This is a genomic window from Sphingomonas sp. GC_Shp_6 (genome assembly GCF_026540835.1).
GTDB lineage: Bacteria > Pseudomonadota > Alphaproteobacteria > Sphingomonadales > Sphingomonadaceae > Sphingomonas.
Window position 1 is genome coordinate 1 of sequence record NZ_JALNUO010000010.1, and the last position, 55,368, is coordinate 55,368.

Below are 55,368 nucleotides of genomic sequence, written 5' to 3' on the forward strand. Positions count from 1 at the left end.
CGCAGTGCCTGGCGATTTTCGTCACCCATGACGGGATCGGGGATGGAGGCGGGAGGGAAAGGGAGCGTTGCGGCGGGCGGGACGACCACCTAGGCGATGGCGCATGATCGTCACCCGCTTCGCGCCGTCGCCCACCGGGCTGCTCCATGTCGGCAACATCCGCGCCGCGCTGCACAACTGGTTGTGGGCAAAGAAGAATGGCGGGCGGTTTCTGCTGCGGCTCGACGATACCGATGCCGAGCGCAGCGAGGAGCGGTTCGCCGACGCGATCCATGCCGATCTCGCCTGGCTGGGTCTCGTGCCCGATGCGGTGGTGCGCCAGTCGGAACGCTTCGCGCTCTACGAAATGCGCTTTGCCGCATTGGTGGCGAGCGGCCGGATCTATCCCGCCTATGAGACCGCGCAGGAACTGGATCTGAAGCGCAAGATCGCGCGCGGCCGCGGCCTGCCGCCGGTCTATGACCGCGCCGCGCTGGGGCTGGACGACGACGACCGCGCGGTGCTCGAGGCGCAGGGCATCCGCCCGCACTGGCGCTTCCGGCTGGATCACGACGCGCCGATCGCGTGGGACGACCGGATCCGCGGGCCCCAGCATTTCGACGCCGCCACGATGAGCGATCCGGTGATCCGCCGCGCCGACGGATCGTGGCTCTACATGCTGCCCTCCGCGATCGACGATGTCGACATGGGCATCACGCATGTGGTGCGCGGCGAGGATCATGTGTCCAACACCGCGCTCCAGCTCCAGATGTTCGATGCGATGGGTGCGACGCCGCCCGCCTTCGCGCACGAGGCGCTGCTGACGGGGGCGGAGGGCAAGCTGTCGAAGCGGCTGGGATCGGTGGGCGTCGCGCAGTTCCGCGACGAGGGGATCGAGCCGCAGGCGGTGCGCGCGCTGCTCGCGCGGATCGGCACCAGCGATCCGGTCGAGCCGCTGGCCGATATGGATCCGCTGATCGCCGGCTTCGATTTCGCGCATTTCGGCCGCGCGCCCGCGCGCTTCGACGAGGACGAACTGGCGCAACTGAGCGCGCGGATCGTCCACGCGCTGCGCTATGCCGAAGTGGCCGACCGGCTGCCGGCGGGGATGGGCGAGGCCGAGTGGCTGGCGGTGCGGCCCAATCTCGCCACGGTCGGCGAGGCGGCGGACTGGTGGCGGGTGATCGAGGGGCCGATCGACGCGCCCGCGCCCGCGCCCGACGCCGACGACCGCGCCTATCTGGCGCAGGCGCAGGCGCTCGCGGCGACGATCGAATGGGGCGCCGATCCCTGGCATGCGCTGACGTCTGCGCTGAAGATGGAGACGGGGCGCAAGGGCAAGGCCTTGTTCCTGCCGCTGCGCCGGGCGCTGACGGGGCGCGACCATGGCCCCGACATGGCGGCGCTGCTGCCGCTGATCGGTCGCGCGCGGACGCTGGTGCGGCTCGCCGCCTGATCCCCATTTTGCGCTTTGCAGCGGCGTACAAAGGCGTAGCATCCGCCTTGCGGCCATTCGACCGCAAGGAGAGACAGGAGACGGCCCGATGTACGCGGATCGACGCAATCCCGAAGGATTCAAACCCGGCAGCCTGGCGATAGCGCTGGCGGTGAACGGTGTGGCACTGGGCGCGCTCTGGCTGGCCGCACCGCATGTGCTGAAGGTGCCGGTCGACCCGCCGCTGAAGACCTATAGCGTCCCGACCGATCCGCCACCGCCCGAGTTGCGGACGCCGCCGGAGCCGCACCCGTCGACCGCTTCCGCACATCCGGTCGAGGCGCCGATCCCGATCGTGACGCTGCCGCTCCAATCCGCGCCGGTGGCGACCACGCCCGATCCCGCGCCGATCCCGAGCGCAGGGGCCGGGATCGGCGGCGTCTCGGTGGACCCTGCGCCCACCGCCAGCCCCGCCCCGGTGCTGGTCGAGGCGATGGTCGATCCGCGGTACGCCGCCGATCTCCAGCCCGCCTATCCGGCGGACGAGCGCCGGGCGGGGCGCGAAGGGCGTGTCGTCGTGCGCGTGCTCGTCGGCGTGGACGGGCGCGTGAAGCAGGTGGAGCGCGTCAGCGCGACATCCGACGCGTTCTTCCGCGCCACGCAGGAGCGCGCGACCAGCCGCTGGCGGTTCCGACCGGCCACGCGCGACGGCATTCCGGTCGAAACGTGGCGGACGATGGCGCTCCGCTTCGTGCTGCAGGAATAGCATCCGTCCGATCGGCACGCGGGGCTGGCAGCCGCCGCCCCGTGCCCCTATCTTTCGCCCATGCCGTTCTTCAGCCGCCTGTCGCCGATCCGCGCCTATAAGGACCTTCGGGGGTTTCTCCTTCAGCGCGAGCCGTACGAACTGGGCTTTCTCGCGCTGGCGGTGGTCGTGACGGGCGTGTTCGTCTACGCGTTCCTGCGCGACGGCAACGACGTGAAGCCGGTCTATCGGCCGCAGATCCAATATGTGCAGCAATGGACGCTGGACCGCACCGACGCGCAGATCCGCGCGCAGCAGGTGATCGACCAGGCGGCGAAGGACAAGCGCCTCAAGGCCGAGGCCGAAAAGCGCGCGGCGCTCCAGGCGCAGTTCAAGCGGCTGGACGATCGGCTGAAGGCGTACGGAATCTGACCACGGTCCGCGGCGAGGACGGGGTGGCCTGGATGGGCGCGGCGCTGGCGCTCGCGTCGCGCACGCAGGGCCGCACCGCGCCCAACCCCAATGTCGGCTGCATGATCGTCAATCAGGGCCGCGTCGTCGGCCGCGGCTGGACGCAGCCGGGCGGCCGCCCGCATGCCGAGGCGATGGCCCTGGCGCAGGCGGGCGCCGCCGCGCGCGGAGCCACCGCCTATGTGACGCTGGAGCCGTGCGCGCACGTGTCGCCGCGCGGGCCCGCCTGTTCGGATCTGCTGGCGGCCGCCGGCGTCGCGCGCGTCGTCGCCGCGCTGGAGGATCCCGATCCGCGCACCGCGGGTGCCGGCTTCGCGCGGCTGCGCTCGGCGGGCATCGCCGTCGAGACGGGCGTGCGCGAGGCCGAGGCGCGGGCGTCGATGGCGGGATTCCTGACGCGGCGGGTATTGGGGCGGCCGTTCGTGACGCTGAAGCTCGCCACGTCGCTCGATGGCTGCATCGCGCTGGCGGACGGGCGCAGCCGGTGGATTACCGGCCCCGGGGCGCGCGCGCACGCGCATCTGGAGCGCAGCCGGCACGAAGCGATCCTCGTGGGGCGGGGGACGTACCAGGCCGACGCGCCGGTGCTCGACGTGCGGTTGCCGGGGCTGGAGGAACGGGCCCCGCAAAGGGTGATGCTGTCGAGGACGTGCGCCGAGGGCGGGTTGGACGGCTGGACGGTCATCCCAACGCCCGCCGCCGTCGCGACGCTGGCGGGCGATCACCTGCTGGTCGAGGGCGGCGCGCAGGTGGCGGCCGCGTTCCTCGCTGCGGATCTGGTCGATCGGTTGCTGCTCTACCGCGCGCCGATCCTGATCGGCACGGGGCGGCAGGCGCTGGGCGACATCGGTCTGGCCGATCTGGCCGCGGCGCATGGCCGCTGGCGGCTGGAGGACCGGCGGCGCTTCGGTCCCGATGCCCTCGAAATCCATCGACGGACGCGCTAGGAGCAGCCCATGTTCACCGGGATCATCACCGATATCGGCCGCATCGCGCGCGTCACCCGCACCGGCGACACGCGAGTCGTGATCGAAACCGCCTATGACACCGCCGGCATCGATCTGGGCGCGTCGATCGCGTGCTCGGGCGTGTGCCTCACCGTGGTCGACAAGGCACCGGGCGCGTTCGCGGTCGACGTGTCGGGCGAATCGATCGCGCGCACCGCGCCGGCGATGTGGGTGGAGGGCGCCGCGCTCAACCTCGAACGCGCGATGCGGCTGGGGGATGAATTGGGCGGCCATATCGTCACCGGCCATGTCGACGGGATCGCGACCGTCGCGTCCGTCACGCCCGACGGCGATTCGAAGCGGATCGCCTTTGCGCTGCCGCTCGATCTCGCGCCGTTCGTCGCGGCCAAGGGTTCGGTCACGATCGACGGCGTGTCGCTCACCGTGAACACGGTGGAGGATGCCGAGGATGGCGCCACCTTCGCCGTGAACGTGATCCCGCATACCCAGGGCGCGACGACACTGGGGCGGCTGCGCCAGGGCGACGCCGTCAATGTCGAGATCGACGTCCTCGCCCGCTATCTCCGACGGATGGAGCATTACCGTGCCAAAGCCTGAACTCGCGCGCCTGCGCCACGGCTTCCTCTCCACGCCGGAGGAGATCGTGGACGAAGCCCGGAACGGCCGGATGTTCATCCTGGTGGACGACGAGGATCGCGAGAACGAGGGCGATCTCGTCATTCCCGCCCAGATGGCCACGCCCGAGAAGATCAACTTCATGGCGCGCCACGGCCGCGGCCTGATCTGTCTTGCTCTGACGAAGCGGCGCGTGGAGGAACTCGGCCTGGGGCTGATGAGCCGCAACAACGGCACCCGGCACGAAACCGCGTTCACCACCTCGATCGAGGCGCGCGACGGCGTCACGACGGGCATCTCCGCGGCGGACCGCGCGCGGACGGTCGCGGTGGCGATCGATTCGGGCAAGGGCCGCGACGAGATCGTGACGCCCGGCCATGTCTTCCCGCTGGTGGCGCGCGACGGCGGCGTGCTGGTACGCGCCGGCCATACCGAGGCGGCGGTGGACGTGGCGCGGCTCGCGGGTCTCAATCCCTCGGGCGTGATCTGCGAGATCATGAACGACGACGGCACGATGAGCCGGATGGACGATCTGGTCGCCTTCGCGCAGCTCCACAATCTCCGGATCGGCACGATCCGCGACCTGATCGCCTATCGCCGCCGCCACGACCATCTCGTCGAGAAACGCGCCGAGATGAGCTTCGACTCGCGCTGGGGCGGCCAGTGGCAGGCGATGACCTTCCACAACAAGGCCACCGGCGACGAGACGATCGCGCTGGTGAAGGGGCGGATCGATCCGGCCAGGCCCACGCTCGTGCGGATGCACACCGCCTCCTTCTTCGTCGACATGTTCGGCGAGGCGTCCGAGCGTTCGGGGCTGCTGTCGCGTTCGATGGAGGCGATCGCGGCGGAGGGCACCGGGGTGATCGTCGTCATCAACCGGCCGATGAAGGATTCGGTCTCGCGCTTCATCCGGCTGCGCGGCGAGGGCAAGGGCGCGGGTGCGCCCGAGGTCGAAGAGCTGCGCGATTACGGCGTGGGCGCGCAGATCCTGGCCGAATTGGGCGTCGAGGAAATGGTGCTGCTCACCAACACGCACCACACGCTGGTGGCGTTGGAAGGCTATGGCCTCTCGATCGTCGGCGAGCGGCCCATTCCCGGCACCGGAGGCGAATAGACATGGCCGATATCCTGATCGTCGAAGCGCGATTCTACGACCATCTGAACGACATGCTGCTGGCCGGCGCGCGTACCGCGATCGAGGCGGCGGGACACACGCACAGCACGATCACCGTGCCCGGCGCGCTGGAGGTGCCAGGTGCGATCGCGCTCGCCGCCGAGACCGAATTGTACGACGCCTATGTCGCGCTGGGCGTCGTGATCCGGGGCGAGACCTATCATTTCGAGATCGTCGCGGGTGAAAGCGCGCGCGGGCTGATGGCGCTGTCGATGGACGGCCTTGCGATCGGCAACGGCATCCTGACGACCGAGGACGAGGCGCAGGCGATCGTTCGCGCCGATCGCGCGCAGCTCGACAAGGGCGGCGCGGCGGCCAAGGCGGCACTCGCGATGCTGGCGCTCAAGGATCGCTTCACCCGGTGAACCCGGCGCCGCCTTCGCGCTACCGCGTGGTCGAGCGCGGACGGCGGCTGGAGGTGATCGACACGCGTGCCGGTGTTCCGGCAGTGCAACGGCCCGCAAATGCCGAGCCCGCCGCGCCGCGGCCAGCGACGGGCCTTTCGCGCCATTGGCCGCACCGCACGCGGTTCGACGGCACCGCCGAGGTGATGACCCACCGTCTTTACGACGCGAAGGCGCCGCGCACGATCGCGCTCGATCCCGTGCTCGCCGGGCGGTTCGAATGGATGAAATGGGCCACGCTCGTCGCCGTGATCGTCTTCGCCGCGGGCGTCGCGGCATTCCCGTGGTTGTTCGCGGCGCCGGTGATGATCCATCTGCTCGGCGCGGGCACCCAGGGGCGCAAATGGGCGACGCGGCGGTTAGACGCGATCGTCGCGCGAGGGTGAGGCGGATCCTCCCCCGCCACCGGCGAGGGAGGATGGCAGCGACGTTACGCCGTCGCCGTCTCGAGCGCCGGATAATCAATATAGCCCTCGGGACCCTGGCTGTACCACGTCTTCATGTCGTCCGGCGCAAGCGGTGCGTCGTTGCGCAGGCGCTCGGGCAGGTCGGGGTTGGAGATGAACGGGCGGCCGAACGCGATCGCATCGGCGCGGCCGTCTTCGATCGCGGCGTTCGCGTCGTCCTTGTGATAGTCCGAGTTGAGCACCAGCACGCCGTCATAGGCCTGACGGATCTCGGGCGAGAGCTTGGGAACGTCGGTGCGGCCGAAGGTGCCGTCGGGGCCGGGCTCGCGCAGCTCGAGAAAGGCGATGCCGATCTCGGACAGCGCCTTGGCGGCGGGCACGAACACCGACTTCGGATCGCTGTCGTCGACGCCTTGCGAATCGCCGTTGGGCGACAGGCGCACGCCGGTGCGATCCGCACCGATCGTCGCGGCGACCCGCTCGGTTACCTCACGAAGCAGGCGAATGCGGTTCTCCGGGCTGCCGCCATAGCGATCGTCGCGGAAATTGGCGTTGTCGCGCAGGAACTGGTCGATCAGATAGCCATTCGCGCCGTGGATCTGTACGCCGTCGAAGCCCGCGGCGATCGCGTTCCGCGTGGCATTTTCGTAATCCTCCAGCAGCCGCGGGATCTCGTCGATGTCGAGCGGGCGCGCCGTCTCGAAATCCTGCTTGCCGTCATAGGTATGCGCCTGCCCCTTGGTCGCGGTGGCGGACGACGACACCGGCTGGCCGCCGATCACCGACGAATGGACCTGACGGCCCATATGCCACAATTGCGCGACGATCCGGCCGCCGGCGGCATGGACCGCGCCCACGACGGGCTTCCACGCCTCGGTCTGTTCGTCGGTCCACAGGCCCGGCGCGAACGGCCAGCCCAGTCCTTCGCGGCTGATGCCGGTGGCTTCGGTGATGATGATGCCCGCGCCGGCGCGCTGCGCATAATAGTCCGCCATCATCGCGGTGGGGACGGCTTGCCGATCGGCACGGCCGCGCGTGAGCGGCGCCATGAAGATTCGGTTGGGCGCATCGATCGCGCCGACGCGGATGGCATCGAAAAGGTTGGGCATGGGGGCTCCTTATGGACCTGACGCGCGTCAGATAGGGCGTTACAGCGCGCCATGCATCGCCGGGCCCCGCAAAGATTTTCTACCCCCGTGGCAAAGCCGCCCGCGCGGGCCTTCGCGGCGGTGATCGCGGCCAATGCCGCGCTGGCGTTCGGGCCGTGGTTCGTGCGGATGGCCGATACCGGGCCGGTGGCGGCGGCGTTCTGGCGGATATTGCTCGCCGCGCCGCTCCTGTGCGTCGCCGCGTTCGCCAGCGGGGCGAGGCCGGGGCGGCTGACGGGCAGCCTGTGGGCGCTGCTGGCGATATCGGGCGTGGCGTTCGCGGCGGATCTCGGCTTCTGGCATCTCGGCATCGTGCGCACCACGCTCGCCAACGCGACGCTGTTCGGCAATTCGGCCACGCTGATCTTTCCGGTCTATGGCTTCCTCGTGGCGCGTGCCTGGCCTGGCCGTGCGCAGGGTGCGGCCTTGCTGCTCGCGCTGTCGGGCGGCGCCTTGTTGCTGGGGCGATCCTACCAGCTCGATCCGCGGCATCTGGGCGGGGACCTGCTCTGCCTGCTCGCCGGGATCCTCTATGCGCTGTATTTCATCCTGATGCTGCGGGTGCGCGCGACGATGGCGTCGCTTCCGGCGCTCGCGCTTGCGACGCTGGCCAGCATCCTGCCGCTGCTGGCCTTTGCCATGCTGCTCGGCGAGCGGATCGTGCCGCATGCCTGGGGGTCGCTGATCGGGCTCGCGCTCGTCAGCCAGGTGGTGGGGCAGGGGCTGATGATCTATGCGCTCGGCCAATTGAGCCCGCTCGTCATCGGCATCGCGTTGCTGACCCAGCCGATCGTGGCGGGGGCGATCGGCTGGGTGGTTTATGACGAGCGGCTGGGCGCACCCGATCTCGTCGGCGTGGCGTTGGTGGCGGCGGCGCTGGTGCTCGTGCGCCGCACGCCGCGGCTTGCGCCCGCGGTGCCGCCGATGGCAGAGGACGCGTGATGACCGACTGGACCCTGGACGAGATCCGCGAGCGGCTGGCCCCCGAGATCGCCGCGAATGCCGCGTTCGACGGCTGGGGTGACGCCGCCCGCGACATGGCGGCCGAAGCCCAGGGGATCGATCCCGACGTGGCGCGGCTCGCTTTCCCGCAAGGCGCGGCGGACATGATCGACGCCTGGTTCGAAACCATCGATGCGGCGATGGCGGCGCAGGTTCCGGTGGACCGGCTGGATGCGATGAAGGTCCGCGACCGGATCGCCACGCAGATCGGGGCGCGGCTGGACACGATGCTGCCCAACCGCGAGGCGCTGCGCCGCGCGCTGGCGATCCTCGCGATGCCGCAGAACGTCGCGCACGCCGCGCGGCTCGGCTGGCGGACGGTCGACCGGATCTGGCGCCGTGCCGGCGACACCGCGACCGATTACAACCATTATACCAAGCGCACGATCCTGCTGGGCGTCTATGGCGCCACCGTCACCGTGTTCCTCGATGACGACAGCGAGAACGCCGCCGACACCCGCGCCTTTCTCGATCGCCGGATCGCCGGGATCATGCGCTTCGAAAAGGCCAAGGCGGGCATCCTCAAGCGCGCCGCGCACCGGCCGAGCCTTTCGCGGTTCGTCGGGCGGCTGCGCTACCCGGTGGCCTGAACGGCGAGCGGCCGCGGTGCCGCCGCTGGCGGGCGCGGGCGAAGACGGCTAACGGTTCGGGCGTGGACGTCTATCTTCCCATCGCCAATCTGTCGGTCAACGCGCTGCTCGTGGTGCTGCTCGGCGGTGGGGTGGGGCTGTTGTCGGGCATGTTCGGGATCGGCGGCGGGTTTCTCACCACGCCGCTGCTCATCGTCTATGGCATTCCCCCTACGGTCGCGGCCGCGTCGTCGGCCAGCCAGGTGACGGGCGCCAGCATCTCGGGCGTGTTCGCGCATGTCCGCCGCGGCGGGGTCGACATGAAGATGGGCGGCGTACTCGTGGCCGGCGGCATCGTCGGCGCGTTCTGCGGCGCGTGGCTGTTCCGCCTGCTCCAGGAAAGCGGCCAGATCGATACGGTGATCGCGCTCGTCTATGTCGTGATGCTCGGCTGGATCGGGCAATTGATGACGCGCGAATCGCTGCGCACGATCCTCGCCGCGCGGGGCCATGTGCGGCCGCGCGCCGCCAAGCGGCGGCACCATCCGATGGTGGCGGCGCTTCCGCTGCGCACGCGTTTCTACAAATCAGGGCTCTACATATCACCGCTGGCGCCGCTGCTGCTGGGGTTCGGCACGGGCATCCTGACGATCCTGCTGGGCGTCGGCGGCGGGTTCATCCTGGTGCCGGCGATGATCTATCTGCTCGGCATGGCGACGCAGGTGGTGGTCGGTACCTCGCTCTTCCAGACGCTGTTCGTCACCGCCTTCGCCACGATGATGCACGCGCTGACGACCAAGGCGGTGGACATCGTGCTGGCGGGATTGCTGCTCGTCGGATCCGTGGTGGGCGCGCAGCTCGGTGCGCGGTTCGCGACGAAGGTGAAGCCCGAATATCTGCGGCTCGTGCTCGGTTTGGTCGTGCTGGCGCTGGCGGTGCGGATCGTGCTCGGCCTCGTGCGCACCCCGGCGGAATTGTACACGGTCGGCGCGTGGTGAAGCGCCGGGCGCTCGCGCTCGTGCTGGTCCCGCTGCTGACGGGCGCGGCGGCGCCCCTGTCTAAGCCCGTCCTCGTGCCCGACGTGTCGCAGCGCGACATCGAGATCGCGTACAGCTTCACCGGTGCCGAGCTGCTGTTGTTCGGCGCGATCCTCTATCCCGGCGGCCGCCTGCCCGATGGCGATCGGCCGACCGATGTGGTGGTGGTGGTGAAGGGGCCGACCCAGGCGATCCTGGTGCGCGAGAAGGAGCGCGTGGCGGGCATCTGGGTGAATGCGTCGCGGCTGCGCTATCGGTCTGCGCCGTCCTTCTATGCGATCGCGTCGTCGCGGCCGATCGGTACGCTGATCGACGATCGGACGCGCGCGATCTACGAATTGGGGCTCGACAGCCTCCAGCTCTCCCCGGTCTCCAACGCCCCGCCCGCGGTGCAGGACCGGTTCGCGCGTGGGCTGGTGGGGCTGAAACGGCGCGCGGGCCTGTATGTCGAGGCGCCCCATGCCGTCCAAATCAGCGAAGGCGTGCTGTACCGCGCGCGCGTCACGATCCCGGCACGCGTGCCGATCGGGCGCTTCACCGCGGAGACGTTCCTGATCCGCGACGGCCATGTGCTGGCGGCGGCGGTGCGAACGATCGATATCCGCAAATCGGGGTTCGAGCGATTCGTGGCGCGCGCGGCGGACCGCTCGGCGTTCCTTTATGGCCTGGCTGCGGTTGCGCTGTCGGTGGTGCTGGGCTGGGGCGCCGGCTGGATCGCCGGCCGTCGATAACGCCCGCCGCTGGAGTGACTTACGCAATATTTACGCCTGTGTCGCATAGCCGAATCGATATGCGTTTACAGGATGACGCCATGACGCTGATGCCCGGCCGCGACTCTTTCGAAGGGGCGACCGTTCTCGCCACGCCAATCGCCATGGCGGCGACGCTGCCGATCGGCCATGTGCTGTCGGTCGCCGGCTCCAGCAGCCGGGTACTGCTCGATCCCGTCGCGGTCGAGTCGCTGTCGGGTGACCCCGATCCGGTGATTGCTGCCGCGGGTACGCTCGGCAGCCAGATCAAGATGCGCGTCGGCGGAAGCTGGCTCGCCGCCAACGTGCGCGCGTTGACGCTCGACGCCGCGAGCGGCGGCGTGCTGGCCGATATCGATTTCCTCGGCGAAGGCGACGAGGAGCGGCTGACGGGCAAGCTCTACAATTTTCGCCGCGGCGTGACGCGCTATCCGATCCCCGGCTGCCCGGTCCATGCGGTCGCGACCGCCGACCTGAAGCAGATCTATGCCGCGGACGACCGCGCGCATATCGTCGTCGGATCGGTCTATCCGACGCGCGACGTGCGCGCCGCGCTGTATGTCGATGCGATGCTCGGCAAGCATTTCGCGCTCGTCGGATCGACCGGCACGGGCAAATCGACCGCCGCCGCGCTGATCCTCCACCGGATCTGCGAGCTGGCGCCCGAGGGCCATATCGTGATGATCGATCCGCACGGCGAATATGCTGCGGCGTTCACGGGCAATGGCGCGATCTACGACGTCAACAATCTCCAGATGCCCTATTGGCTGATGAACTTCGAGGAGCATTGCGAGGTCTTCCTCACCACCACGGGCAGCGAGCGGCAGATCGATGGCGACATCCTCGCCAAATGCCTGCTCGCCGCGCGCGCCAAGGGGCGGATCGGGCAGGAGATCGGCAAGCTGACGGTGGATGCGCCGGTGCCGTATCTGCTGAGCGATCTCACCAGCCTCATCAGCCTGGAAATGGGCAAGATGGACCGCGCCGGCGACACCGCGCCCTATCTGCGGCTGAAGACCAAGATCGACGAGATCAAGGCCGATCCGCGCTACGGCTTCATGTTCTCAGGCATGCTCGTCGCCGATGCGATGGCGAGCTTCCTCCAGCGCATCTTCCGCCTGCCGGGCGACGGCAAGCCGATCTCGATCGTCGACGTGTCGGGCGTGCCGTCGGACATCACCGCGGTGGTGGTGGCGGTGCTCGCGCGGATGACGTTCGACTTCGCGCTCTGGTCGCGCAACGAGCCGAAGCGGCCGGTGCTGCTCGTCTGCGAGGAGGCGCACCGCTACGTGCCGAGCGCGACCGCGGGGCAGACGTCGTCGGTCGGCCGCATCCTCGGCCGGATCGCCAAGGAGGGGCGCAAATATGGCGTCAGCCTGGGGCTCATCACGCAGCGACCCTCCGATCTGGAGGAGGGCGTGCTGTCGCAGTGCGGCACGATCGTCGCGATGCGCCTCAACAACGAGCGCGACCAGGCGTTCGTCCGCGCGGCGATGCCCGAGGGCGCGCGCGGGTTCCTCGATTCGATCCCGGCGCTCAGGAACCGCGAGTGCATCATCTGCGGCGAGGGTGTCGCGGTGCCGATCCGGGTGCGGTTCGACGACCTGCCCGAGACGAAGCGGCCGGCATCGGACGATCCGGTGTTCTCGCAATTGTGGCGCGACGTGGGCGGCGAGGACGGCATCATCAGCCGCACCATCGGGCGCTGGCGGGCGCAGGGCAAATAAGCCGGGACGCCGCCGGCCCGAAGTTGCCGAAGTGGGCACGCAGCGGACCGTTCGGGCATGCCGCATGTCCGCACGTCGATCGGCGCCGGTTCGAGTCTGGCACGGATCGCGCGTGTAGGGCAGCCGGTGCCGCCCAAAGTCTAATGACGTTCTCTTGATCCGTTCGCCCTGAGCTTCTCGAAGAGCCTGTTCAGAACGCGACGGTGCGAGCGCGGGGAGCGTGCTTCGACACGCTCAGCACGAACGGATTCGTGATTCGATCACGCTAACGTCTCAAGCCTCAGCCGCCGACCTTCACCGCGAGCAGGTCCGCTACCCGCGCCTTGAACGCGCGCAGCCGTTCGCCCGACAGGCGCGAGATCTGCGAGAAGGCGATCGTCGCGGGGTTGATCGCGACCCCGCCGCGCCAGACCTCCCAGTGGAGATGCGGGCCGGTCGACATGCCGGTCGACCCGACATAGCCGATCACCTGCCCGCGCACGACGCGCGATCCCGGTGCCACCGCGATCCGGCTGAGATGGCCATAGCCGGTGGCGAGACCGCCGCCATGGGCCAGCTTGATGAAATTGCCGTAACCCGCGGTGCGCCCGGCGAACTGCACCTGCCCGTCGACCACGGCATAGATCGGCGTGCCCCAGGGCGCGCCGATGTCGATCCCCTTGTGCATCCGCGTAAAGCCGAGGATCGGATGGAAGCGCATCCCGAAGCCCGAGGTGACATGGCCGGCGACGGGCATGCCCATCTGCCCCTCCGTCTCGCTCTGGCCGTTCGCGTCGTACCAGGGGGTGTTCGCGTCGTCGCCGAAGCGGACGAGCCGCACCGCATGCGCGCCCTGGTCGATCCCGGCGAAGAGCAGCCGGCCGATCCGCGTCTCGCCGGTGGCGGCGCGCTCGCGCTCCACGATCAGGTCGAACCGGTCCGACGCGCCGATGTCGCGACCGACCGACATCTTGGTCGCCAGCGCCTTGATGAAGGATTCGACGACCTTGGCCGGCGCTCCCGCCGCGCGCGCGGCGCGGTACAGGCTGGCGCCGACCAGCCCCTGGAGGCGCAGCGGCGTGGCGTCCACCGCGATCGGCTGGCGCTGCATCGCGAGCGTGCCGCCCGTGCGCGCCAGGCCGAGCGCCAGATCGAAGCGCGCGCGCAGTTCGAGTCGGTCGAGCGGGCGCGGCACCGTGCGGCTGGATCGGCGCCCAAGCGTGAGCGCGATCCGCGTGCCCGAGGGGATGTCGGCCAGCGGCACCGCCTGCGTGATCAGCGCGGCGGCGGCCTGCGCATCGGCGCGCCCGACGCCGGCGCGGACCAGCGCGTGATCGAACGTGTCGCCTTCGCCCAGGGTCGCGGCGAGATCGACGCTCGGTCGTTCGGGCGCTTCGGCGAGCGGGCGGACGAGGTCGTTGGCGGCCATGTGCCGCCCGGTGTCGCCGCCCCAGGCGAGCGGGGCGATGCCCTGCGCGCGGCCCTCTTCCCAAGCGGCGCCGGAGAGCGGCGCGGGAACGAGGCCGGGCAGCGGCCGGTCGAAGCCGGGGGAGAGCGCCCAGGTGGCGGCGCACAGCGCGGTGCAGGTGGCGAGGCCGCGCCACCAGGTCCGCGTGCCGACCTGCATGCCCAGATCCGGCACCCAGTCGATCTGCGCGGCCCAGCCATGGAAGCGCGCGGACGTGGTGGGCGCGGTCGGCACCGCCAGCGCACGGCCGAAGCCGCGCGCGTTCGTGCCGCCCGCCAGCTCCACCCCGGTCTCGTCACGCAGGAACACGCCGCACCACCCCAGATCGTGCCGATTGCCCGGCGCAGGAACGGTCGTTGTGGCGCGCACATGCTAAAGTCAAATTAACCGCCGAGCCCGGTGCGACCGGACGTGACATCGCCGCGCCTAACGGTTTCGGGCGCGAAACCAACGGGATCGCCCATTGCGCCCAGGCGCCCGATCCCCGATGTTAGACGCCATGAACGCCAGGTCCTCCGGCGCCGTCACGGCCGTGCTCGGGCCCACCAACACGGGGAAGACGCATCTCGCGGTCGAGCGGATGTGCGCGCATTCGAGCGGGATGATCGGCTTTCCGCTCCGGCTGCTGGCGCGCGAGATCTACGACCGGGTGGTCGCGATCAAGGGGCCCGAGCGCGTCGCGCTGGTGACGGGCGAGGAGCGCGTCGTGCCCAAGGACGCGCGCTGGTTCCTGTGCACCGCCGAATCGATGCCCGATCGCGACGTGGCGTTCGTCGGGCTGGACGAGGCGCAACTGGGCGCCGATCCCGAACGCGGCCATGTCTTCACCGACCGCCTGCTGCGCAAGCGCGGGCGTGAGGAGACGATGATCCTCGGCTCCGAAGCGCTGCGCCCGATGGTCAAGGCGCTGGTGCCCGATGTCGAGATCGTCAACCGCCCGCGTTTCTCGACGCTCACCTATGCCGGCGCGCGCAAGATCAGCCGGCTGCCCAAGCGCTCCGCCATCGTCGCCTTCTCGGCGGAGGAGGTGTACGCGGTGGCCGAGATGCTGCGGCGGCTGCGCGGCGGCGCGGCGGTGGTGATGGGCGCGCTGTCGCCGCGCACGCGCAACGCGCAGGTCGCGATGTTCCAGGCGGGCGAGGTGGATTATCTGGTCGCCACGGACGCGATCGGCATGGGGCTTAACATGGACGTAGCGCATGTCGCGTTCGCCAGCCTCGACAAGTTCGACGGCCGCCGCCAGCGCCGCCTCACCGTCGCCGAGATGGCGCAGATCGCGGGCCGCGCGGGGCGACACCAGCGCGACGGCACGTTCGGCGCGCTGGTGGACGAGGGGCCGGGCGCGTTCCTGCCCGAAGAGGTGCTCGCGATCGAGGAGCATCGCTTCCCGCGGCTGGAGACGCTCTACTGGCGCGACGGCGAGCCCGACATGCGCTCGATCGACGCGCTGGTCGCCAGCCTGGAGGCCAAGCCGCCCGCGGGCGTGCTGCGCGCCGCACCGCAGGCAATCGATCTGGGCGTGCTGAAGCGGCTGGCCGAGGAACATTGGGTGCGCGACCGGGCGCGCGGGCCGAACATGGTCGCGCGGCTGTGGGCGGCGGCGAGCGTGCCCGATTTCCGCAAGGTGGGTCTCGATCCGCATGCGCGCTTCGTCTCGCGGCTGTTCGGCCATTTGAGCGAGGGCAACGGCTATCTGCCGCACCAATGGTTCGCCGACGAGATCGCCCGGCTCGATACGGTGGCGGGCGATGTCGAGGTGCTGGCGGGTCGCATCGCCTCGGTGCGGACGTGGGCGTATATCGCGCAGCGCGGCGACTGGCTGGCCGATCCCGCACTTTGGGCCGAACGCACCCGCGCGCTGGAGGAGCGATTGTCGGACGCGCTCCACGCCGGTCTGACGCAGCGTTTCGTCGACAAGCGCACCACCGCGCTGATGCGCCAGATCGGCGCCGATTCGGGCGTGTTGCCGGTGACGATCGGGCCCGAGGGCGAGGTGATGGTCGAGGATCATGCGATCGGCCGCCTCGACGGGTTTCGCTTCACGGTGGCGAGCGATGCGCGCGCGGGCGACAAGCGGCTGTTGCTGGCGGCGGCGGAAAAGCGGCTGGTGGGCGAGCGCGCCCGGCGTGCGCAGGCGCTGGTCGCCGCCGAGGACGCGGCGTTCGGGCTCGAAGCGTTGTTGGACACGAACGGAGAGAATGGGCGAGGCCGGCCCGTGGTGTTGTGGAACGGCCACCGCGTCGCGACGCTCGCGCCCGGCGCTTCGCTGGCGCGGCCGAAGCTTGTTCTCGAACGCGATCTCGACTGCCTCGACAAGGGCGTGCGTGCAAAGATCGCCGAGCGGATCGAGCGCTGGCTCGCTGCGATGTTCGCGCGCTACGCGCCCCTGCTCGGCCGGCTGGCGGAGGCGGCGCGCGATCCCGCCGCGTCGCCGGCGCTGCGGATCGTCGCGGGCGAGCTGGAGGCGGCGGGCGGGATCGCCGCGCGCGTGCCGCTACGCGGTTCGATCGACGCGCTGTCGCCCGACGAGCGCAAGCGGCTGCGGCAGATGGGCGTGACGATCGGGGCGCTCGACCTGTTCGATCCCAGACTCCTCAAACCCGCCGCCGCGGCGTGGCGCGTCGCGCTGCTCGGCGTGCGCGGCGAATCGGTCGCGGGCGCCCCCACCGGCGCGACGGTGATCCCGCGCGGCGGCGCCGGTGCGACGCTGGCCGCCGGCTTTCGCCCCCTGGGCAACCAGGCGGTGCGGATCGATCTGGTCGAGCGGATCGCGCGCGCCGCGCATGACGCGCGTGCCGGGCGCGCGCCGTTCGCGCCCGATCCCGCGCTGTCGGTGTCGATCGGCCTCGAACCCGCCAGCCTCGACCGGCTGATGGCCGAGCTGGGGTTTCGCAGCGTCAAGGGCGATCAGGCGCGCTGGGTGTGGCGCGGGCGACCGCCGGTGCGCGCCGTCGCGCCGCCGCCGCCCGCGGCGAGCAACGCCTTTGCCGCGCTCGCGGTGCTGGCGCGCCATGGCTGAGGGCGCGGGGATGCGGCTCGACCGGTTCCTCTGGTTCGCGCGGCTGGCGAAGACGCGGACGGTCGCGCAGGCGCTGGCGGAGGACGGCCATCTGCGGCTCGACGGCCGCGCGATCGACCGGGCGCATTGCCCGGTGCGCGTCGGCAACGTGCTGACCTTCGCCGCGCAGGGCCGGGTGCGCGCGATCCGCGTCGTCGCGCTGCCGCTGCGCCGGGGGCCGGCGGCGGAGGCGCAGGGCTGTTACGAGGATCTCGCGGGCCGTGCGAACGTCTCGCAGGAGCACGGCCAAGATTGACGCAATCGGGAACCGCGCATAGCAGACGGCCGTTCGTCCGGCCCGTTGTCGGACAGGGAGCGAGACCAATGACCTACGTCGTCACCGATGCCTGCATCCGCTGCAAGTACATGGACTGTGTCGAGGTGTGTCCGGTCGATTGCTTCTACGAGGGCGAGAACATGCTCGTCATCAATCCCAGCGAGTGCATCGACTGCGGCGTGTGCGAGCCCGAATGCCCGGCCGAGGCGATCCTGCCCGATACCGAATCCGGGCTGGAACAGTGGCTGGAGCTGAACACCACCTTCTCCGCGCAATGGCCCAACGTCACGCGCAACGCGAACCAGACGCCGGCCGACGCGGATGCGTACAAGGGCGTCGAGGGCAAGTTCGACAAGTTCTTCTCGCCGGAGCCGGGCGCGGGCGACTGAGTCGCGTTGCGGGCGCGCTGCGGGCGCGCTCGGGCGCGCGACCGATTCGAATTGCTGGTAATTTTGTTGCGAGCGTGCTATGGCATTCGCGACGGGCGCGCTGGCATGCGCCGCCCGCTCCGGAGTGTGTTCGAACCTATCGTCCCCGTCGGTCTCCTGTCCGCGGCGTTCGCGCCGCGGTCTTTGCGTCGATCGGGCACGTGATCCACGGAAAGGCCCTACATGGCTGTCAAGGCTCTGTCCTTCGATGTCGGTGACTATGTCGTCTACCCCAAGCACGGCGTCGGCCGGGTGATCGAGCTGCAACGCTCGGAAATCGCGGGCATGACCCTCGAACTCTATGTGCTGCGGTTCGAAAAGGAGCGGATGACGCTCCGCGTGCCGACCAACAAGGCCGAAAGCGTCGGCATGCGCAAGCTGTCGTCCGAAAAGACGATGCGCGAGGCGATGGACACGCTGAAGGGCAAGCCCAAGGTGAAGCGCACCATGTGGTCCAGGCGCGCGCAGGAATATGAGGCGAAGATCAACTCGGGCGACCTGGTGTCGATCGCCGAAGTGGTCCGCGATCTGTTCCGCGCCGACGACCAGCCCGAGCAGAGCTATTCCGAGCGCCAGATCTTCGAGGCCGCCACCAGCCGCCTCGCGCGCGAGCTGGCCGCGATGGAAGAGGTCGACGAGCCCAAGGCGCAGGAGAAGATCCTCGAGATCCTCCGCGCCGCTGCGGCGATCTACAACAAGGACAAGCTGCCCGCCTGACCGGGCGGCAGCGCGGTCGCGCAAAAGGGGGCGGTCCTGCGGGGCCGCCTTTTTTCGTTTGCAGGCGCGCGCGGTGGGTGTATTGCTGTGGCAACACACTAAGGAGATCCACCATGCGTCGCCTGACCCTCGCCCTGCTCGTTCCCGCCGCAGCCCTCGCCCCGCTCGCCGCCTGTTCCGCGCACTGGAACGACGACGGCAAGCCCGGCATCGCGCCGAGCGGAAGCGGGGGCGAGCGGCATTATGCGGCGGCCGGGTTCGACACGGTCGCGCTCGGGGCGCCGGCGGACGTGGCGGTGCATGTCGGCGGCGGCTGGTCGGTGGTGGCGACGGGCACGCCCGCCGCGCTCGACAAGCTCAAGGTCATGCGCGACGGCCGGGGGCTGCACATCGAGGCGCGGCGCAACATCCTGTGGACGACGGGCGACCATGTCCGCGTGGTCGTGACGATGCCGCGGATCAGCGGGGCCGATATCGGCGGATCGGGCTCGATCACGGTCGATCGCGCCGAAGGGCCGGTCTTTACTGGTAATATCGGCGGCTCGGGCGCGCTCGACGTCCGCGCGCTGCGCGTCCAGAAGGCGCGGTTCGCGATCGGCGGATCGGGCGACGTGAAGGCGGCGGGCAGCGCGAACCAGCTCGACGTCTCGATCGGCGGATCGGGCAATGTCGATGCCAGGCCGCTCGTCGCCGAGACGGCGAACGTGTCGGTCGCGGGATCGGGCGGCCTGCGCGCGACGGTTCGGCGCAGCGCCAGCGTCTCGATAGTCGGATCGGGCGACGTGTCGATCGGCGGCGGCGCGAAATGCAGCGTGTCGAAGATGGGCTCGGGCGACGTGCGCTGCGGGTGACTCCATAACGGGTGACGGCTTGGCAGCGCGCGCGATCGGTGCGAGGCAGGCGGCATGATCCGCGCGCTTCTCGCCCTCGCCCTGCTCGCGTCCTCGTCGCTGGCCCTCGCGGCGCAGCGCAGCGTCGGCATCGGCAGCTTCGATCGGTTGCGGATCACCGGGCCGATCCAGGTGAGCGTGGCGACCGGCCGGTCGCCGGCCGCCACCATCGTGGCCGATCCGCGCACGATCGACGATGTCGAGCTTCACGCCGATGGGGCCACGCTCGTCGTGCGGATGCGCCCGGGCGTGGCGGGCGCACCGCCGCGTGGCGGTTCCGCATCGCCCATCCAGGTGACGCTGGCCACGCCGTCGCTGTCCATGGTGGCGGTGATCGGCGGCGCGAAGGTGACGGTGGGGGCGATGAAGGGCGACCGGATCGACGCCTCGATCGCGGGTTCGGGCGGCCTGACGATCGCCAGCGCCGACGCCGCGCAGGTCGACGCCACGCTGATCGGCGCAGGCGCGATGGCGATCGGCGGCGGCCATGCGGCGCGGGTGCGGCTGATCGTGAACGGGCCCGGCGGGATCGATGCGGGCGCGCTCGATGCGGGGGACCTGGTCGTACGGGTGGAGGGGCTCGGCGACACCAAGGCACGCGCCCGCTACACCGCCGACGTGACGAGCGCGGGGCAGGGCAGCGTGACCGTTACCGGCAATCCCAAATGCACGATCCGCGGCGTGCCGGGCGGCACGGTCACTTGCGGGCGCTGACCCGTTGCGGGACTTGGAGCGGATCACGTAAGCTTGATCCAGTCTCTCGGTCCGTTCGTGCCGAGCCTGTCGAAGCACACTATCCGCAGGCGTGCCTTCGCGTTCCGAACAGACCCTTCGACAAGGTCAGGGCGAACGGATCCAGTAGCGTCATCAAACGCTGCCCGGCGCCTCAGATAAGGGCCAGCTCCGCAAGCTTGCCCACCAGCGCCGCGGGCATCAGCGCCAGCCCGTCGGCATCGCCGCCCAGATCGGCGGGCGCGTCCGCGCCCTCGAGATACCGCCAGCCCTGGTGCGCGCGCTTGGGCCGCGCTTGGACGAGGATCACCGCGGGATCGATATGGATCGCGACGCGGCCGCCCTCCGCCTCGCCAAACGCCAGGATCGGCGAGCGCGCGACGAGCTGGTGCTTGACGATCCAGAACAGCGAGCCGCCCCCGCCCGTGGCGCCGGCGACCTCCTCGTGCCGCTTGGGCAGATAGCGCGTGGTGAGGAACACGGGGCCGTCCAGCGCCCGGCCGGCGAGCCGCTCGACGAGCTGATCGATCTGGGTGATCCCGAACGCGACTTTGGTGAGGTGAAGCGGCACGCGCTGCAGATGTGGCGTCGGGCCGCCGCGATCAAGCGTGAAGGTGGAACAGCGTCGCAAGGCCGAGGAACACGCCGAAGCCCAGGCAATCGGTCATCATCGTCACGAACACCGCCGACGACACCGCCGGATCGAGCCGCCAGCGATCGAGCGCGACCGGGATCAGCACGCCCGACAGCCCCGCGACGAGGTTGTTGATGAGGATCGACGCGCCGAAGACCAGCGCCAGCGGCGCGTTGTGATAGATGACGAACGCACCGCCGCCGATCATCAGCCCGAGCATGAGCCCGTTGGCCAGCGCGATGCGGAATTCGCGGAAGATCATCCACCAGGTGTTCGAATCGGTGAGCTGGTTGGTCGCGATCGCGCGCACGACGACGGCGAGCGTCTGCGTGCCCGCATTGCCGCCCATGCCCGACACGATCGTCATCAGCGCCGAGAGCAGCGCGAAGCCGGCGATTACCGAATCGAACAGGTCGATGACCGCGGCGGCCACCATGGCAGTGAAGAAGTTGATGACCAGCCACAGCACGCGCGTGCGCACCGTCAGCGCGATCGGCTCGTTGATGTCGCCGTCGCCCGCGCCCGACAGGCGCAGCACGTCCTCGCCCGCCTCCTGCTGGATGATGTGGACGATGTCGTCGACGGTTATCATGCCGACGAGGCGGCCGGCCTGATCCACCACCGCGGCCGAGATCAGCGCGTATTTCTGGAAGCGCAGCGCGACCTCTTCCTGATCCATGTCGACCGGGATCAGCGTCTGTTCGCGCTTCATGACGTCGCCGATCGCGATCCCGCGCGGGGTGCGCAGGATCCAAGAGAGCGCGACCGTGCCGACCGGCTTGTGCGCGGGATCGACGACGAAGATCTCCCAGAAATCGGTCGTCAGTTCTTCATGGCCGCGCAGATAGTCGATCGCGTCGCCGACGGTCCAATGTTCGGGCACCGCGATCAGCTCGCGCTGCATCAGGCGGCCGGCGGTCTCCTCGGGATAGGAGAGCGCCTCCTCAATGGCGGCGCGGTCGTCGGGCTCCATCGCACGGAGCACTTCGCGCTGCTCGGCGGGCTCCATGTCCTCGATGATCGCCACCGCATCGTCGGTGTCGAGCTCGGCGGCGAGGTCGGCCACCTCGTGCGGTTCGAGCGCGTCGATCAGGTCCTCGCGGACATAATCGTTCATCTCGGCGAACACGTCGCCGTCGAGCAGATCGGCGACCGCGTGGGCAAGGTCGGCGCGATCCTCGCGCGGGGTCAGCTCGAACAGATCGGCGATGTCGGCGGGGTGGAGCGGCTCGACCAGCGCGCGCGCGCCCTCGGTGTCGCCCGCCTCGACCGCGTCGTTCACCGCGCGGACGAATTCGGGTCTCAGCCGATCGTCGCGATCGAGCTGGGTCTCGCTTTCCACCTGGCCAGGGGCTGGGGCAAGCTCGGTGTCGGTCATGGCGCGCCTCCCGTCCGGATGCCGCTGCCTAGCCGCGAAGTCGCGCGTTTGCCAGCGGCGCTCGCGCTCCCTATCTGATCGCCAACACTTTTTTAGGAGACCCTTTCATGGCCGATACCCCCGAGACGCTGACGATGACTCTGGACGCCAATGCCGGCGGCGGCGGCGACGTGACGATCAAGCTGCGCCCCGATCTGGCGCCCGAGCATGTCAAGCGTATCGCCGAACTGGCGAACGAGGGCTTTTACGACGGCGTCGTGTTTCACCGCGTGATCCCGGGCTTCATGGCGCAGGGCGGCGATCCCACCGGCACCGGCATGCACGGCAGCGACAAGCCGAACCTGAAGGCCGAATTCTCGGCCGAGCCGCATGTGCGCGGCGTGTGCTCGATGGCGCGTACCAACGATCCGAACTCGGCCAATTCGCAGTTCTTCATCGTGTTCGACGATGCCCGCTTCCTCGACAAGCAATATACCGTGTGGGGCGAAGTGACCGACGGCATGGCGCTGATCGACGCGCTGCCCAAGGGCGAGCCGCCGCGCGAGCCGGGCAAGATCGTCAAGATGCGCGCGGCCTGATCCGCGGGCGGGCGAGCGGGTTCAGGCCTTCTCGTCCGCCAGCGTTTCGATCAGCCAGTCGCGGAACAGGCGCACGGGTTTCTGCAGCAGCGCGCGCGGGCGGCAGACGAACCAATAGCTGTACGGGCTTTCGACCGAGATATCGAACAATTGCACCAGCCGCGGATCGGCGGCGTCGGCGAAATGGCTCTGGTGCATGAACGCGACGCCCAGCCCCTGCGCGGCGGCCTCCAGCATCAGCGGCCCCGAATCGAACAGGTCGATCGCCAGCGGCTCGATTCCTTCCAGCCCGGCCTGGGTGCGCCAGGCGGTGAAATTCTCCGACATCTCGCGGTGTACCAGCGCAGTCAGCCCGGAAATTTGTTCGGGGCGAGTGATCGGATCGGGGCCGTCGAGCAGCGTCTTCGCGCCGATCAGATATACCGAATTGCGATCGAGCCGCTTGGCATAGAGCGCGGGATCGATCTCGCGCGCCAGCGCGATCACCGCATCCAGCCCCTCGCCCAGCCGGGCGATGCCGTGCGCGGCGGTGTCGATGTCGAGATGCAGCTCGGGATGCGCGAGGCGCAGCGAGCCCAGACGCGGGAACAGCCGCTGCGAGGCGAAGAGCGGCAGCACGCCCAGCCGCAGTCGCAGCACGTCGCCGCCGCTCGTCATCGCCTCCACCGCGTCGGAGAGCTGATCGAGCACGGGCGCGATCTGCCCGAGCAGCCGCTCGCCATCCGCATTGGGCGACATCGCCTGGTGGCGCCGATCGAACAGCGGCTTGCCGATGAAGCGTTCGAGGCTCTGCACCCGCCGGCTGAGCGCGGGGGCGGACAGCGCAAGTTCCTGCGCGGCGGCCTTGATCGAGCCGAGCCGCGCGACCTGCACGAACGCCTCGATCGCGCCGAGTGGCGGCAGCCTGCGCATCCTTCCCCCTCTCCCTATGCCGGTAGCGCTAACGTACGATTGCAACAATTGCAATCATAGCATTGCCCTTCGCACTTGCAACATGATCGTCCGCGCGGCATTCGGAACAGGCCTTTCAGGCATCCTCTCCTAAAAACTTTCACGGGTCGGCCTTCGGGTCGGCCCTTTTTTTGTCCCTCGCAACCGCGGACCTGCGTTCCCATCTCACGCCCTTGGGTGCGTTACGGGACGGAAGAACGGATATGGCGGACGGGGACGCGGCGATGCGCAAGATACAGGTGGCGAACAGCCGGCCCGAGGATAGCGGGCGCGGTCTCGCGCATCTGCCGCGCACGCTGCTGGCCGCGCTCCAGATCGGCGAAGGCGACGTGATCGAGATCGTCGGCAAGCAGTCGACACCCGCGCGTGCCGTTTTTCCCTATGACGAAGACGAGGGGCTGGACATCATCCGTCTCGACGGCCTCCAGCGCGCCAATGCCGGCGTCGGCTCGGGCGATTTCGTCGAGGTGCGCAAGGCCGAATCCAAGCCCGCGACGCGCGTCGTCTTCGCCCCCGCCCAGCAGAATCTGCGGTTGCAGGGATCGACCAACGCGCTGAAGCGCACCTTTCTGGGCCGGCCGCTGGCGCAGGGCGACGTGGTCACGACGGCGGGGCACCAGCGCGTCGGCAACGTGCCGCCGCACGTCCGCCAGTTCATGAACGCGCCCGCCTATGCGCTGCAGGAGATCCGCCTGCTGGTGGTGGCGGCCAGCCCCAAGGGCATCGTCCATATCGACGAGACGACCGAGATCGAGCTGCGCGCCGAATATGAGGAGCCCGCCGCCGCGCGCCGCGCCGACGTCACCTATGACGATATCGGCGGCATGGGCCAGACGATCGACCAGCTTCGCGAGATGGTCGAGCTGCCGCTGCGCTATCCCGAGCTGTTCCAGCGCCTGGGCGTCGATCCGCCCAAGGGGCTGTTGCTCTATGGCCCGCCGGGCACGGGCAAGACGCGGCTGGCGCGCGCGGTGGCCAACGAATCGGACGCGCAGTTCTTCCTCGTCAACGGACCCGAGATCATGGGCTCGGCTTACGGCGAATCGGAAAAGCGGTTGCGCGACGTGTTCGAGGAGGCGACCAAAAACGCGCCTTCCATCGTGTTCATCGACGAGATCGATTCGATCGCACCCAAGCGCGGGCAGGTGTCGGGGGAGGCGGAGAAGCGCCTCGTCGCGCAGCTGCTGACGCTGATGGACGGGCTGGAGGCGCGCGCGAACCTCGTCGTGATCGCCGCGACCAACCGGCCCGAGGCGATCGACGAGGCACTTCGGCGGCCAGGGCGGTTCGACCGCGAGATCGTGGTCGGCGTGCCCGACGAGCGCGGGCGGCGCGAGATCATCGGCATCCACACCCGCGGCATGCCGCTCGGCGACCGCGTCGATCTCGACGAGCTGGCGCGCACCACCTTCGGCTTCGTCGGTGCGGATCTGGCGGCGCTGGCGCGCGAGGCGGCGATCGAGGCGGTGCGGCGGATCATGCCGCGGCTCAACCTGGAGGAGCGGACGATCCCCGCCGACGTGCTCGACGACCTGTCGGTGACGCGCGAGGATTTCCTGGAGGCGTTGAAACGCGTCCAGCCGAGCGCGATGCGCGAGGTGATGGTGCAGGCGCCCAACGTCGCCTGGACCGATGTCGGCGGACTGGACGATGCGCAGATGCGGCTGAAGGAAGGCGTCGAGCTGCCGCTGAAGGACCCCGATGCGTTCCGCCGGCTCGGCATCCGCCCGGCCAAGGGGTTTCTGCTCTACGGCCCGCCGGGCACCGGCAAGACGCTGTTGGCCAAGGCGGTCGCGCGCGAGGCGCAGGCCAATTTCATCGCCACCAAATCGAGCGACCTGCTGAGCAAATGGTATGGCGAGAGCGAGCAGCAGATCGCGCGGCTGTTCGCCCGCGCGCGGCAGGTGGCGCCGTGCGTGATCTTCATCGACGAGCTCGATTCGCTGGTGCCCGCGCGCGGCGGTGGCCTGGGCGAGCCGCAGGTGACCGAACGCGTGGTGAACACGATCCTGGCCGAGATGGACGGGCTCGAGGAGCTGCAATCGGTGGTGGTGATCGGCGCCACCAACCGCCCCAATCTGGTCGATCCTGCGCTGCTGCGGCCGGGGCGGTTCGACGAGCTGATCTATGTCGGTGTGCCCGATCGGGCGGGGCGGCGGCGGATCCTCGGCATCCAGACGCAGAAGATGCCGCTCGACGGCGACGTCGATCTGGACGTGGTGGCGGAGCGCACCGAGCGGTTCACCGGCGCGGACCTCGAGGATGTGGTGCGCCGCGCCGGGCTCGTGGCGCTGCGCCGCAGCCTGGAGAGCCACAGCGTGACGATGGCCGATTTCGAGGCGGCGCTCACCGAGGCGCGCGCCTCGGTGACGCCCGAGATGGAGCGCGACTATGCGCAGATGGCCTCGCGGCTGAAGCAGGACGCCGCCGCGATCCAGCCGATCGGCTTCGCCTTTCCGGCGCGGACCTAGACGCGGGGGATGGGGGCGCCGCGGCGCCCCCATCCCTGCGTGGCGGCGCAGCGGCGGCGGCGCTATACCGGCACGATGACGCAGGCAGCGATTCGCATCGGCATCGGCGGCTGGACGTACGAGCCCTGGCGCGGGACCTTCTTTCCCGACAAATGGCCGCAGAAGCGCGAGCTCGACTATGCCGCCACACACGTCACCGCGATCGAGGTGAACGGCACCTATTATGGCAGCCAGAAGCCTGCGACCTTTGCCGCCTGGGCCAAGGCGGTGCCGGACGGCTTCGTCTTCACGCTGAAGGCGTCGCGTTACTGCACCAACCGCAAGGTGCTGGCGCAGGCGGGCGAATCGATCGCGCGCTTCACCGGACAGGGCATCGTCGAGCTGGGCGACCGGCTGGGGCCGATCCTGTGGCAGTTCATGGCGACCAAGGCGTTCGACGCCGAGGATTTCGGCGCGTTCCTCAAGCTCCTGCCCGCCGAGCAGGACGGGATCGCGCTGCGCCATGCGGTGCAGGTGCGCCACGAAAGCTTCGCGGTGCCCGAATTCGTCGCCCTGTGCCGCGCGGCGGGGGTGGCGATCGTGTATGCCGATTCGGCCGACCATCCCGCGATCGCCGACGTGACGGGCGATTTCGTCTATGCCCGGCTGGAAAATGCCGAGGAGCCCATCCCCACCGGCTATGCGCCCGACGCGCTCGACCGCTGGGCGGAGGCGGCCCGCATTTGGGCGCGCGGCGGCCAGCCCGGGGGGCTGCCCTATGCCGACCCGACCCCGCCGGAGCAACGCCCGCGCGAGACGTTCCTCTTCTTCATCAACGGCGCCAAGGTCCGCGCGCCGCATGGCGCGATGGCGCTGATCGAACGGGTGTCGGGGTAAGCGGCGGCGGGTTCGCGTGACCTGAAGGGGCGCGGGAGGCGGCGGTGGATCGTGGTCGGTCATCTAGGAGGGTCTCAAGTGGCTGTCGTTACCTGCTCACATCGGCTTGCCTCCTGATGACGCGTGGTTCAGCGTCGGCTTTGCGGGTTCGGTTGCGCCTTTCTGCAGCATGGGCACTTCTTTTACTGAATGGCTATTTGACAAGTCTCCGAACTAAATACGGCGCTCACCTCGTTGTGCTGGTTACCGCGCCGGTATTGCTCAGTGGCTGCTTCGGTAGTCGGGGGGCAAATTTGGATATCCGTTTGCGCCATAGTGGATGGCAGACAAGTCGTCAGCCGAACAATATGGAAGACTCGCTTCTTTGAGTCGTTCCCCACAGGAGGTTATGAGCAAGAGCTCGGCACGGCTTTAGTCGTTCCTGTAGGAAGCCATCAATATGTGTTCGGTCTGTTCAAGCTGTGTCGTATGGGGGGCGCTTTCGAGTCTGGCATGGCAACCGCTCTGGACAACTACGGATCGCTGAGGCGCCAGAGACTGAATTTAGGCTCGTCACCCAGTGGGCGAGAGTCTGAGAGAAACCATATAATTCAAGAACTGGGGTAGCGACGTGCCGCTATTTGCCAAAAAACGGAAGACGGTTCTGGCCGGCGAGCTTGCCTTACTTTTGTTTATTTTCAGCAAGTCAACGATCCAAAATCGCTTCGCCTCCTTGTGCCGGGAAAAAGTGCTAATTTAGGTGGGCATAGGGTAAAGATTAATCGGGTGACAATTGGTTTTAGCCCGGATCCTGCCGCCCCTGCCCGATCCCTGCCAGATCTTCCCGTTTTACGCGGCGAGCCCTCTACCTTGGTTGGCGTCATCCCGCCAGGAGAGGACTTGTATCATGCAACCCCCGTCCGGTTTTCGGATTTTCGGAGAACAGCAAATGCAGAATAATCTTCTTTATGCGCTGCTCTCCTTGGATGCGTACAACGAGAGAGAGGGCACAGGTTTTCTATAAAAGTCTTGAAAACAAGGCCACATGTCTTTGTTCGTGGCGTAAACCAAATGAGAATACAGCTCGGTAAGGCAATAAGCGACGTCCAGCCCCCCCCCTCGCCCCTCACCCCTCCGCGCGGAGCGGGCGCGCCAGCAAATCGCCGATCACGTCGCCGATCGCCGCGCCTTCCAGCAGCCGGCACACGGCCTGCGTCACGGGCATGTCGACGCCGGCGTCGACGGCCGCTTCGCGCAGCACGGGGGCGGTGAAGGCGCCCTCGGCCACGGTGCGGCGGTCGGCGAGCAGCGCGGCGGCCGATCCGCCGCGGCCGAGGCCGAGGCCCAGCGAGAAGTTGCGCGAGGCGGTGGACGAGCAGGTGAGCACGAGATCGCCGAGCCCCGACAGGCCGCCGAGCGTCTCCGCCCGGCCGCCGCGCGCGAGGCCGAACCGCGTCATCTCGGCAAAGCCGCGCGCGATCAGCGCGGCGCGCGCGTTCTGGCCGAGCCCCGCGCCCTCCACCACGCCGCAGGCGATCGCGAGCACGTTCTTCACCGCGCCGCCGATCTCGGCGCCCACCACGTCGCTGCTGGCATAGGGGCGGAAATGCGGCGCGGCGAGCCGGTCGGCCAAGCGTTCGCGCAACGGTCCGTCGGCGCAGGCGAGCGTCACCGCGGTCGGCAAGCCGGCTGCCACCTCGTGCGCGAAGGTCGGGCCCGACAGCACCGCGATCGGCGCCTGCGGGTGCGCCGCGCGCGCGACCTCGCCCACCAGCCGCTTGCTGCCCGCCTCGATCCCCTTGGCGCACAGCACCAAAGCCGCGCGCTCCACCGGAGTCTGCGCCAGCACCGCGCCGACATGCTGGGCGGGCGCGACCACCAGCAGCGCGTCGTGGCCGGCCAGATCGGCCAGATCGCCCGTCGCGCGGATCGTGGGGGAAAGCGGCACGCCCGCCAGGAACGCGCGATTCTCGTGCGTGGCGTTGATGCCCGCCACCACCTCGGGCTCGCGCGCCCAGAGCAGCACGTCGCGCCCGCCATTCGCGGCCACCTGCGCCAGCGCGGTGCCCCAGGCGCCGCCGCCGATCACGCCGATCCTCATGCCTTCACTCCTGCGCCACGCACCGCCTCGGCCGCCGGATCGAGCGGCCAGCGCGGTCGCGCGGGCGTGTCGAGCGGGTCGGTCAGGCCCTGGGCGAAACGCTCGGCGCCCGCCCAGGCGATCATCGCGGCATTGTCGGTGCACAGCCACAGCGGCGGCGCGACGAAGCGCAGCCCGTGCGCCTGCGCCAGCGTCGCGAGCGCCGCGCGCACCGCGCCGTTCGCCGCCACCCCGCCGGCGACCACCAGCGCGTTCACGCCGCCGGCGCGCGCCAGCGCACGCGCGGTGCGGTCGATCAGGCAGTCGATCACCGCGGCCTGGAACGACGCGGCGAGATCCTCGGGGCTATGCTGCCCCGCGGCGCGCGCCACCGCGCTCTTCAGCCCAGCGAACGAGAAATGCGGCTCGGCCGAACCCTTCAGCGGTCGCGGCAGCGGCACCGCGGCCGGATTCCCTCGCGCGGCGGCGCGCTCCACGGCGGGGCCGCCGGGGAAGCCCAGGCCCAGCAGCTTGGCGGTCTTGTCGAACGCCTCGCCCGCCGCATCGTCGATCGTGGTGGCGAGCCGGCGATAGCGGCCGACGCCCTGCACCAGCAGCAATTGGCAATGGCCGCCCGAGACGAGCAGCAGCAGATAGGGAAAGGCCAGATCGGGATCGGAGAGGCGCGGCGAAAGCGCATGGCCCTCCAGATGGTTGACCGCGACGAACGGCTTGCCCGCGGCATGCGCCATCGCCTTGCCGGTGACGAGCCCGACCATCACCCCGCCGATCAGCCCCGGCCCAGCGGTGGCGGCGATCGCGTCCACCTCCGCCAGCGCCATCCCGGCGTCCCGGAGCGCGGCGACGATGAGCGGCTCCAGCGCCTCGACATGCGCGCGCGCCGCGATCTCGGGCACCACGCCGCCGAACGGCGCGTGCGCCGCCTCCTGCCCGAGCAGCCGATGCGCCAGCACGCGGCCATCGCTGCGCACGAGCGCGGCGGCGGTTTCGTCGCAGGAGGATTCGAGGCCCAGGATCACGGAAGGTCGCATGCCCAGCGACATAGGCGCTCGCCGCGCGCTTGTCGAAGCGCCCCGTGCTGGTCCATGGGCGGATCATGGTTCGGTTCAGGCTCGGCACGCGCGGTTCGGCGCTGGCGCTCGTACAGGCGGAGATGGTGCGAAGCGGGCTGTGCGCGGCGCATGGCTGGCCGGCGGACGGGGTGGCGATCGTGCCGATCCGCACCACCGGCGATCGGGTGCAGGATCGCGCGCTGGCGGAGATCGGCGGCAAGGCGCTGTGGACGCGCGAACTCGATCGCGCGCTGCTCGAGGGCGAGGTGGATGCGTGCGTCCATTCGATGAAGGATGTCGAGACGGTGCGGCCGGCGGCGATCGCGATCGCCGCGATGCTACCGCGCGCCGATGTGCGCGACCGGTTGATCGGGGCGGATGCGGTCGCGGCGCTGCGCATGGGCGCGGTCGTCGGCACCAGCAGCCCTAGGCGGCGCGCGCAATTGCTGCGCCAGCGGCCCGACCTGCAAATCGTGCTGTTCCGCGGCAATGTGGGCACGCGGCTGGCGAAGCTCGCGACGGGCGCGGTGGATGCCACGCTGCTGGCGGCGGCAGGGCTCGACCGGCTGGGGCACGGCGCGACGGGCACGCCGATCGATCCGGCGGCGATGCTGCCCGCACCCGCGCAAGGCGCGGTGGGGATCGAGGTGCGCGCGGACGATGCGGCGGCGCTGGCGCGGGTGGCGGCGATCGACGATGCGGCGACCAGCGCCTGCGTGGCCGCGGAGCGCGCGCTGCTCGCCGCCCTTCGCGCGGATTGCCACTCGCCGGTGGGGGCGCTCGCGACGCTTGTGGACGGGCGGCTGACGCTGCGCGCCGAATTGCTGGCCGAGGATGGCGAGGCGCAGGTCGAAGGCGCGACGACGGGCGTGGTCGGCGACGATTCGGGCGCGGGGCTCGCCGCCGAACTGCTCGAACGCGCGCCTTTGGCGGTGCGGCGGCTGTTCGCGGCGTGAGCCGTGCGCTCGTGGTGCTGCGGCCGGAGCCGGGCAACGCGCGCACCGCGGCGGCGATCGAGGCGGGGGGCCATGTCGCGATCCGGCTGCCGCTGTTCGCGGTGGTGCCGCTCGCCTGGCAGCCGCCCGACCCGCGCGATTACGACGCGCTGCTGCTCACCAGCGCAAACGCCGTGCGGCATGGTGGGCCGGGGCTCGACCGGCTGCGGGCGCTGCCCGTGCTGGCGGTGGGCGCGGCGACCGAGGCGGCGGCGCGCGCGGCGGGGTTCCGCGTCGTGGCGACGGGGGCGGGCGGGATCGACGCGCTGCCGGACGCGCGCGGGCGGTTGCTCCATCTGGGCGCGCGCGAGCGAATGACCCAGGCGGACCTGCCGGCCATCGCGGTCTATGCCGCCGAGCCGCTGCCCGTGGCGCCGGCGACCTTGGCGGCGCTGGCGGGGCAGGTGGCGCTGCTCCACTCCGCCCGCGCCGCGCGGGCGTTCGCGGCCCTGCCGCTCGATCGCGCCGGGGTTCGTGTTGCGGCGCTCAGCGCGGCCGTGGCCGCGGCGGCCGGAGCAGGGTGGGAGCGGGTGGCGCACGCGGCGCGGCCCGACGATGCGACCCTCGTCGCGCTGGCCCGGACGCTCACCGATTGACCGTGACGCCCGCGGCGGAGATAAGCGGGCCATGAGCGATGCCCGATCGATCGAGACCCGCCGCGCTAAGCGGCCAGGCGCCGCCGTGCTGATCGCGATCGGGTTCCTGGGGCTGCTGGTCGGCATCGTGGCCGCGCTGCTGGCGGTGAAGGCGTGGCCCACCGCGCATGGCGCCGCGGCCGAGACGTCGACGACGCGGACGGTGAGCGGCTTCACCCCCGCGCAGCCGCTGGGCGTGGGGGAAAGCGCGCCGGCCAATCCCGCGGTCGATCCCGCCTTGCTCGCCACGCGCGAGACGGCGCTCGCCGCCGCGCTCACCACGCTCGAGACGCGCACCGCGGCGGTCGCTGCCGATGCGGCCGCGGCGGGCGGCGAGGCGAGTCGGGCCGAAGCGCTGCTGATCGCGTTCGCCGCGCGTCGCGCCGTCGATCGCGGCGCGCCGCTCGGCTATCTGGAGGAACAGTTGCGCCAGCGCTTCGGCGCCGCCCAGCCGCGCGCGGTGCTCGTCATCGGCCAGATGGCGCGCGCGCCGGTGACGCTGGAGGATCTGCGCGTCGGGCTGGACGGCATCGGCACGGCGATCGCCACCGGCCATGGCGGCGAGGGCATCTGGGCGAGCCTGCAGCGCGAATTGGGCAGCCTCGTCATCCTGCGCTCGACCGGCTCGGCCTCGCCGCTGCCGGCCGACCGGCTGGCACGCGCGCGGCGCCTGCTCGACGGCGGCCAGGTGGAGGCGGCGCGCGCGGAGGTGGGCCGGCTGCCGGGCGCCGCGGTCGCGGTCAACTGGCTGGCGATGGCGAAACGCTATCTGCTCGCGCGTCAGGCGCTCGATGCGATCGAGAGCGCGGCGATCCTGGGGCAGGGCAACCCGCCCGTCCCGGCGGTGCCCACGCCGGCGGTCGCGCCCGCGGCTTCCACGCTGCCGGCGACCACCCCGCCGACGCCTTGAGGCGCGGCGCCCGGTTGGATAACGTGACGTCGATCCGTTTGCCCTGAGCTTGTCGAAGGGCCTGTGCCGATCGCGAAGGCGCGCACGGGAGAGCGTGCTCCGACAAGCTCAGCGCGAACGGATTTGGTGATCCGGTCACGCTCATGGCATCCCGTCCTAGCGCAGCGCGCGGGCGGCGAGCGCGGCGCAATCGGCATTGCCCGCGATCGGCCCCTGAGTGCCCTTGATCGCACGGCCGATCGCCTTGAAGATGTTGCCGACCGACTTGACTTCGGGCGGCACCACGATCGCGGGCGAGCTGATCGTGCCCCGCAGATAGGCCTCGCCCGGCAGGCGGAGGACGGCGCCCTGTTTGGGCGCGCCGGTCAGCACGACCGCGATCGTCTCGCCCGGAAAGGTGACCGTGCCGCGCCCCTTCATCTGGCTCTGCGTCGTATCGAGGATCAGCGGATCGACGCGGCCGGTGCCGCCCCGCATCGCCAGCCGTGCCACGACGCAGCGCAGCCCGGCGCTCTGGTCGCTTTTCGCCAGCAACGCGCGTCCGGCGTCGAAGCCCAGCGCGTCGGCGATCCGCCGGGGCAGCGTGCCGTCGCGCGCGACGAAGCCGACCGTGCCGTCCGCATAGCCGATCGCCGCGCGGATCGTGTCGCCCGGACCGCGGAGATGCGCGGTGGCGTCGATATGGCCGGTGAACGATCCCATGTCCGACGCGATCGCCACCGGCACGCTGCTCGCCAGCTTCACGTCGACGCGCACGATCGGCACCGCGCGGCCGCCTCGCTGGTCGACGCTCATCCGCCCCGTCACCAGCCCGTGCGGCAGCCGCAGCCGGAGCGGCGCGATGGTGAGCAACTGGTGGTCCATCGTCGCGGTGCCCGACAGCGCGACCAGCGACGAATCGCCGGTGTCGCTGACGATCCGGTCGACCGCGAAGCGGATCGTGCCGTCGGTGCGATCGATCTTGCCGATATCGACGGGCGTGTTGGGCACGATTCGCGGGCCGATCCGCGCTTCGAGCGCGGCGGCCTGCGCGCGGCCCTCCGACGACGACAGATCGTTGAAGTCGAGCTGGCGCGAGGCGATCTGCCCCGTCAGCTTGGTGCGCCCGTCCTGCTTGTCGACGTTCAGCCAGCCGGACAGTTGCGAACGGCCGATCGTGCCGTCCAGCCGGGTGATCTCCCATTTGGGCCGATCGTGGCGGACATGCGCGGAAAGCGTCACCGCGCGCGTCTTGAACAGCCCGGCCTCGATCACCGCGTCGATCAGCTTCAGATCGGCGGCGCGCGCCTGAACGTCGAGGCTCATCGCGTTGGTATCGAGCGGCCGGTCCATCGTGCCGCGCGCCGTCATCGCCAGCCGGTCGCCCGCAAGGCTGGCGGTGAAGGGCCAGGGCCGGGTGTCGGGGCCGATCGCCGGGCCGGCGAAATGCACCGCGATCGCGGCGCCGCGCACCGATCCGTGGCCATCGGCGCGCACCCCGCCCTTGGGATCGGACGCGACGTTCAGCGTCACCCAGCGGTCCTGCTTGCCGTCGCGATAGTCGATCACGCTGTTCGCGATCGTGAGGCCGCGTAGCGCATCGGAGCCGCTGCCGCCCTTTTTCTGCCCGCCGCGCTGCCAGTTGGTGCGGCCTTTCGCATCGCGCACCAGCACGAGATGCAGCCCCGATAGCGTCACGTCGCGCGGCGCGAACCGCCCGATCAGCAGCGGCCATACCGAAAATGTGGCGCGCGCGCTGTCGAGCGTGACGAAATCGCCTTTGCCCGCCCATGCCGCCTGCGGGATGCGCACGCCGCGGATCGCGACAATGGGGGTGAAGCCCGGGCCGCCCACGCGCGTGATCTCCGCGATCGTCACCGGGCGGTCGAGCCGGGCGGACAGACGCCGCTCGATCAGCCCCTTCAACATTCCGAACGGAAAGAACGCGACGCCGACGATCGCCAGCAGGACGAGGCCGGCGAACGCCAGCCCCAGGATCGTGGGCCAGCCTTTGGTGGCGAAAGCGCGCATGTGCATGGCGCGCCCGACGCTTCGGCGCGCGAAATCGTTCCGGATGCGTCAGAAATCGATCGCGATGCCCTTCAGCTCCCAATCGCCATAGCGGGTGGGATCGAGCCCTTGGGGATCCTTCGCCGGGCGTTCCATCGGCTCAGGCTGCGGCACGGGGGTATTCTTCGCCAGATGCGATGGCGGCTTCACATGGGCGGGGCGCTTGGCCATGGCGGGTCTTTCGGTTGCGGCGGTGTGTCGCCACATCGGTGCGTGCACCCGCTTTGCCAAGGACTCTCCGCCATGATCGTCGCTCGTGCCTGACCATACGCACGCTCCCGAGCCGCTGGGCGTTCCCACCAGACGGGCTGCGATCCGCCTGCTCGACGCGGTACTGCGGCGCGGCGAGCCGCTCGAATCGGCACTGGCGGGGGCGACGCGGATGATCCACGGGCCCGATCGCGGCCTGGCGCACGCGATCGCCGCGGAGACGCTGCGGCGGATCCCCGACCTCGATTCGCTGATCGATTCCGCCACGCAGCGCCCCCTGCACGACGATGCGAAGGCGCGGATGGCGCTGCGGATCGCGCTCGTCCAGGTGCTGGTGCTGGGCACGCCCGCGCATGCCGCGATCGCGACCGTGCTGCCGCTGATGGACGGCGGCCCGCGCAAGCTGGTCCACGGCGTGTTCGGCACCTTGGTGCGCAGCGGCGTGCTGCTGCCGGAGGTGCCGACCCTGCCCGAGGCGGTCGCGCTGCGCTGGGATGCGGCCTGGGGGTGGGACATGGTGGAGGGCACCGCCGCGGCGATCGCCGCGCCGCCGCCGCTCGACCTGACGCTCGCCGATCCGGATGCAACCGAAGCCTGGCGGGAACGGCTGGGCGGCGAAAGCCTGATGCCGGGCCATCTGCGGCTCCGCGACCATGCGCCGGTGCAGGAGATGGAGGGGTTCGCCGATGGCGCCTGGTGGGTGCAGGACATCGCGGCCTCGATCCCCGTGCGGTTGCTGGGCGCGGGGGCGGGGGCGGGGCAGGTGCTCGACCTGTGCGCCGCGCCGGGCGGCAAGACGCTGCAACTCGCCACCGCCGGCTGGCAGGTGACGGCAGTGGATTCGTCGCAGGGGCGGATCAAGCGGCTGCGCGAGAATCTCCACCGCACACGCGCCAAGGCCGAGGTGGTGCGCGCCGACGTGCTCGAATGGGCGCCCGCCGCGCCGGCCGATGCGGTCCTGCTCGACGCGCCGTGCAGCGCGACCGGGATCGTGCGGCGCCATCCCGACGTGCTCCACCGCGTGCGCCCGTCGATCATCCGCGAGATGGCCGAGACGCAGGCGAAGATCCTCGCGCGGGCGGCGGACTGGGTGAAGCCGGGCGGCACGCTCGTCTTCGCGACCTGTTCGCTCGAGCCCGCGGAGGGCGAGGCGCAGATCGCGGCGTTCCTGGCAGCGCGCGGCGATTATGCGCTGGGGGCGCCCGATCCGGCGGCGCTGCCGCCGGGGATCGCGCCCACGGACGGCGGCGCGATCCGCACCTTTCCGGGCATGCTCGAAAAGGCGGGCGGCTGCGACGGGTTCTTCATCGCCAAGCTGGTGCGCAATGGCTGACTTGCCGCATCGCGGCCGGATGGTAGAGATAACCCCATGAATCCAGTCCGCATCGCGCCCTCGATCCTCTCCGCCGATTTCGCCCGGCTGGGCGAGGAGGTGCGCGCGATCGACGCGGCGGGCGCCGACTGGATCCATATCGACGTGATGGACGGGCATTTCGTGCCCAACATCTCGTTCGGGCCCGTGGTGATGAAGGCGATCCGCGGCGTCACCGCCAAGCCGTTCGACGTGCATCTGATGATCGCGCCGGTCGATGCATATCTCGACGCCTTTGCCGAGGCGGGCGCGGACACGATCAGCGTGCATGTCGAGGCGGGGCCGCACATCCATCGCTCGCTTCAGCACATCAAGGGGCTGGGCAAGCGCGCGGGCGTGGTGATCTGCCCGGGCACGCCGGCCAAGGCGCTCGATTACCTGCTCGACAGCGCCGATCTCGTGCTGGTGATGAGCGTGAATCCGGGCTTTGGCGGGCAGAGCTTCATTGAAAACCAGTTGAAGAAGATCGAGGCGGTGCGCCGGATGATCGATGCGAACGGCCGCGCGATCGATCTGGAGGTGGATGGCGGCGTCGATCCGCGCTGGGCGCGCCGCTGCATCGATGCCGGTGCCGACGCGCTGGTGGCGGGCACGTCGGTCTTCCGCGGCGGCCCGGCAGCCTATGCCGCCAACATCGCCGCGCTGCGGGGCGGATGAACGACCTGACCCCCGATGCCGCGACCGACGGCATCCAGGAGGGCAAGCGGCTGATCCGCCTGGGCGGCGACAAGGCGTTGAGCTTGGCCGAGCGGCTGTCCGAACGCTTCCACCGGCTGACGTGGCGCACGCCGATCCACGGCATGCGGCTGAAGGGGCGCTATCCGCTGAAGCTGATCGCGGTGCCCGAGGACCCGATCATGGGCGACGTGCCGCGCGGGCGCGCGCTGATCGAGGGGATGCTCAGCCACCGCGGCGAACATCATGCGATCGAAACGCTCGATCTGGCCCGGCCCGTCTATGGCAAGGCGTTCGGCGACTATCTCCACGGCTTTGGCTGGCTGCGCGACCTATCGACCGTGGCGACGCGCGCGCAAGGCGCGCCGATCGCCGAATATCTGATGGCGCGCTGGCTCGACCAGCATGCCGACAGCGTGGGCGGCGCGGCGTGGCGCGCGGATCTGTGGGGGCGGCGCATCCTCGCCTGGACGAGCCATGCGCCGCTGATCCTGTCGTCGACCGATCTGGTGTATCGCTCGAGCGTGCTGAACGCGCTCGCCCGTGGCGCGCGGCACCTCGATCGCGGCGCGGACAAGGCGCCGGCCGGGCCGCCGCGGATCGCGGCGTGGTGCGGCGTGGTGGCGGCGGGGCTGCTGATCCCGGGCGGCGATCCGCGCCGCGCGTTCGGCGAGGCGGGGCTGGTGCGCTCGCTGGCGGCGTCGCTGTTCGACGATGGCGGATCGGTGACGCGCAGCCCGGCGGCGTTGCTCGATTCGATCCAGTTGCTGGCGTCTCTGCGCGAGACCTATGCCGCGCGGCGGATCGACCTGCCCGAGCCGATCGGTGCCGCGCTCGGACGGATGGTGCCGGCGCTGCTGGGCGTCGCGCATGGCGATCGCGGGCTGTCGAGCTGGCAGGGCGGCGGCCCGGTGCCCGCGGACAGCGTGGCGGCGGTGATCGAGGCGACGGGCATCCGTACCCGGCCGCTGCGCCAGGCGCGCGACTGGGGCTATCAGCGGCTGGCGGCGGGATCGGCGGTGCTGATCGTCGACGCCGCGCCGCCGCCCGTGGCGCGCGTGGTGGAGGGTGGCTGCGCCTCGACGCTGGCGTTCGAATTCTCCGATGGTCCGGCGCGGATCGTCGTCAATTGCGGCGGCGCGCAGGCCGGATTGGCCACGCTGCCGCCAGCGCTCACCGCCGCGCTGCGGTCGAGCGCCGCGCATTCGACGCTGGTGGTGGCGGACAGCAATTCGACCGCGATCCATGCCGACGGCACACTCGGCCGCGGCGTCGCCGAGGTGGAGCTGAGCCGGCAGGAATCGGATGCCGCCAGCCGGATCGAGGCCACGCATGACGGCTATGTGCGCCGCTACGGCTTTCTTCATCGGCGGCAGCTGATGCTGACGGGCGACGGGCGCGAGCTGCGCGGCGAGGATGCGCTGCTGCCGCAGGGCCGGCGGCACCGCGGCGGCGCGACGCCGTTCGCGATCCGGCTGCATCTGGGCGCGGGTGTCGAGGCGTCGCCCACCGCGGACGGCATGGCGGCGATCCTGCGGCTGGCCGGCGGCGCGCTGTGGCAGTTCCGCTGCCGCGGCGGCAATCTCGCGATCGAGCCCTCGCTGTGGATCGACGGCGACGGCCGTATGGTGCCGACGCAGCAGATCGTCGTGTCGGGCGAGGCCGCGGCAGGCGGCGCGAGCGTGAGCTGGGCCTTGAAGCGCGCGCTCTGAACGGCCAGAGGGCGCGCATGACCAGCATCCCGATCCGCCGCGCGCTCCTCTCCGTCTCCGACAAGACGGGCATCGTCGAACTCGGCCGCACGCTTGCGGCGCATGGCGTCGAGCTGGTCTCGACCGGCGGCACCGCGGCGGCGCTGCGCAAGGCGGGGCTGGCGGTGATCGACGTGTCCGAGATGACCGGTTTCCCCGAGATGATGGACGGGCGCGTGAAGACGCTTCACCCGACCGTGCATGGCGGTCTGCTCGCGGTGCGCGACGATCCCGCGCATGCCGCCGCGATGGCCGCGCACGGTATCGGCGCGATCGATCTGGTGGTGGTGAACCTCTATCCCTTCGCGCAGACGGTCGCCAAGGGCGCCGACCGCGACACGATCATCGAGAATATCGACATCGGCGGGCCGTCGATGGTGCGCTCCGCCGCCAAGAACCACGCCTATGTCGCGATCCTCACCGACCCTGCGGATTATGCTCTGGTGGAAGGCGGCAGCACCAGCCTGGCGGACCGTCGCCGGCTGGCCGCCAAGGCGTTCGCGGCGACGGCGGCCTATGACGGGATGATCGCGCACTGGTTCGGCACCGTCGATCAGGACGAGGCGTTCCCGGAAACGCTGCCGATCGTGCTCAAGCGCGGCGATGCGCTGCGGTATGGCGAGAATCCGCACCAGGCCGCCGCCTTCTACACCGCCGACAGCGGCGTGCGCGGGATCGGCCAGGCGAGCCAGATCCAGGGCAAGGCGCTGAGCTACAACAATCTGAACGACGCTGATGCCGCGCTGGAGCTGGTCGCCGAATTCCGCGACGCCCAGCCCACCTGCGTGATCGTCAAGCACGCCAATCCGTGCGGCGTCGCGACCGCATCCAGCCTCGCCGACGCCTATGCCGCCGCGTTCGCGTGCGACACCGTCTCGGCGTTCGGCGGGATCATCGCGGTCAACCGGCCGCTCGACGGCGCCACCGCGCGCGCGATCGTCGAGATCTTCACCGAAGTCGTGGTGGCCCCCGATGCCGACGACGAGGCGCGCGCGCTGTTCGCCGCCAAGAAGAATCTGCGGCTGCTGCTGACGGGCGAGCTGCCCGATCCGGCGCGCGCGGGGCTCACCGCCAAATCGATCGCGGGCGGCTGGCTGGTGCAGGGTCGCGACAATGGCACGCCGGACGACCTGCGCGTCGTCACGAAGCGCGCGCCGACCGCGCAGGAGCTGGCCGATTGCCGCTTTGCCTGGACAGTCGCCAAGCACGTCAAGTCGAACGCGATCGTCTATGCCAGGGACGGCAGCACCGCCGGAATCGGCGCCGGCCAGATGAACCGGCTGGAATCTGCGCGCATCGCCGCCTGGAAGGCCAAGGACGCGGCGGACAAGGCTGGCTGGGCCGCCCCGCGCACGATCGGCTCGGCGGTGGCGTCGGATGCGTTCTTCCCGTTCGCCGACGGGCTGATGGCGGCGGTGGAGGCGGGCGCCACCGCGGTGATCCAGCCGGGCGGATCGATCCGCGACGCCGACGTGATCGCGGCGGCCGATGCGGCTGGGCTGGCGATGGTCTTCACCGGCATGCGCCACTTCCGCCACTGATCCTCAGCGGGTGGGCGAGCCCTCGTACGGCAGCGTCGCCTCGTCCGCGCGCGGCACCGATCCGAACAACGCGCGATCGGCGGGGGCGAAGGCGAAGCGCCACAGGATGAACAGATAGGTGGCGGCGATGGCGGGCTCGCCGATCGCGAGCTCTGCCCATTCGTAGCGATGGGGCAGCGCGGTGAAGCAACTGCCCACTGCAACCGCCGCCAGCACCGCCCACAGCATCGGCCAGCGCCAGGGCGACACCGCGGCGGCCAGCAGCCGCGAGAGCAGCCGCATCTTGATGAGGCTGGTGCAGCCGAGCGACAGCATCAGCGCGACCGCCGGCCCCGCCGCCTGCCAGGCGGGCGGCCAGCCGAGCCGGCGCATCGCGAAGATCAGCGCCAGGCTCAGCGCGATCTGCACGCCAAGCATCGCCACCGAGATCATCAGGTTGCGGTGCCGCGCGATATAGACGAGCGCCGATTCGCTGACCGCGCCCGCCGAGGCGAGCACCTCGGCGATCAGCAGGAAGGCGAGCGCCGCGGTGCCCGCCACGAACTGGGGCCCGACCACGCCCATCACCGCTTCGCCCGGGATGGACCCCATGAGCGCGAGGCACCCCTGCGCCGCCATGATCCAGAACGCGACCTGGCGCACCTGCCGCGCGATCGCGCCGCGGTCGTCCACCGCCAGGCTCTGCGTGATGACCGGACCGAGGATCGGATCGAAGCTCGTCTTCAGCTTCTGCGGCAGCGAGGCGACCTGTTGCGCCATATAGTAGATGCCGACGATCTTGGGCGCGAACAACAGCCCGAGGATGAAGCGATCGACGTTGCGCGTGCCCCATTCGAGCGCATCGGCGCCTGCGAGCGGCACATTGGCACGCGTCAGCCGGGCGAGCGGCGCGATCCGCGGCTTCCAGCCCCGCGGCAGGCCATAGCTGCGCAGAAAGGGAACGAGGCTCGCGATCAGCGCCGCGCTCATCGAGGCGACATAGGACAGCACGAGGCCGTTGCGGATGGTGACAAACGAAAACGCCCAGGCGGCGATCGAGATCGTCCAGGGCTCCACCACCGCCCGCGCGGTGACGGTCGCCTGCACGTTCAGCCGATAGGCGAGCGCGGCGAGGCTCACGTCGGACCAGGCGACCGCGACGATGATGCACGGCAGATAGCGATCGAGCCCGCGCACCGCGGTGTTGGGATACATGATCTGCGGAAACAGCCACAGCACGAAGCTGGCCGCGATCGCCGCCAGGAACGCGACCGCCATCGCATCCCACACCACCATGTTGGCCGGCTGGTCGCTCGATGCGAGCGCCTGGGCGAGCCCGCGCTTCAGCCCCAAAGTCGCGACGAGCGCGGCGAGTTCCACCACCACGACCGCGATGGCGAAGCGCCCGACCAGATCGGGGCCGTAGATGCGGCCGGCGATGAACAGGAACGGGATGCGCGCGGCGAGGCGCAGCACGAACCCCGCGATGTTCGTCCGCCCGCCCTTGGCGAGCGTGTCGATATCCCCCTTGGCTTCGGTCATCGCCGCGCGGTCGCCACCGCAAAGCCGCGCCGCCGGCCGGGCTCGCGCGAGTCAGCCGGACGCGGCCGGCCGCCGCGCTGCGCCGTCAATGCGCCGCGCCCCAGCTCGCGCCGGTGCCGATCTCGATGCCGAGCGGCACCGACAAGGTGATCGCGGGTTCGGCCGCCGTCGCCATCACGCGTTCGATCACCACGCTTGCCGCCGCCACGTCCGCTTCGGGCAGTTCGAACACGAGTTCGTCGTGCACCTGGAGCAGCATGCGGACGTGACCCAATCCCGCCGCCTCCAGCGCGGGTGTCATCCGCACCATCGCGCGCTTGATGATGTCGGCGCAGGTGCCCTGGATCGGCGCGTTGATCGCGGCGCGCTCGGCGCCCTGGCGTTCGCCCTGCACCTTGGACTTGATCCGAGGGAAATGCGTCTTGCGGCCGAACAGCGTCGTGGTGAAGCCGCGCGCGCGGACCTCTTCCAGCGTTTCGGCGATATAACGGTTGATACCGGGGAAACGCTCGAAATAGGTGTCGATCATCGTCTGCGCCTCGTCCGCGCTCACGTCGAGCCGGCCGGCGAGGCCCCAGCGGCTGATGCCGTAGAGGATGGCGAAGTTGATCGTCTTGGCGCGCCCGCGCGTGTCGCGATTCACCTCGCCGAACAATTCCATCGCGGTCAGGCTGTGGATGTCGTCGCCGTTCGCAAAGGCGTCGCGCAGCGCGGGCACGTCGGCCATGTGCGCGGCCAGACGCAATTCGATCTGCGAATAATCCGCCGACAGGATCACATGGCCCGGCTCCGCCACGAACGCGTCGCGGATCTGGCGGCCGGTCTCGGTGCGGATCGGGATATTCTGCAGATTGGGATCGGTCGACGACAGCCGCCCGGTCTGTGCGCCGGTCAGGCTGTACGAGGTGTGCACGCGGCCCGTGGCCGGGTTTACCTGCGCCTGGAGCGCGTCGGTATAGGTGGATTTCAGCTTCGAGAGCTGGCGCCATTCGAGCACCTTGCGCACGATCTGCGCGCCCGGCTCCTCGGTGCCCTTCAGGTCGCGCGCGATGCGTTCGAGTTCGGTGACGTCGGTGGAATAGACGCCCGATTTGCCCTTGCGGCCACCCTTCAGCCCCATGCGCTCGAACAGCACGTCGCCCAACTGCTTGGGGCTGCCGATCGTGAACGCGCTGCCCGCCAGCGCATGAATCTCGGTCTCCAGCCCGGCGATCTGCTCCTGGAAGGTGGCGGAGAGGGCGGCGAGCTTCGCGCCGTCCACCTTGATTCCCAGCATCTCCATGCCGGCGACGACGGGGACGAGCGGCCGATCGACCATCTCGTACACGCGCGTCGCCTGCTCGTTCGGCAGCCGCGCGCGAAAGCGTTTCCAGAGGCGATAGGTGACGTCGGCATCCTCGGCGGCGTAGCGCGTCGCCGATTTCAGATCGACCTCATGGAAGCCGCGTTGCGTCTTGCCGGTGCCGACCACGTCCTTGAACGCGATGCAGCTGTGCGACAGATGCGTGGCGGCGAGTTCGTCCATGCCGTGGCCGTGCAGCCCGGCATCGAGATCGAAGCTCATCACGATCGTGTCGTCGAACGGCGCGACCGCGATGCCGAGGCGCCCGAGCACGATCATGTCGTATTTGAGGTTGTGCCCGATCTTGAGGACCGCCGGATCCTCCAGCAACGGCTTTAGCCGAGCGAGCGCGACGGCGCGGTCGAGCTGGACCGGCGTCTCGGCGAGCAGGTCGGTGGTGCCGTGGCCGAGCGGGATATAGCAGGCCAGATTGGGGTGAAGCGCCATCGACACGCCGACCAGCTCGGCACGCGTCGCGTCGACGCCCGTCGTCTCGGTATCGACCGCGATCCAGCCCTGGTGCCGCGCGACCGCGATCCAGCGATCCAGCGCATCCTCGTCCACCACCGTCTCGTACGCATCGTGATCGCAGGGCGGATCGGCCGCGATCGGCACGTCCGCGGGTGCGGCGACCGGCGCGTCGGCAACCTGCCCCAGCTTGGCGAGCAGCGTCTTGAAACCGTGATGTCCGAGGAACGCACGCAGCGGCGCGTCGGGAATGCCCTTCAGTTCGAGTTCGTCCAGCGGCTCGGGCAGCGCGACGTCGCAGCGCAGCGTCACCAGCGCGCGGCTGAGGCGCGCCATATCGGCATGCGCGATCAGATTGTCGCGCAGCTTGCCCGGCTTCATGCCCTCGGCCGCCGCCAGCACCGCGGTGAGGTCGCCATGTTCGAGGATCAGCTTGGCGGCGGTCTTGGGGCCGACGCCCGGCACGCCCGGCACGTTGTCGACGCTGTCGCCCATCAGCGCCAGCACGTCGCCGAGCTGGCCGGGCGCGATGCCGTGGAATTTCTCCGCGACATGTTCCGCGCCCAGCCGACGGTTGTTCATCGTGTCGTACATGTCGAGCCCGGGCTCGATCAGCTGCATCAGATCCTTGTCGCTCGACACGATCGTCACCGCCCAGCCCTGCGCCAGCGCCGCCTTGGCATAGCAGGCGATGATGTCGTCCGCCTCCAGCCCTTCGGTTTCGATGCAGGGGATGGAAAAGGCCCGCGTCGCGTCGCGGATCATCGGGAACTGGGGGACGAGATCCTCGGGCGGGGGCGGGCGGTGCGCCTTGTACTGGTCGTACAGGTCGTTGCGGAAGGTCTTCGACGATTTGTCGAGGATCACCGCCATATGGGTGGGGCCGTCGGCCGCATGCACCTCGTCGGCCAGCTTCCACAACATGCTGGTATAGCCATAGACCGCGCCGACCGGCTCGCCATGCTTGTTGGTGAGCGGCGGCAGCCGGTGATAGGCGCGGAAGATATAGCCGGAGCCATCGACGAGATAGAGGTGGGGCATCGCCGCCGATCTAGCGGATCGCGGCGCGCAGGACCACCCGATCCGAGGGGCCGCGGCTCAGTTCGCCGAACCGCCGCCGCCGGCGGCATAGCCCGCCACCGCGCTCGCCACCGCCTGGATCAGCAACTGGCGGTCGTGCATCGGGCGCCGCGTGTCGCCGATCATCACCGCCAGCGCATAGCGGCGGCCGTCGGGCGCGGTGAGCAGGCCGACATCGTTGAAGCCGGCGTTGCGCGCGCCCAGATCCTGGCCCGTGCCGGTCTTGTGCGCGATGCTCCACCCGGGCGGCAGCGCGGCGCGCAGCCGGGCGCGGCCGGTGAGCGAGGCGCCCATCGTGTCGAGCAGGATCCGCGTCGAGGTTTCCGACAGCAGCTCGCCGCGCGCCAGCCGCGCCAGCGCATCGGCGATCGCCACCGGCGCGGCGCCGTCGGGCGGATCGCCGACATAGGCGTCGAGCGCGGCGGCGCGCGCCTCGGGCGTCAGGCGCGCGCGCGCGATCTCGAAATTGTTGCCCTGCGCATAGGAGGGCTGCCAGGTCAGCCCCGCCGTCCGGCTTTGCAGCAGCCGTTCGCCGGGGCCGAAATGGATGTCGCCCAGCCGCTTGGCGGCGATCATCGCGCGCACCGCCGAGGGCCCGCCGACATAGGTGAGCAGCCGGTCGTTCGCGGTGTTGTCGCTCTGCGTCAGCGCGCGCGTCAGCAGGCCGCCGACGGTGGTGTGATAGCCATCGCCCTTCACCAGCATCGCCACCGGCTGGTGGAACAGCGTGATGTCCTCCGGCCGGACGACGATGGGGTCGTCCAGTCGCGCCTTGCCCGCGTCGCGCAGGCTGAGCAGCGTGATCGCCACCCACAGTTTCGAAACCGATTGCTGCGGCAGCAGCTGGTGGCCGCCCGCCTCCACCGTCCAGCCGGCATCGACCGCGCGCACCGCGATGCCCACCTTGCCCCCGAAATCCTGCCGCAACTGCGCGATCTGGCGCGCGAGCTGTTCGGGCGGGCGCGGGCCGGTGCGCGGGGCGGGCGGCGGCACCCGGATCGACACGACGACGGGTGTGTCGCGGCCGGGCGCGGCGCCGCTGGATCCCGGCCGCGACGACGATCCGCACGCGCCGAGCAGCGCCAGCATTCCGATCAGACCCAGACGGCCGAAGCCCTTCGACTGCATAATATTCCCGACGCAGCGCAACGTGGGATCGATCCTTATCGGTGGATCGACCATCCGGAACATGGCGCTGCGCCACTTGCGGCGAACCGCGCCACGCACGGGCTCAACCGAGGATCCGGCGCCCATGGCCTCATGGCACCAGCACGGTATCCACCGCCTCCGCCGCGGTTTCGGGCCAGTCGAGCGTATAGTGGAGCCCGCGGCTTTCGTGGCGGTGGAGCGCCGATCGCACGATCAGCTCGGCGGTCTGCAGCAGGTTGCGCAGCTCGATCAGATCGGGCGTCACGCGGAAATGGCCGTAATAATCCTCCACCTCATGCGTCAGCAGGCGGATGCGGGCCTGCGCGCGCTGCAACCGCTTGGTGGTGCGCACGATGCCGACATAGTTCCACATGAACCGGCGGATCTCGGTCCAGTTCTGCTTGATGACCACTTCTTCGTCCGAATCGGTGACGCGGCTTTCGTCCCATGGGCGGATCACGGGGACGGGCGGCAGCGCGTCCCAATGCGCGGCGATATGATCGGCGCAGGACTCGCCGAAGACGAAACATTCGAGCAGCGAATTCGACGCGAGGCGGTTGGCGCCGTGCAGCCCGCTCTCGGTGCACTCGCCCGCCGCGTACAGGCCGGGCAGGTCGGTGCGGCCGTCGCGGTCGATGACGATGCCGCCGCAGGTATAATGCTGCGCGGGCACGACCGGGATCGGCTGCGTCGTCATGTCGATGCCGAGCCCGATCAGCTTCTCGTAGATGTTCGGGAAATGCGCCCTCACGAATTCGGGCGGCTGGTGGCTGATGTCGAGATGGACGCAATCAAGGCCATAGCGCTTGATTTCGGCGTCGATCGCGCGCGCCACCACGTCGCGTGGCGCGAGCTCCATGCGCTCGGCGTCGTAATAGGACATGAAGCGCTTGCCCGTGGTCGGGTTGATGAGTCGCCCGCCCTCGCCGCGCACCGCTTCGGTGATGAGGAAGTTCTTGACCTCGAGATTGTAGAGGCAGGTCGGGTGGAACTGCATCATCTCCATGTTGCTGACCCGGGCGCCCGCCCTCCACGCCATCGCGATGCCGTCCCCCGTCGCGCCGCGGGGCGCGGTGGAGAAGAGATAGGTGCGGCCCGCGCCGCCGGTGGCGAGGATCGTCGCCTTCGCGGTATACAGATTGACGTGCCCGGTGCCGCGATCGACCGCATAGACGCCCCAGACATTGCCCGCGCCCGAATAGCGTTCCTCATGCCGCCCGGTGGCGAGATCGATCGCGACCTGATCGGGGACGAGGGTGATGTTGGGATGCGCCTCAGCCGCGCGTTGCAGCGCCTCCTGCACCGCCCATCCCGTCGCGTCGGCGACATGGACGATGCGGCGGTGGCTGTGGCCGCCCTCGCGAGTGAGGTGGAGCGCGTTTCCTTCGGTGGCGAAGGGGACGCCGAGCTGCGTCAGTCGCTCGATCGCGGCGGGCGCGCCCTCGACGACGAACTCGACGATGTCGCGGTCGTTGAGGCCGGCGCCGGCGACCATCGTATCCTCGACATGATGCTCGAACGTGTCGCCGGGTTCGAGCACCGCGGCGATCCCCCCTTGCGCCCAGGCGGTGGAGCCCTCGTTCAGCGCGCCCTTGGCGAGCACGGTGACCTTGAACCGGTCCGCCAGATTGAGCGCCGCGGTGAGCCCCGCCGCACCCGAGCCGACGATCAGGACGTCGCTCGTGCTCATGCCCGCGCGCCCGAAGTGGAGGGGGCGAAGTGGAGGAAGTGGAAGAAGTGGAGGACCGAACGCATGGTTCGACAGGTCCCCGGAAGGAGCGCGGATGCGGGGGTGCGGCGACGGCGTGGAGCGACGGTCATCGCGTCACCCTGCCACAGCGGAGGGGGCGTAGGACAGGGGGGAGATAAGGGGGCTCACACGGCGGCGGGCAGCCAATCCTCGCAGCGCAGCCCGTCCACACGGCGGAATTCGTCCAGATTGCCAGTGACGACGACAAGGCCGCGGCTGCGCGCATGCCCGGCAATGAGCACGTCGTAACCGCCGATCGATCGGCCTTCGCGTTCCAGCGTCGCGCGGATGTCGCCGGCATGCGCTGCCGCCTCGGCATCGAACGCCATGACCTCCAGCCGGCTCGCGAACCGCTCCACCTCCGTCCGGTTGTCGATCGGCCGTGCCGACTTCGCGGCGCCGTGCAGCAGCTCGGTCAGCACGATGGTCGAGATCGTCAGCCCGTCGGTTTCGGCGTTGAAGCGCGCACGGATGCTCTGCGGGCGATCGCGCAAGACCCGGATGCAGAGATTGGTATCGAGCATGTAGCGGAGCATCAGAAAGCTTCGCGATCCTGGGCCTCGGGCTGTTGGCGCTCGCCCAGATCGATGCCCGACGCGGCGAAGAAATCGTCCCATGTGCGATCGGCCGGAACGATGATCCGTCGCACCCCGTCGCGAAGGACGGCGACCTCGCGCACGCCATCGGGGAACGCCACATCCTTGGCGAGCCGCACCGCCTGGGATCGGTTGGAGAGAAACACCGTCGTCCGCGTCATCGTCTGCCTCCTCGCGCAATGTGGGACGCGCAAGGGGATATGTCAATGGGATATACTTCGTGGATGGTTACCCGTTCGATGCCCGCGTCAGGCTCAGGAACACGTCTTCCAGATCCGCTTCCTTGGTCGACACGTCGACGATCCCGAAGCCGCTGCCCTGCACCGCGGCCAGCACCTCGCCCGCGTTCACCCGGTCCTTGGAATAGGTGATCTCCAGCGTGCGCATGCCCTTCAACGCGATCTTCTGGAAACAGGCATTAGCGGGCACCGTCTCCACGTCGCGATCCACCGTCAGCGAGACGATCTTCTCCTGCGCCTTGCCGACCAGCTCGCGCGTCGGCTCGTTGGCGATCACGCGGCCATGGTTGATGATCGCGATCCGGTCGCAGAGCTGTTCGGCCTCTTCGAGATAATGCGTCGTCAGCACCACCGTCACGCCCTGGTCGTTCAAGGCGCGAACATAGGTCCAGAGCTGCTGGCGCAGTTCGATGTCGACGCCCGCGGTCGGCTCGTCGAGCACGAGCACGGGGGGCGAATGGACCATCGCCTTGGCCACCATCAACCGCCGCTTCATGCCCCCCGACAGCGTGCGGGCATAGGCGTTGGCCTTGTCCTCCAGATGCACCGCGCGCAGCAGCTCCATCGAGCGGCGCTCGGCCTTGGGCACGCCGTAGAGGCCCGCCTGGATGTTCAGCGTCTCGACCGGGGTGAAGAACGGATCGAACAGGATCTCCTGGTTGACGATCCCGATCGACGCCTTGGCGTTCCTGGGATGCGCGTCGATGTCGAAGCCCCAGATCGCGGCGCGGCCGCTCGTCTTGTTGACCAGCCCGGCCAGGATGTTGATGAGCGTCGACTTGCCCGCGCCATTGGGGCCGAGCAGCCCGAAGATCTGCCCGCGCGGCACGTCGAAGCTCACCCCGTCGAGCGCGCGCTTGCCGCCCGCATAGGTTTTGCACAGATTGTCGATGGCGATCGCGGCTTCGGTCATGACGGGGGAATAGGCGCGCCGGCGTGGACCCTCAACCGGTTATTGCCCGGCGGATGCACGCTTGCTATCGGGAGGCCATGCTGCCGCCTCCCGAACTCTCCCGCGTCTCGCAACCCCGCGTCGCCTGCGACGGGGCGACCGACATTCCCGGCGGCGCCGCGCTCGGTCATCCACGCGTGTGGCTGCAGATCGACGAGAGCGGCTATGTCGATTGCGGCTATTGCGACCGGCGCTTCGTGCTGATCGGTGGGCCGGCGGACGGGGTGGATCCGGCGACGCTGCCCGATCACGGGGATGGCGCGGGGCGCTGAGCCGCCTATATCGGCGGGCATGACCGATCCCCGCAGCTTTCTCTACCGCGACGCGCTCGATCCCGAGCAGGCGCAGGCGCTGACCGCCAAGGCGCTCGCCAACGCCGATGACGGCGAACTCTATCTCCAGTATCGCCGCTCCGAAGCCTTCGGGTTCGACGACGGCCGGTTGAAGACCGCGAGCTACGACACGCATTCGGGCTTCGGCCTGCGCGCCCTATCGGGCGAGACGACTGCGTTCGCGCATGCCAACGAGCTGTCGCCCGCCGCGATCCGCCGCGCTGCCGAGACGATGACGCTGATCGATCCGGCGAAGGGCGCGCGGCCCGCCCCGCCGCGCGGCACCAACCGGCGGCTCTACACCGATGCCGATCCGCTCGACCTCGTGCCGTTCGCGGACAAGGTGAACCTGTGCCAGACGATCGACGCCGCGGCGCGCGCGCGCGATCCGCAGGTGGCGCAGGTGTCGGTCAGCCTGTCGGGCAGCTGGAGCGTGGTCGAGATCGTCCGCGCCGACGGCTTCGTCGCGACCGACGTCCGCCCGCTGGTGCGGCTGAACGTGTCGATCGTGGTGGAGCGCAACGGCCGCCGCGAAACCGGCAGCTACGGGATCGGCGGCCGCTATCTCTATGACGATCTGTTCGCGCCCGAGACCTATGATCGCGCAATCGATGCCGCGCTGGCGCAGGCGCTGACCAATCTCGACGCGATCGCGGCGCCCGCGGGCGAGATGACCGTGCTGCTCGGGCCGGGCTGGCCGGGCATCCTGCTGCACGAGGCGATCGGCCACGGACTGGAAGGCGATTTCAACCGCAAGGGCACGTCCGCCTTTTCGGGCCGGATCGGCGAGCGCGTCGCGGCACCGGGCGTGACCGTGGTGGACGACGGCACGCTGATGAACCGCCGCGGATCGCTGTCGATCGACGACGAGGGCACGCCGACGCAGGAGAATGTGCTGATCGAGGACGGCATCCTGAAGGGCTATATCCACGATCGGTTGAACGCGCGGCTGATGGGGGTCGAACCCACCGGCAATGGCCGCCGCGAGAGCTTCCAGCATGCGCCGATGCCGCGGATGACCAACACCTTCATGAAGGCGGGCAACGACGATCCCGCCGAGCTGCTGTCCCGCATGAAGCGCGGCATCTTCGCGCGCGCGTTCGGCGGGGGTCAGGTCGATATCGTCTCGGGCAAGTTCGTGTTCAGCTGCACCGAGGCGTTCCTGGTTGAGGACGGCAAGCTGGGCGCGCCGATCAAGGGCGCGACGCTGATCGGCGATGGTCCCAGTTCGCTGACGAAGGTGCGCGGCATCGGCAACGACTTCGCGCTCGACGAGGGAATCGGAATCTGCGGCAAGGGCGGGCAGAGCGTGCCCGCGGGCGTGGGTCAGCCGACCCTGCTGGTGGACGGGCTGACGGTGGGCGGCACGGCGACCGGGTGAGCGCCGCTCAGTAACCCGAGATCAGCATGTCGAGCGCGGCCTTGATCCGAGATTCCTCGGCGGTCAGATTGGCGACGATGCCCTCGATATCGCGGACGGCGATGCTGCGGGCGAGCGGCGTCACCATCGCGAGGCGGCGGCCATCGATCGTGAAGACCGGCAGCAGGCGGTCGGGTGCCGCCGGATCGGGTGTTCGAAGCGGCACCACGAGGCGCGTCGCCAGACCGCTGAGCAGATCGGACTGACAATCGATCACGAGAACGTCGCCACGCACGCGACAGACGTCGAATTGAGCCACTATAGCGGCTCCAGATGCGCGAGCGGATCGCCCTCCGCTTCGTACCGGCGATTGAAGCCTTCGAGCCATTCGCGGTTGTCCTCGCGCCACATCTGTTCGCGTCGCCGCTTCGTCTCGATCCGCAACGCGTCTTCCGTGATCCGCGACAGGTTGAGCCCCGCCTCGCGCGCTGCGGCGATCACGCCCGTATCGATCGACAGATTGACGGATTTGCGCTTGCCGGCCGTTATGGGACCATGCTTCATGCGCTCGATGTATGCGCACGGTCTGCGCGCGTCAATCGGAGCGCCGACCCTATGAGCATCGCCGAACTCGGCCGTTTCAGCCGCAACGAAGCGCATATCCTTGTCGGACGGCTGGCCAGCGAAGGGATCGAGGCGATTGCGTTCGACGGCGAGACCTCGATCGGGGACGGCAGCTATCTGCTGATCCCGGTGCGCGTGATGGTGGACGATGCGGATCTCGCGGCGGCCAAGCGGATCGTCGCCGACGCTGCCTGATTTTCGGGCAGACCCGTCCGCCTGCCTAAAAAATTTACCGATCGTTCACGAATCCGCCGACGCTACGCCCCGAACCCCGGTCTGTCCCACTTGGCACGATGGTTGCTGGAGATGTTCCGGGACATAGGGAAGGGGCACCGGTGAAGCTGGTCATCGCCATCATCAAACCGTTCAAGCTGGACGAAGTGCGCGAGGCGCTGACCGAGATCGGCGTCGCGGGCATGACGGTCACCGAGGTCAAGGGGTTCGGTCGCCAGAAGGGCCAGACCGAGATCTACCGCGGTGCCGAATACAGCACCAACATGGTGCCGAAGATCAAGATCGAGGTCGTCTGCGCCGAGGCGCTGGCCGACCGCGTCGTCGAGGCGGTGCAGGCATCGGCCAACACCGGCGCGATCGGCGACGGCAAGATCTTCGTGCTCGACGTGGGGCAAGCGGTGCGCATCCGCACCGGCGAAACCGACGATTCCGCACTTTGACAGGATTGGGGGGACCAATGAAGCCGACACAGAAGATCGCGCTCGCGCTGGGCGGCCTTGGCGCTGCGGCGCTGCTGGCGCACCCGGCCTTTGCGCAGACGCCCGCCGGCGCGGTCGCCGGCCAGATCCCGAAGGCCAGCGTCGACAAGGGCGACACCGCCTGGATGCTCGTCTCCACGCTCCTCGTGCTGATGATGTCGGTGCCGGGGCTCGCGCTGTTCTATGGCGGCCTCGTGCGCACCAAGAACATGCTGTCGGTGCTGACGCAGGTGCTGATGATCGTCTGCCTGGTTGCGGTGATGTGGGTCACCTTCGGCTATTCGATGGCGTTCACCGGGCATAACGCGTTCTGGGGCGGCCTGTCGAAGGCGCTGCTGATCGGCGTCGACGCCAACAGCCAGGCGGCGACTTTCTCCAACGGCGTCTACATCCCCGAATATGCCTATATCTGCTTCCAGATGACGTTCGCGTGCATCACGCCCGCGCTCTTCGTCGGATCGGTGGCGGAGCGGGTGCGGTTCTCGCCGCTGATGCTGTTCGTCGCGCTCTGGGTCACGTTCGTGTATTTCCCGATCGCGCACATGGTCTGGTATTGGGGCGGCCCCGACGCGATCGCCGCCGCGGCGATGAAGGGCACCGCTGCGCTCGACGCGCAGAATCTCGACGCCGGCTGGCTGTTCCAGAAGGGCGCGCTCGATTTCGCCGGCGGCACCGTGGTGCACATCAACGCCGGCATCACCGGGCTGGTGATGGCGCTGCTGCTCGGCAAGCGCACCGGTTATCCCCGCGAGCCGATGCCGCCGCATTCGCTGACCATGACGATGATCGGGGCCTCGCTGCTGTGGGTGGGCTGGTTCGGCTTCAACGCCGGCTCCAACCTCGAATCCAACGGCGTCACCGCGGTGGCCTTCATCAACACCTTCGTCGCCACCGCCGCGGCCGGCCTGTCGTGGCTGCTGTGCGAACAGATCGTCCGCGGCAAGCCGTCGCTGCTCGGTGCAGCCTCGGGTGTGGTCGCCGGGCTCGTCGCGGTGACGCCGGCCAGCGGCTATGCCGGGCCGATGGGGTCGGTGGTGCTGGGCCTGATCGTCTCGCCGATCTGCTTCTTCTTCGTCGCCAAGGTGAAGACGAAGTTCGGCTATGACGACAGCCTCGACGTGTTCGGCGTGCACTGCATCGGCGGCATCACCGGCGCGATCCTGACGGGCGTGCTCGTCTCGCCGAAGCTCGGCGGCCAAGGTATCGCCGATTATGCGAGCAAGCCCGGCACGCTCGCGGTCGGCAGCTACGACATGCTGGCCCAGGTGTGGATCCAATGCCAAGCCGTGATCGTGACGCTCGCCTGGTCGAGCATCGGCGCGACCGTGCTGTACCTGCTGATCGACAAGACCTGGGGCATGCGCGCGTCGGTCGAGACCGAATATGACGGCCTCGACATCGCCGAGCATGGCGAGCGCGCCTACCATTATTGAAGCCATCGGGCGGGCGCCCCGCAAGGCGCCCGCCCCACGATGTTCCTCCTGCGGACACACCTGGCCGGTGCGGCGACGCACCGGCCTTTTTTTTTGGCGCGGCGGTGGGCTGGCCCGATCAGGGCCTCGCGAGCGATCGGGTTCACGCGAAGACGCGAAGACGATGCGTTTTGGGCCATCGGTCCTCAAACCCCTGGGCTCGTGACGATCATGACCGGGCGCAACAGCTTCGCGTCTTCGCGTCTTTGCGCGAACCCGGCGTTTTGGCCGGCATGCGCCGCGAGAGAAACGTCGCCGTGCCGGCCGCTGCGCAATATCCGAGCACGCATCGCGCCTGGGCGATGACGTCAGATCAGGGCGCCATCCGCCGCACGTCGAGCACGTCGACGCCCGCCAGCGCCACGTCGCCCAGCCGGCGGTCGCCCGTTTCCACGACGATCCCGCCGGCGGTCGAGCGGACCGCGCTCCAGCCGATTTCGTGGACCGCATGGCGCCGGCCCCGGCGGCGCAGCACGGCGAGGCGCGCATCTTCGCCCACCACCAGCGCGGCGGCGCCGTCGGCGCCCACCACCGCGTTGCGCGCGGCGAAGCGGGGCAGCGCGCTCTCGGCGGCGCTCGCCGCCTCTTCGGGGCTGTCGATCCGGTCGCCGCCGCGGCGCAGCGCCATGCGGACAAGGAGCCCGATCGCAAACAAGGCCGCCACCGCGAGCACCGCCAGCGCCGCGATGCTCGCACTGGGCGGCGCGGTCATTGGCCTCCCGCCAGCGCGTCGAGCGTCGGCCGGATGCCGGACAGGTCGTAGCCGGCCTGCTGCGCCTGCGTCACCAGCAGCTCGGGATTGCGCCCCGCCTTGGCCGCGGCCAGCGCCCACAGGTTGCACGAGCGCGTGCCCGAGCGGCAATAGGCGAGCACGGGACCCTCGGCCGCGACGAGCGCGTCCGCCATTGCGTCGAGCTGCGGGTGCGAGAAGCCGGCATGGGTCACGGGAATGGCGGTATAGGCGAGGCCCGCGGCCTCGGCCGCGGCGCGGATCGCGGCGCCGCTCGGCTGGCCGGGCTCCTCGTCGTCGGGCCGGTTGTTGATGACCGCCTTGAAGCCGGCGGCGGCGATCGCCGCCATATCCTCGGGCGCGATCTGCGGCGCGACGGCGATGCTCTCGTTGATGGTCCGGATCATGCCGCGTCTCGAATGACGTTGAGGAAGGCCTCGCCATAGGCGTCGAGCTTGCGCGCGCCAATGCCCGAGAGCACGCCCAGCGCCGCGCGGCTGGCGGGGCGCTGCGCCGCCATGTCGCGCAACACCGAATCGTGGAAGATCACATAGGGCGGCACGCCCGCCTCCTTGGCCAGCTCGCGCCGGCACGTGCGCAGCGCCTCGAACAGCGGATCGTCGACCGGGTTGGGCACCGCGCCCGCCACACCGCGCTTGCGGGGCACGCGCTTGGGCGGCACCACCACCGAAAGCTGCGCCTCGCCCTTCAGGATCGCGCGCGCGGCGGGGCCGAATTCCAGCCCGCCATGATCGTTGGCGCGCAGCGCGTCGCGCAGCAGCAGCGCGCGCGCGACCGGCTTCACCAGCGCCGCCTCCTCGCCCGCGGCGATGCCCCAGACGGACAGCGCTTCATGGCCGTTCATCAGGCTGCGCTCGGTCGAGGCGCCGGTCAGCACCT

55 protein-coding genes (1 of these 55 only partly in view) are annotated in these 55,368 nt (G+C 69.8%); 34 read left to right on the plus strand and 21 right to left on the minus strand.

Translation table 11 applies throughout. The features are described 5' to 3' along the window. The first annotated feature begins 103 nt into the window (after positions 1-103). The 8 genes from gltX to OXQ95_RS12285 all read left to right on the plus strand — a co-directional run bounded on the left by gltX (position 104) and on the right by OXQ95_RS12285 (position 6,180). Positions 104-1,435, plus strand: coding sequence for a glutamate--tRNA ligase (gene gltX, locus OXQ95_RS12250; RefSeq protein WP_267381812.1), 1,332 nt, complete (start codon positions 104-106; stop codon positions 1,433-1,435). A gap of 88 nt (positions 1,436-1,523) precedes the next feature. Continuing rightward, positions 1,524-2,180, plus strand: a complete 657-nt coding sequence (locus OXQ95_RS12255; RefSeq protein ID WP_242097358.1) for a TonB family protein — start codon at positions 1,524-1,526, stop codon at positions 2,178-2,180. Between the two features lie 60 nt (positions 2,181-2,240). Then, positions 2,241-2,591 (plus strand): hypothetical protein, encoded by a 351-nt coding sequence (locus tag OXQ95_RS12260; protein WP_242097359.1) that lies wholly within the window; start codon positions 2,241-2,243, stop codon positions 2,589-2,591. 32 nt (positions 2,592-2,623) lie between these two features. After that, positions 2,624-3,577 (plus strand): bifunctional diaminohydroxyphosphoribosylaminopyrimidine deaminase/5-amino-6-(5-phosphoribosylamino)uracil reductase RibD, encoded by a 954-nt coding sequence (gene ribD / locus OXQ95_RS12265; RefSeq protein WP_267381898.1) that lies wholly within the window; start codon positions 2,624-2,626, stop codon positions 3,575-3,577. Positions 3,578-3,586: 9 nt separating this feature from the next. Continuing rightward, on the plus strand, positions 3,587-4,195 hold the full coding sequence (locus tag OXQ95_RS12270; protein ID WP_267381813.1) for a riboflavin synthase: 609 nt from the start codon (positions 3,587-3,589) through the stop codon (positions 4,193-4,195). Then, positions 4,131-5,330 (plus strand): 3,4-dihydroxy-2-butanone-4-phosphate synthase, encoded by a 1,200-nt coding sequence (ribB, locus tag OXQ95_RS12275; protein ID WP_242097361.1) that lies wholly within the window; start codon positions 4,131-4,133, stop codon positions 5,328-5,330. The genes OXQ95_RS12270 and ribB overlap by 65 nt, the downstream gene beginning before the upstream one ends. Before the next feature lie 2 nt (positions 5,331-5,332). Then, positions 5,333-5,755 (plus strand): 6,7-dimethyl-8-ribityllumazine synthase, encoded by a 423-nt coding sequence (ribH, locus tag OXQ95_RS12280; protein WP_242097362.1) that lies wholly within the window; start codon positions 5,333-5,335, stop codon positions 5,753-5,755. Continuing rightward, positions 5,752-6,180, plus strand: coding sequence for a hypothetical protein (locus OXQ95_RS12285; RefSeq protein WP_267381814.1), 429 nt, complete (start codon positions 5,752-5,754; stop codon positions 6,178-6,180). Before ribH ends, OXQ95_RS12285 begins: the two co-directional genes overlap by 4 nt. 44 nt (positions 6,181-6,224) lie before the next feature. Here the strand turns inward: OXQ95_RS12285 and OXQ95_RS12290 are convergent, their stop codons facing one another. Next, positions 6,225-7,310: an alkene reductase gene (locus tag OXQ95_RS12290; RefSeq protein ID WP_242097365.1), complete on the minus strand. Its 1,086-nt coding sequence runs from the start codon at positions 7,308-7,310 to the stop codon at positions 6,225-6,227. Between the two features lie 51 nt (positions 7,311-7,361). Here OXQ95_RS12290 and OXQ95_RS12295 point away from each other — a divergent pair, with 51 nt between their 5' ends. The 5 genes from OXQ95_RS12295 (at position 7,362) to OXQ95_RS12315 (ending at position 12,433) form a co-directional block, all read left to right on the plus strand. Next, complete coding sequence (locus OXQ95_RS12295; RefSeq protein WP_242097366.1) at positions 7,362-8,291, plus strand: DMT family transporter; 930 nt, start codon at positions 7,362-7,364, stop codon at positions 8,289-8,291. Next, entirely contained in the window at positions 8,291-8,941 is a 651-nt protein-coding gene (locus tag OXQ95_RS12300; RefSeq protein WP_267381815.1) for a COQ9 family protein, read from the plus strand. The genes OXQ95_RS12295 and OXQ95_RS12300 overlap by 1 nt, the downstream gene beginning before the upstream one ends. Before the next feature lie 62 nt (positions 8,942-9,003). Further along, positions 9,004-9,918 carry a sulfite exporter TauE/SafE family protein gene (locus OXQ95_RS12305; protein ID WP_267381816.1) on the plus strand — a complete coding sequence of 305 codons (915 nt, stop codon included), beginning with the start codon at positions 9,004-9,006 and terminating at the stop codon, positions 9,916-9,918. Next, positions 9,915-10,688: a TIGR02186 family protein gene (locus OXQ95_RS12310; protein ID WP_267381899.1), complete on the plus strand. Its 774-nt coding sequence runs from the start codon at positions 9,915-9,917 to the stop codon at positions 10,686-10,688. Before OXQ95_RS12305 ends, OXQ95_RS12310 begins: the two co-directional genes overlap by 4 nt. A gap of 143 nt (positions 10,689-10,831) precedes the next feature. Further along, positions 10,832-12,433: a DUF87 domain-containing protein gene (locus OXQ95_RS12315; RefSeq protein WP_267381900.1), complete on the plus strand. Its 1,602-nt coding sequence runs from the start codon at positions 10,832-10,834 to the stop codon at positions 12,431-12,433. Positions 12,434-12,713: 280 nt separating this feature from the next. Here the strand turns inward: OXQ95_RS12315 and OXQ95_RS18735 are convergent, their stop codons facing one another. Continuing rightward, complete coding sequence (locus tag OXQ95_RS18735; RefSeq protein ID WP_346731954.1) at positions 12,714-14,249, minus strand: M23 family metallopeptidase; 1,536 nt, start codon at positions 14,247-14,249, stop codon at positions 12,714-12,716. Between the two features lie 130 nt (positions 14,250-14,379). Here OXQ95_RS18735 and OXQ95_RS12325 point away from each other — a divergent pair, with 130 nt between their 5' ends. The 6 genes from OXQ95_RS12325 (at position 14,380) to OXQ95_RS12350 (ending at position 19,964) form a co-directional block, all read left to right on the plus strand. Further along, positions 14,380-16,899: a helicase-related protein gene (locus tag OXQ95_RS12325; protein WP_267381817.1), complete on the plus strand. Its 2,520-nt coding sequence runs from the start codon at positions 14,380-14,382 to the stop codon at positions 16,897-16,899. After that, positions 16,892-17,194: an RNA-binding S4 domain-containing protein gene (locus OXQ95_RS12330; protein WP_242097372.1), complete on the plus strand. Its 303-nt coding sequence runs from the start codon at positions 16,892-16,894 to the stop codon at positions 17,192-17,194. The genes OXQ95_RS12325 and OXQ95_RS12330 overlap by 8 nt, the downstream gene beginning before the upstream one ends. A gap of 68 nt (positions 17,195-17,262) precedes the next feature. Next, positions 17,263-17,604, plus strand: coding sequence for a ferredoxin FdxA (gene fdxA / locus OXQ95_RS12335; protein WP_267381818.1), 342 nt, complete (start codon positions 17,263-17,265; stop codon positions 17,602-17,604). Positions 17,605-17,826: 222 nt separating this feature from the next. Next, entirely contained in the window at positions 17,827-18,360 is a 534-nt protein-coding gene (locus OXQ95_RS12340) for a CarD family transcriptional regulator (RefSeq protein WP_242097376.1), read from the plus strand. A 113-nt stretch (positions 18,361-18,473) separates the two neighbouring features. Beyond that, complete coding sequence (locus OXQ95_RS12345) at positions 18,474-19,211, plus strand: head GIN domain-containing protein (protein ID WP_267381819.1); 738 nt, start codon at positions 18,474-18,476, stop codon at positions 19,209-19,211. Between the two features lie 54 nt (positions 19,212-19,265). Then, positions 19,266-19,964: a DUF2807 domain-containing protein gene (locus OXQ95_RS12350; RefSeq protein ID WP_267381820.1), complete on the plus strand. Its 699-nt coding sequence runs from the start codon at positions 19,266-19,268 to the stop codon at positions 19,962-19,964. A gap of 172 nt (positions 19,965-20,136) precedes the next feature. On the opposite strand, the gene OXQ95_RS12355 is transcribed toward OXQ95_RS12350, so the two are convergent. Continuing rightward, a complete protein-coding gene (locus OXQ95_RS12355; RefSeq protein ID WP_267381821.1) occupies positions 20,137-20,553 on the minus strand; it encodes a DUF1489 domain-containing protein in 417 nt (138 codons plus the stop codon). 31 nt (positions 20,554-20,584) lie between these two features. Then, positions 20,585-21,994, minus strand: a complete 1,410-nt coding sequence (gene mgtE / locus OXQ95_RS12360) for a magnesium transporter (protein ID WP_242097381.1) — start codon at positions 21,992-21,994, stop codon at positions 20,585-20,587. Between the two features lie 107 nt (positions 21,995-22,101). Between mgtE and OXQ95_RS12365 the strand changes: the two genes are divergently transcribed. Beyond that, complete coding sequence (locus OXQ95_RS12365) at positions 22,102-22,572, plus strand: peptidylprolyl isomerase (RefSeq protein WP_242097383.1); 471 nt, start codon at positions 22,102-22,104, stop codon at positions 22,570-22,572. A 21-nt stretch (positions 22,573-22,593) separates the two neighbouring features. Here the strand turns inward: OXQ95_RS12365 and OXQ95_RS12370 are convergent, their stop codons facing one another. Beyond that, positions 22,594-23,484 (minus strand): LysR substrate-binding domain-containing protein, encoded by an 891-nt coding sequence (locus OXQ95_RS12370; protein WP_242097384.1) that lies wholly within the window; start codon positions 23,482-23,484, stop codon positions 22,594-22,596. A gap of 242 nt (positions 23,485-23,726) precedes the next feature. On the opposite strand from OXQ95_RS12370, the gene OXQ95_RS12375 reads away from it, so the two are divergent. Continuing rightward, positions 23,727-25,994 carry a CDC48 family AAA ATPase gene (locus tag OXQ95_RS12375; RefSeq protein WP_267381822.1) on the plus strand — a complete coding sequence of 756 codons (2,268 nt, stop codon included), beginning with the start codon at positions 23,727-23,729 and terminating at the stop codon, positions 25,992-25,994. 75 nt (positions 25,995-26,069) lie between these two features. Further along, on the plus strand, positions 26,070-26,870 hold the full coding sequence (locus tag OXQ95_RS12380; RefSeq protein ID WP_267381902.1) for a DUF72 domain-containing protein: 801 nt from the start codon (positions 26,070-26,072) through the stop codon (positions 26,868-26,870). Between the two features lie 1,105 nt (positions 26,871-27,975). Here OXQ95_RS12380 and OXQ95_RS12385 read toward each other — a convergent pair. Further along, positions 27,976-28,950: an NAD(P)H-dependent glycerol-3-phosphate dehydrogenase gene (locus tag OXQ95_RS12385; protein ID WP_267381823.1), complete on the minus strand. Its 975-nt coding sequence runs from the start codon at positions 28,948-28,950 to the stop codon at positions 27,976-27,978. After that, a complete protein-coding gene (gene tsaD / locus OXQ95_RS12390; RefSeq protein ID WP_267381824.1) occupies positions 28,947-29,981 on the minus strand; it encodes a tRNA (adenosine(37)-N6)-threonylcarbamoyltransferase complex transferase subunit TsaD in 1,035 nt (344 codons plus the stop codon). The genes OXQ95_RS12385 and tsaD overlap by 4 nt, the downstream gene beginning before the upstream one ends. 65 nt (positions 29,982-30,046) lie before the next feature. Here tsaD and hemC point away from each other — a divergent pair, with 65 nt between their 5' ends. From hemC to OXQ95_RS12405, 3 genes are read left to right on the plus strand one after another with little or no spacing between them, the layout of a single operon-like run. Next, positions 30,047-30,958, plus strand: coding sequence for a hydroxymethylbilane synthase (gene hemC / locus OXQ95_RS12395; protein ID WP_267381903.1), 912 nt, complete (start codon positions 30,047-30,049; stop codon positions 30,956-30,958). Beyond that, positions 30,955-31,593 carry a uroporphyrinogen-III synthase gene (locus OXQ95_RS12400; protein ID WP_267381825.1) on the plus strand — a complete coding sequence of 213 codons (639 nt, stop codon included), beginning with the start codon at positions 30,955-30,957 and terminating at the stop codon, positions 31,591-31,593. The genes hemC and OXQ95_RS12400 overlap by 4 nt, the downstream gene beginning before the upstream one ends. Positions 31,594-31,624: 31 nt before the next feature. Next, complete coding sequence (locus tag OXQ95_RS12405) at positions 31,625-32,542, plus strand: hypothetical protein (RefSeq protein WP_267381826.1); 918 nt, start codon at positions 31,625-31,627, stop codon at positions 32,540-32,542. Positions 32,543-32,698: 156 nt separating this feature from the next. Here the strand turns inward: OXQ95_RS12405 and OXQ95_RS12410 are convergent, their stop codons facing one another. Together OXQ95_RS12410 and OXQ95_RS12415 are read right to left on the minus strand one after the other, a co-directional pair. Then, positions 32,699-34,558 (minus strand): AsmA family protein, encoded by a 1,860-nt coding sequence (locus OXQ95_RS12410; RefSeq protein ID WP_267381827.1) that lies wholly within the window; start codon positions 34,556-34,558, stop codon positions 32,699-32,701. Positions 34,559-34,600: 42 nt separating this feature from the next. Then, the gene (locus OXQ95_RS12415; protein ID WP_242097393.1) at positions 34,601-34,762 is read right to left on the minus strand and encodes a DUF1674 domain-containing protein; all 162 of its coding nucleotides are present in this window, start codon (positions 34,760-34,762) and stop codon (positions 34,601-34,603) included. Between the two features lie 85 nt (positions 34,763-34,847). Between OXQ95_RS12415 and OXQ95_RS12420 the strand changes: the two genes are divergently transcribed. From OXQ95_RS12420 to purH, 4 genes are read left to right on the plus strand one after another with little or no spacing between them, the layout of a single operon-like run. Further along, complete coding sequence (locus tag OXQ95_RS12420; RefSeq protein WP_267381828.1) at positions 34,848-36,134, plus strand: transcription antitermination factor NusB; 1,287 nt, start codon at positions 34,848-34,850, stop codon at positions 36,132-36,134. A gap of 36 nt (positions 36,135-36,170) precedes the next feature. Further along, a complete protein-coding gene (gene rpe, locus OXQ95_RS12425; RefSeq protein WP_267381829.1) occupies positions 36,171-36,830 on the plus strand; it encodes a ribulose-phosphate 3-epimerase in 660 nt (219 codons plus the stop codon). Next, positions 36,827-38,560 carry a heparinase II/III family protein gene (locus OXQ95_RS12430; RefSeq protein WP_267381830.1) on the plus strand — a complete coding sequence of 578 codons (1,734 nt, stop codon included), beginning with the start codon at positions 36,827-36,829 and terminating at the stop codon, positions 38,558-38,560. The genes rpe and OXQ95_RS12430 overlap by 4 nt, the downstream gene beginning before the upstream one ends. A gap of 17 nt (positions 38,561-38,577) precedes the next feature. Beyond that, complete coding sequence (gene purH, locus OXQ95_RS12435) at positions 38,578-40,140, plus strand: bifunctional phosphoribosylaminoimidazolecarboxamide formyltransferase/IMP cyclohydrolase (RefSeq protein ID WP_267381831.1); 1,563 nt, start codon at positions 38,578-38,580, stop codon at positions 40,138-40,140. 3 nt (positions 40,141-40,143) lie between these two features. Here purH and OXQ95_RS12440 read toward each other — a convergent pair whose 3' ends face one another. The 7 genes from OXQ95_RS12440 to OXQ95_RS12470 all read right to left on the minus strand — a co-directional run bounded on the left by OXQ95_RS12440 (position 40,144) and on the right by OXQ95_RS12470 (position 49,198). Next, entirely contained in the window at positions 40,144-41,661 is a 1,518-nt protein-coding gene (locus OXQ95_RS12440; RefSeq protein WP_267381832.1) for an oligosaccharide flippase family protein, read from the minus strand. Positions 41,662-41,746: 85 nt separating this feature from the next. Further along, a complete protein-coding gene (polA, locus tag OXQ95_RS12445; protein ID WP_267381833.1) occupies positions 41,747-44,512 on the minus strand; it encodes a DNA polymerase I in 2,766 nt (921 codons plus the stop codon). A 57-nt stretch (positions 44,513-44,569) separates the two neighbouring features. Then, a complete protein-coding gene (locus OXQ95_RS12450) occupies positions 44,570-45,679 on the minus strand; it encodes a serine hydrolase (protein ID WP_267381834.1) in 1,110 nt (369 codons plus the stop codon). A gap of 130 nt (positions 45,680-45,809) precedes the next feature. After that, the gene (gene nadB / locus OXQ95_RS12455; protein WP_267381835.1) at positions 45,810-47,390 is read right to left on the minus strand and encodes an L-aspartate oxidase; all 1,581 of its coding nucleotides are present in this window, start codon (positions 47,388-47,390) and stop codon (positions 45,810-45,812) included. 185 nt (positions 47,391-47,575) lie between these two features. Next, positions 47,576-47,986, minus strand: coding sequence for a tRNA(fMet)-specific endonuclease VapC (gene vapC, locus OXQ95_RS12460; protein ID WP_267381836.1), 411 nt, complete (start codon positions 47,984-47,986; stop codon positions 47,576-47,578). Then, a complete protein-coding gene (gene vapB, locus OXQ95_RS12465; RefSeq protein ID WP_242097404.1) occupies positions 47,986-48,207 on the minus strand; it encodes a type II toxin-antitoxin system VapB family antitoxin in 222 nt (73 codons plus the stop codon). Before vapB ends, vapC begins: the two co-directional genes overlap by 1 nt. Before the next feature lie 67 nt (positions 48,208-48,274). After that, positions 48,275-49,198, minus strand: coding sequence for an ABC transporter ATP-binding protein (locus tag OXQ95_RS12470; RefSeq protein WP_267381837.1), 924 nt, complete (start codon positions 49,196-49,198; stop codon positions 48,275-48,277). A 77-nt stretch (positions 49,199-49,275) separates the two neighbouring features. Between OXQ95_RS12470 and OXQ95_RS12475 the strand changes: the two genes are divergently transcribed. Both OXQ95_RS12475 and tldD read left to right on the plus strand, forming a co-directional pair. After that, complete coding sequence (locus OXQ95_RS12475) at positions 49,276-49,509, plus strand: zinc-finger domain-containing protein (RefSeq protein ID WP_242097407.1); 234 nt, start codon at positions 49,276-49,278, stop codon at positions 49,507-49,509. A 19-nt stretch (positions 49,510-49,528) separates the two neighbouring features. Then, positions 49,529-50,950: a metalloprotease TldD gene (gene tldD, locus OXQ95_RS12480; protein ID WP_267381838.1), complete on the plus strand. Its 1,422-nt coding sequence runs from the start codon at positions 49,529-49,531 to the stop codon at positions 50,948-50,950. A 7-nt stretch (positions 50,951-50,957) separates the two neighbouring features. On the opposite strand, the gene OXQ95_RS12485 is transcribed toward tldD, so the two are convergent. Further along, positions 50,958-51,248: a CcdB family protein gene (locus OXQ95_RS12485; protein WP_267381839.1), complete on the minus strand. Its 291-nt coding sequence runs from the start codon at positions 51,246-51,248 to the stop codon at positions 50,958-50,960. Then, a complete protein-coding gene (locus OXQ95_RS12490) occupies positions 51,248-51,493 on the minus strand; it encodes a type II toxin-antitoxin system CcdA family antitoxin (RefSeq protein ID WP_267381840.1) in 246 nt (81 codons plus the stop codon). The genes OXQ95_RS12485 and OXQ95_RS12490 overlap by 1 nt, the downstream gene beginning before the upstream one ends. 51 nt (positions 51,494-51,544) lie before the next feature. Here OXQ95_RS12490 and OXQ95_RS12495 point away from each other — a divergent pair, with 51 nt between their 5' ends. The 3 genes from OXQ95_RS12495 (at position 51,545) to OXQ95_RS12505 (ending at position 53,699) form a co-directional block, all read left to right on the plus strand. Continuing rightward, a complete protein-coding gene (locus OXQ95_RS12495) occupies positions 51,545-51,748 on the plus strand; it encodes a DUF2007 domain-containing protein (protein WP_242097412.1) in 204 nt (67 codons plus the stop codon). A gap of 140 nt (positions 51,749-51,888) precedes the next feature. Then, entirely contained in the window at positions 51,889-52,227 is a 339-nt protein-coding gene (locus OXQ95_RS12500) for a P-II family nitrogen regulator (RefSeq protein ID WP_242097413.1), read from the plus strand. A 17-nt stretch (positions 52,228-52,244) separates the two neighbouring features. After that, entirely contained in the window at positions 52,245-53,699 is a 1,455-nt protein-coding gene (locus tag OXQ95_RS12505) for an ammonium transporter (protein ID WP_267381841.1), read from the plus strand. A 352-nt stretch (positions 53,700-54,051) separates the two neighbouring features. Here the strand turns inward: OXQ95_RS12505 and OXQ95_RS12510 are convergent, their stop codons facing one another. The 3 genes in view from OXQ95_RS12510 to recQ are tightly spaced (each overlapping or abutting the next) and all read right to left on the minus strand, a layout consistent with a single transcriptional unit that may run on beyond the window. After that, on the minus strand, positions 54,052-54,450 hold the full coding sequence (locus OXQ95_RS12510) for a hypothetical protein (protein WP_242097417.1): 399 nt from the start codon (positions 54,448-54,450) through the stop codon (positions 54,052-54,054). Next, positions 54,447-54,875: a TIGR01244 family sulfur transferase gene (locus tag OXQ95_RS12515; protein WP_267381842.1), complete on the minus strand. Its 429-nt coding sequence runs from the start codon at positions 54,873-54,875 to the stop codon at positions 54,447-54,449. Before OXQ95_RS12515 ends, OXQ95_RS12510 begins: the two co-directional genes overlap by 4 nt. Further along, positions 54,872-55,368, minus strand: the 3' portion of a protein-coding gene (recQ, locus tag OXQ95_RS12520; protein WP_267381843.1) for a DNA helicase RecQ. The gene runs 1,273 nt beyond the window's last position; only the last 497 of its 1,770 coding nucleotides appear in the window; its start codon lies off the right edge, out of view; its stop codon occupies positions 54,872-54,874. Before recQ ends, OXQ95_RS12515 begins: the two co-directional genes overlap by 4 nt.

Excerpts from the sequence above, each read along its gene's own strand:
- OXQ95_RS12440 (WP_267381832.1), bottom strand. The coding sequence starts at position 41,661 with ATGACCGAAGCCAAGGGGGATATCGACACGCTCGCCAAGGGCGGGCGG.
- OXQ95_RS12375 (WP_267381822.1), top strand. The coding sequence starts at position 23,727 with ATGGCGGACGGGGACGCGGCGATGCGCAAGATACAGGTGGCGAACAGC.
- OXQ95_RS12505 (WP_267381841.1), top strand. The coding sequence starts at position 52,245 with ATGAAGCCGACACAGAAGATCGCGCTCGCGCTGGGCGGCCTTGGCGCT.
- OXQ95_RS12490 (WP_267381840.1), bottom strand. The coding sequence starts at position 51,493 with ATGAAGCATGGTCCCATAACGGCCGGCAAGCGCAAATCCGTCAATCTG.
- OXQ95_RS12470 (WP_267381837.1), bottom strand. The coding sequence starts at position 49,198 with ATGACCGAAGCCGCGATCGCCATCGACAATCTGTGCAAAACCTATGCG.
- OXQ95_RS12510 (WP_242097417.1), bottom strand. The coding sequence starts at position 54,450 with ATGACCGCGCCGCCCAGTGCGAGCATCGCGGCGCTGGCGGTGCTCGCG.
- OXQ95_RS12300 (WP_267381815.1), top strand. The coding sequence starts at position 8,291 with ATGACCGACTGGACCCTGGACGAGATCCGCGAGCGGCTGGCCCCCGAG.
- OXQ95_RS12415 (WP_242097393.1), bottom strand. The coding sequence starts at position 34,762 with ATGGCCAAGCGCCCCGCCCATGTGAAGCCGCCATCGCATCTGGCGAAG.
- OXQ95_RS12515 (WP_267381842.1), bottom strand. The coding sequence starts at position 54,875 with ATGATCCGGACCATCAACGAGAGCATCGCCGTCGCGCCGCAGATCGCG.
- vapB (WP_242097404.1), bottom strand. The coding sequence starts at position 48,207 with ATGACGCGGACGACGGTGTTTCTCTCCAACCGATCCCAGGCGGTGCGG.
- OXQ95_RS12475 (WP_242097407.1), top strand. The coding sequence starts at position 49,276 with ATGCTGCCGCCTCCCGAACTCTCCCGCGTCTCGCAACCCCGCGTCGCC.
- OXQ95_RS12365 (WP_242097383.1), top strand. The coding sequence starts at position 22,102 with ATGGCCGATACCCCCGAGACGCTGACGATGACTCTGGACGCCAATGCC.
- ribB (WP_242097361.1), top strand. The coding sequence starts at position 4,131 with ATGTCGAGATCGACGTCCTCGCCCGCTATCTCCGACGGATGGAGCATT.
- ribH (WP_242097362.1), top strand. The coding sequence starts at position 5,333 with ATGGCCGATATCCTGATCGTCGAAGCGCGATTCTACGACCATCTGAAC.
- ribD (WP_267381898.1), top strand. The coding sequence starts at position 2,624 with ATGGGCGCGGCGCTGGCGCTCGCGTCGCGCACGCAGGGCCGCACCGCG.
- polA (WP_267381833.1), bottom strand. The coding sequence starts at position 44,512 with ATGCCCCACCTCTATCTCGTCGATGGCTCCGGCTATATCTTCCGCGCC.
- OXQ95_RS12290 (WP_242097365.1), bottom strand. The coding sequence starts at position 7,310 with ATGCCCAACCTTTTCGATGCCATCCGCGTCGGCGCGATCGATGCGCCC.
- OXQ95_RS12350 (WP_267381820.1), top strand. The coding sequence starts at position 19,266 with ATGATCCGCGCGCTTCTCGCCCTCGCCCTGCTCGCGTCCTCGTCGCTG.
- OXQ95_RS12295 (WP_242097366.1), top strand. The coding sequence starts at position 7,362 with ATGCATCGCCGGGCCCCGCAAAGATTTTCTACCCCCGTGGCAAAGCCG.
- tsaD (WP_267381824.1), bottom strand. The coding sequence starts at position 29,981 with ATGCGACCTTCCGTGATCCTGGGCCTCGAATCCTCCTGCGACGAAACC.
- OXQ95_RS12450 (WP_267381834.1), bottom strand. The coding sequence starts at position 45,679 with ATGCAGTCGAAGGGCTTCGGCCGTCTGGGTCTGATCGGAATGCTGGCG.
- OXQ95_RS12255 (WP_242097358.1), top strand. The coding sequence starts at position 1,524 with ATGTACGCGGATCGACGCAATCCCGAAGGATTCAAACCCGGCAGCCTG.
- OXQ95_RS12315 (WP_267381900.1), top strand. The coding sequence starts at position 10,832 with ATGGCGGCGACGCTGCCGATCGGCCATGTGCTGTCGGTCGCCGGCTCC.
- fdxA (WP_267381818.1), top strand. The coding sequence starts at position 17,263 with ATGACCTACGTCGTCACCGATGCCTGCATCCGCTGCAAGTACATGGAC.
- OXQ95_RS12270 (WP_267381813.1), top strand. The coding sequence starts at position 3,587 with ATGTTCACCGGGATCATCACCGATATCGGCCGCATCGCGCGCGTCACC.
- OXQ95_RS12325 (WP_267381817.1), top strand. The coding sequence starts at position 14,380 with ATGAACGCCAGGTCCTCCGGCGCCGTCACGGCCGTGCTCGGGCCCACC.
- mgtE (WP_242097381.1), bottom strand. The coding sequence starts at position 21,994 with ATGACCGACACCGAGCTTGCCCCAGCCCCTGGCCAGGTGGAAAGCGAG.
- OXQ95_RS12260 (WP_242097359.1), top strand. The coding sequence starts at position 2,241 with ATGCCGTTCTTCAGCCGCCTGTCGCCGATCCGCGCCTATAAGGACCTT.
- OXQ95_RS12430 (WP_267381830.1), top strand. The coding sequence starts at position 36,827 with ATGAACGACCTGACCCCCGATGCCGCGACCGACGGCATCCAGGAGGGC.
- OXQ95_RS12385 (WP_267381823.1), bottom strand. The coding sequence starts at position 28,950 with ATGAGGATCGGCGTGATCGGCGGCGGCGCCTGGGGCACCGCGCTGGCG.
- tldD (WP_267381838.1), top strand. The coding sequence starts at position 49,529 with ATGACCGATCCCCGCAGCTTTCTCTACCGCGACGCGCTCGATCCCGAG.
- OXQ95_RS12330 (WP_242097372.1), top strand. The coding sequence starts at position 16,892 with ATGGCTGAGGGCGCGGGGATGCGGCTCGACCGGTTCCTCTGGTTCGCG.
- rpe (WP_267381829.1), top strand. The coding sequence starts at position 36,171 with ATGAATCCAGTCCGCATCGCGCCCTCGATCCTCTCCGCCGATTTCGCC.
- OXQ95_RS12495 (WP_242097412.1), top strand. The coding sequence starts at position 51,545 with ATGAGCATCGCCGAACTCGGCCGTTTCAGCCGCAACGAAGCGCATATC.
- OXQ95_RS12410 (WP_267381827.1), bottom strand. The coding sequence starts at position 34,558 with ATGCACATGCGCGCTTTCGCCACCAAAGGCTGGCCCACGATCCTGGGG.
- OXQ95_RS12345 (WP_267381819.1), top strand. The coding sequence starts at position 18,474 with ATGCGTCGCCTGACCCTCGCCCTGCTCGTTCCCGCCGCAGCCCTCGCC.
- gltX (WP_267381812.1), top strand. The coding sequence starts at position 104 with ATGATCGTCACCCGCTTCGCGCCGTCGCCCACCGGGCTGCTCCATGTC.
- vapC (WP_267381836.1), bottom strand. The coding sequence starts at position 47,986 with ATGCTCCGCTACATGCTCGATACCAATCTCTGCATCCGGGTCTTGCGC.
- OXQ95_RS12340 (WP_242097376.1), top strand. The coding sequence starts at position 17,827 with ATGGCTGTCAAGGCTCTGTCCTTCGATGTCGGTGACTATGTCGTCTAC.
- nadB (WP_267381835.1), bottom strand. The coding sequence starts at position 47,390 with ATGAGCACGAGCGACGTCCTGATCGTCGGCTCGGGTGCGGCGGGGCTC.
- purH (WP_267381831.1), top strand. The coding sequence starts at position 38,578 with ATGACCAGCATCCCGATCCGCCGCGCGCTCCTCTCCGTCTCCGACAAG.
- hemC (WP_267381903.1), top strand. The coding sequence starts at position 30,047 with ATGGTTCGGTTCAGGCTCGGCACGCGCGGTTCGGCGCTGGCGCTCGTA.
- OXQ95_RS12405 (WP_267381826.1), top strand. The coding sequence starts at position 31,625 with ATGAGCGATGCCCGATCGATCGAGACCCGCCGCGCTAAGCGGCCAGGC.
- OXQ95_RS12370 (WP_242097384.1), bottom strand. The coding sequence starts at position 23,484 with ATGCGCAGGCTGCCGCCACTCGGCGCGATCGAGGCGTTCGTGCAGGTC.
- OXQ95_RS12380 (WP_267381902.1), top strand. The coding sequence starts at position 26,070 with ATGACGCAGGCAGCGATTCGCATCGGCATCGGCGGCTGGACGTACGAG.